Source organism: Pantoea sp. BR_17 (genome assembly GCF_041955125.1).
Classification (GTDB): Bacteria; Pseudomonadota; Gammaproteobacteria; order Enterobacterales; family Enterobacteriaceae; genus Pantoea; species Pantoea stewartii.
In genome coordinates this window covers 57,672-114,261 of the sequence record NZ_JAVAXT010000007.1, presented here as the reverse complement: position 1 = coordinate 114,261, position 56,590 = coordinate 57,672, and the positions used below count along the sequence as shown (strand labels likewise).

57 protein-coding genes and 1 other RNA gene (2 of these 58 only partly in view) are annotated in these 56,590 nt (G+C 53.6%); 32 read left to right on the top strand and 26 right to left on the bottom strand.

Annotation, left to right across the window (positions count from 1 at the left end; genetic code table 11):
• The 5 genes in view from queA to secF are tightly spaced (at most 44 nt apart) and all read left to right on the top strand, a layout consistent with a single transcriptional unit that may run on beyond the window.
• Positions 1–596: the 3' portion of a tRNA preQ1(34) S-adenosylmethionine ribosyltransferase-isomerase QueA gene (gene queA, locus RAC60_RS12670; RefSeq protein WP_006117567.1), read on the top strand. Its footprint begins 475 nt before the window's first position; the window shows 596 of its 1,071 coding nt (coding positions 476–1,071); its start codon lies beyond the left edge, outside the window; its stop codon occupies positions 594–596.
• A gap of 44 nt (positions 597–640) precedes the next feature.
• Positions 641–1,789, top strand: a complete 1,149-nt coding sequence (gene tgt / locus RAC60_RS12665) for a tRNA guanosine(34) transglycosylase Tgt (protein ID WP_006117994.1) — start codon at positions 641–643, stop codon at positions 1,787–1,789.
• Positions 1,789–2,121: a preprotein translocase subunit YajC gene (gene yajC / locus RAC60_RS12660; protein ID WP_006117993.1), complete on the top strand. Its 333-nt coding sequence runs from the start codon at positions 1,789–1,791 to the stop codon at positions 2,119–2,121. The genes tgt and yajC overlap by 1 nt, the downstream gene beginning before the upstream one ends.
• Positions 2,122–2,146: 25 nt before the next feature.
• A complete protein-coding gene (gene secD / locus RAC60_RS12655) occupies positions 2,147–3,994 on the top strand; it encodes a protein translocase subunit SecD (RefSeq protein WP_375093880.1) in 1,848 nt (615 codons plus the stop codon).
• Between the two features lie 10 nt (positions 3,995–4,004).
• Positions 4,005–4,973, top strand: coding sequence for a protein translocase subunit SecF (gene secF, locus RAC60_RS12650; RefSeq protein ID WP_006117989.1), 969 nt, complete (start codon positions 4,005–4,007; stop codon positions 4,971–4,973).
• Positions 4,974–5,024: 51 nt separating this feature from the next.
• On the opposite strand, the gene RAC60_RS12645 is transcribed toward secF, so the two are convergent.
• Complete coding sequence (locus RAC60_RS12645) at positions 5,025–5,573, bottom strand: DUF3251 domain-containing protein (RefSeq protein ID WP_162286755.1); 549 nt, start codon at positions 5,571–5,573, stop codon at positions 5,025–5,027.
• A 458-nt stretch (positions 5,574–6,031) separates the two neighbouring features.
• On the opposite strand from RAC60_RS12645, the gene nrdR reads away from it, so the two are divergent.
• The 6 genes from nrdR to pgpA all read left to right on the top strand — a co-directional run bounded on the left by nrdR (position 6,032) and on the right by pgpA (position 10,104).
• Positions 6,032–6,481, top strand: coding sequence for a transcriptional regulator NrdR (gene nrdR / locus RAC60_RS12640; RefSeq protein ID WP_006117986.1), 450 nt, complete (start codon positions 6,032–6,034; stop codon positions 6,479–6,481).
• A 3-nt stretch (positions 6,482–6,484) separates the two neighbouring features.
• Positions 6,485–7,588, top strand: coding sequence for a bifunctional diaminohydroxyphosphoribosylaminopyrimidine deaminase/5-amino-6-(5-phosphoribosylamino)uracil reductase RibD (gene ribD, locus RAC60_RS12635; RefSeq protein WP_162286726.1), 1,104 nt, complete (start codon positions 6,485–6,487; stop codon positions 7,586–7,588).
• Positions 7,589–7,678: 90 nt separating this feature from the next.
• A complete protein-coding gene (gene ribE / locus RAC60_RS12630; RefSeq protein ID WP_006117984.1) occupies positions 7,679–8,149 on the top strand; it encodes a 6,7-dimethyl-8-ribityllumazine synthase in 471 nt (156 codons plus the stop codon).
• Positions 8,150–8,168: 19 nt separating this feature from the next.
• Positions 8,169–8,588, top strand: coding sequence for a transcription antitermination factor NusB (gene nusB / locus RAC60_RS12625; protein WP_006117983.1), 420 nt, complete (start codon positions 8,169–8,171; stop codon positions 8,586–8,588).
• A 54-nt stretch (positions 8,589–8,642) separates the two neighbouring features.
• Positions 8,643–9,620 carry a thiamine-phosphate kinase gene (gene thiL / locus RAC60_RS12620; RefSeq protein WP_033738641.1) on the top strand — a complete coding sequence of 326 codons (978 nt, stop codon included), beginning with the start codon at positions 8,643–8,645 and terminating at the stop codon, positions 9,618–9,620.
• A 25-nt stretch (positions 9,621–9,645) separates the two neighbouring features.
• Positions 9,646–10,104 carry a phosphatidylglycerophosphatase A gene (pgpA, locus tag RAC60_RS12615; protein ID WP_375093900.1) on the top strand — a complete coding sequence of 153 codons (459 nt, stop codon included), beginning with the start codon at positions 9,646–9,648 and terminating at the stop codon, positions 10,102–10,104.
• Positions 10,105–10,238: 134 nt separating this feature from the next.
• On the opposite strand, the gene RAC60_RS12610 is transcribed toward pgpA, so the two are convergent.
• From RAC60_RS12610 to xseB, 4 genes are all read right to left on the bottom strand, one after another.
• Positions 10,239–11,213, bottom strand: a complete 975-nt coding sequence (locus RAC60_RS12610) for an aldo/keto reductase (RefSeq protein WP_289367910.1) — start codon at positions 11,211–11,213, stop codon at positions 10,239–10,241.
• 78 nt (positions 11,214–11,291) lie between these two features.
• Complete coding sequence (gene dxs, locus RAC60_RS12605) at positions 11,292–13,157, bottom strand: 1-deoxy-D-xylulose-5-phosphate synthase (RefSeq protein WP_039338477.1); 1,866 nt, start codon at positions 13,155–13,157, stop codon at positions 11,292–11,294.
• A gap of 19 nt (positions 13,158–13,176) precedes the next feature.
• Positions 13,177–14,076: a (2E,6E)-farnesyl diphosphate synthase gene (ispA, locus tag RAC60_RS12600; protein WP_033738647.1), complete on the bottom strand. Its 900-nt coding sequence runs from the start codon at positions 14,074–14,076 to the stop codon at positions 13,177–13,179.
• Positions 14,076–14,318: an exodeoxyribonuclease VII small subunit gene (xseB, locus tag RAC60_RS12595; protein ID WP_054634405.1), complete on the bottom strand. Its 243-nt coding sequence runs from the start codon at positions 14,316–14,318 to the stop codon at positions 14,076–14,078. Before xseB ends, ispA begins: the two co-directional genes overlap by 1 nt.
• A 232-nt stretch (positions 14,319–14,550) precedes the next feature.
• Here xseB and thiI point away from each other — a divergent pair, with 232 nt between their 5' ends.
• On the top strand, positions 14,551–15,999 hold the full coding sequence (gene thiI / locus RAC60_RS12590) for a tRNA uracil 4-sulfurtransferase ThiI (protein ID WP_375093879.1): 1,449 nt from the start codon (positions 14,551–14,553) through the stop codon (positions 15,997–15,999).
• Positions 16,000–16,095: 96 nt separating this feature from the next.
• Here thiI and yajL read toward each other — a convergent pair whose 3' ends face one another.
• Both yajL and panE read right to left on the bottom strand, forming a co-directional pair.
• Positions 16,096–16,695 carry a protein deglycase YajL gene (gene yajL, locus RAC60_RS12585; RefSeq protein WP_006117973.1) on the bottom strand — a complete coding sequence of 200 codons (600 nt, stop codon included), beginning with the start codon at positions 16,693–16,695 and terminating at the stop codon, positions 16,096–16,098.
• Positions 16,649–17,569: a 2-dehydropantoate 2-reductase gene (gene panE / locus RAC60_RS12580; RefSeq protein WP_033738652.1), complete on the bottom strand. Its 921-nt coding sequence runs from the start codon at positions 17,567–17,569 to the stop codon at positions 16,649–16,651. The genes yajL and panE overlap by 47 nt, the downstream gene beginning before the upstream one ends.
• 133 nt (positions 17,570–17,702) lie before the next feature.
• Here panE and RAC60_RS12575 point away from each other — a divergent pair, with 133 nt between their 5' ends.
• Positions 17,703–18,194, top strand: coding sequence for a YajQ family cyclic di-GMP-binding protein (locus tag RAC60_RS12575; protein ID WP_006117971.1), 492 nt, complete (start codon positions 17,703–17,705; stop codon positions 18,192–18,194).
• Between the two features lie 236 nt (positions 18,195–18,430).
• Here the strand turns inward: RAC60_RS12575 and RAC60_RS12570 are convergent, their stop codons facing one another.
• From RAC60_RS12570 to RAC60_RS12535, 8 genes are all read right to left on the bottom strand, one after another.
• Positions 18,431–19,795: an MFS transporter gene (locus RAC60_RS12570; RefSeq protein WP_375093878.1), complete on the bottom strand. Its 1,365-nt coding sequence runs from the start codon at positions 19,793–19,795 to the stop codon at positions 18,431–18,433.
• 132 nt (positions 19,796–19,927) lie between these two features.
• On the bottom strand, positions 19,928–20,815 hold the full coding sequence (gene cyoE / locus RAC60_RS12565) for a heme o synthase (protein WP_375093877.1): 888 nt from the start codon (positions 20,813–20,815) through the stop codon (positions 19,928–19,930).
• Positions 20,816–20,827: 12 nt separating this feature from the next.
• Positions 20,828–21,157: a cytochrome o ubiquinol oxidase subunit IV gene (locus RAC60_RS12560; RefSeq protein WP_006117967.1), complete on the bottom strand. Its 330-nt coding sequence runs from the start codon at positions 21,155–21,157 to the stop codon at positions 20,828–20,830.
• Positions 21,157–21,768 (bottom strand): cytochrome o ubiquinol oxidase subunit III, encoded by a 612-nt coding sequence (locus RAC60_RS12555; protein WP_006117966.1) that lies wholly within the window; start codon positions 21,766–21,768, stop codon positions 21,157–21,159. The genes RAC60_RS12560 and RAC60_RS12555 overlap by 1 nt, the downstream gene beginning before the upstream one ends.
• A complete protein-coding gene (cyoB, locus tag RAC60_RS12550; RefSeq protein ID WP_033738655.1) occupies positions 21,768–23,750 on the bottom strand; it encodes a cytochrome o ubiquinol oxidase subunit I in 1,983 nt (660 codons plus the stop codon). Before cyoB ends, RAC60_RS12555 begins: the two co-directional genes overlap by 1 nt.
• 4 nt (positions 23,751–23,754) lie before the next feature.
• Positions 23,755–24,681: a cytochrome o ubiquinol oxidase subunit II gene (cyoA, locus tag RAC60_RS12545; RefSeq protein ID WP_033738657.1), complete on the bottom strand. Its 927-nt coding sequence runs from the start codon at positions 24,679–24,681 to the stop codon at positions 23,755–23,757.
• Positions 24,682–25,127: 446 nt separating this feature from the next.
• Positions 25,128–26,600, bottom strand: coding sequence for a muropeptide MFS transporter AmpG (gene ampG / locus RAC60_RS12540; RefSeq protein WP_033738659.1), 1,473 nt, complete (start codon positions 26,598–26,600; stop codon positions 25,128–25,130).
• 46 nt (positions 26,601–26,646) lie between these two features.
• A complete protein-coding gene (locus RAC60_RS12535) occupies positions 26,647–27,225 on the bottom strand; it encodes a lipoprotein (RefSeq protein ID WP_006117962.1) in 579 nt (192 codons plus the stop codon).
• Positions 27,226–27,491: 266 nt separating this feature from the next.
• Between RAC60_RS12535 and bolA the strand changes: the two genes are divergently transcribed.
• From bolA to RAC60_RS12490, 9 genes are all read left to right on the top strand, one after another.
• Positions 27,492–27,806 carry a transcriptional regulator BolA gene (gene bolA, locus RAC60_RS12530; protein WP_006117961.1) on the top strand — a complete coding sequence of 105 codons (315 nt, stop codon included), beginning with the start codon at positions 27,492–27,494 and terminating at the stop codon, positions 27,804–27,806.
• Positions 27,807–28,100: 294 nt separating this feature from the next.
• On the top strand, positions 28,101–29,405 hold the full coding sequence (gene tig, locus RAC60_RS12525; RefSeq protein WP_033738663.1) for a trigger factor: 1,305 nt from the start codon (positions 28,101–28,103) through the stop codon (positions 29,403–29,405).
• 335 nt (positions 29,406–29,740) lie between these two features.
• Positions 29,741–30,364 carry an ATP-dependent Clp endopeptidase proteolytic subunit ClpP gene (gene clpP, locus RAC60_RS12520; protein ID WP_006117959.1) on the top strand — a complete coding sequence of 208 codons (624 nt, stop codon included), beginning with the start codon at positions 29,741–29,743 and terminating at the stop codon, positions 30,362–30,364.
• 132 nt (positions 30,365–30,496) lie between these two features.
• Positions 30,497–31,768, top strand: a complete 1,272-nt coding sequence (gene clpX / locus RAC60_RS12515; RefSeq protein ID WP_033738665.1) for an ATP-dependent protease ATP-binding subunit ClpX — start codon at positions 30,497–30,499, stop codon at positions 31,766–31,768.
• A 186-nt stretch (positions 31,769–31,954) separates the two neighbouring features.
• Positions 31,955–34,309, top strand: a complete 2,355-nt coding sequence (lon, locus tag RAC60_RS12510; protein WP_033738666.1) for an endopeptidase La — start codon at positions 31,955–31,957, stop codon at positions 34,307–34,309.
• 215 nt (positions 34,310–34,524) lie between these two features.
• The gene (hupB, locus tag RAC60_RS12505; protein ID WP_006117956.1) at positions 34,525–34,797 is read left to right on the top strand and encodes a nucleoid-associated protein HU-beta; all 273 of its coding nucleotides are present in this window, start codon (positions 34,525–34,527) and stop codon (positions 34,795–34,797) included.
• Positions 34,798–35,047: 250 nt separating this feature from the next.
• On the top strand, positions 35,048–36,916 hold the full coding sequence (gene ppiD, locus RAC60_RS12500; RefSeq protein ID WP_039338626.1) for a peptidylprolyl isomerase: 1,869 nt from the start codon (positions 35,048–35,050) through the stop codon (positions 36,914–36,916).
• Positions 36,917–37,055: 139 nt separating this feature from the next.
• On the top strand, positions 37,056–37,379 hold the full coding sequence (locus RAC60_RS12495; RefSeq protein ID WP_033738667.1) for a helix-hairpin-helix domain-containing protein: 324 nt from the start codon (positions 37,056–37,058) through the stop codon (positions 37,377–37,379).
• Positions 37,380–37,474: 95 nt separating this feature from the next.
• Complete coding sequence (locus RAC60_RS12490) at positions 37,475–37,879, top strand: YbgC/FadM family acyl-CoA thioesterase (RefSeq protein WP_058701150.1); 405 nt, start codon at positions 37,475–37,477, stop codon at positions 37,877–37,879.
• A 36-nt stretch (positions 37,880–37,915) separates the two neighbouring features.
• Here the strand turns inward: RAC60_RS12490 and queC are convergent, their stop codons facing one another.
• Together queC and RAC60_RS12480 are read right to left on the bottom strand one after the other, a co-directional pair.
• Positions 37,916–38,611 carry a 7-cyano-7-deazaguanine synthase QueC gene (gene queC, locus RAC60_RS12485; protein ID WP_006117951.1) on the bottom strand — a complete coding sequence of 232 codons (696 nt, stop codon included), beginning with the start codon at positions 38,609–38,611 and terminating at the stop codon, positions 37,916–37,918.
• 108 nt (positions 38,612–38,719) lie between these two features.
• Positions 38,720–39,754 (bottom strand): PLP-dependent cysteine synthase family protein, encoded by a 1,035-nt coding sequence (locus tag RAC60_RS12480; protein WP_058701149.1) that lies wholly within the window; start codon positions 39,752–39,754, stop codon positions 38,720–38,722.
• Between the two features lie 116 nt (positions 39,755–39,870).
• Here RAC60_RS12480 and RAC60_RS12475 point away from each other — a divergent pair, with 116 nt between their 5' ends.
• The 5 genes from RAC60_RS12475 to amtB all read left to right on the top strand — a co-directional run bounded on the left by RAC60_RS12475 (position 39,871) and on the right by amtB (position 45,810).
• Entirely contained in the window at positions 39,871–40,332 is a 462-nt protein-coding gene (locus tag RAC60_RS12475) for an Lrp/AsnC family transcriptional regulator (protein WP_033738670.1), read from the top strand.
• A gap of 24 nt (positions 40,333–40,356) precedes the next feature.
• Positions 40,357–42,126 (top strand): SmdA family multidrug ABC transporter permease/ATP-binding protein, encoded by a 1,770-nt coding sequence (locus RAC60_RS12470; RefSeq protein ID WP_033738672.1) that lies wholly within the window; start codon positions 40,357–40,359, stop codon positions 42,124–42,126.
• On the top strand, positions 42,119–43,894 hold the full coding sequence (locus RAC60_RS12465; protein ID WP_006117947.1) for a SmdB family multidrug efflux ABC transporter permease/ATP-binding protein: 1,776 nt from the start codon (positions 42,119–42,121) through the stop codon (positions 43,892–43,894). The genes RAC60_RS12470 and RAC60_RS12465 overlap by 8 nt, the downstream gene beginning before the upstream one ends.
• A gap of 257 nt (positions 43,895–44,151) precedes the next feature.
• Positions 44,152–44,490 (top strand): P-II family nitrogen regulator, encoded by a 339-nt coding sequence (gene glnK, locus RAC60_RS12460; protein WP_003850469.1) that lies wholly within the window; start codon positions 44,152–44,154, stop codon positions 44,488–44,490.
• 33 nt (positions 44,491–44,523) lie between these two features.
• Positions 44,524–45,810, top strand: coding sequence for an ammonium transporter AmtB (gene amtB, locus RAC60_RS12455; protein WP_033738675.1), 1,287 nt, complete (start codon positions 44,524–44,526; stop codon positions 45,808–45,810).
• A gap of 48 nt (positions 45,811–45,858) precedes the next feature.
• Here the strand turns inward: amtB and tesB are convergent, their stop codons facing one another.
• Positions 45,859–46,722: an acyl-CoA thioesterase II gene (tesB, locus tag RAC60_RS12450; RefSeq protein WP_006117944.1), complete on the bottom strand. Its 864-nt coding sequence runs from the start codon at positions 46,720–46,722 to the stop codon at positions 45,859–45,861.
• A 192-nt stretch (positions 46,723–46,914) separates the two neighbouring features.
• Between tesB and RAC60_RS12445 the strand changes: the two genes are divergently transcribed.
• Entirely contained in the window at positions 46,915–47,472 is a 558-nt protein-coding gene (locus tag RAC60_RS12445; protein ID WP_006117943.1) for a YbaY family lipoprotein, read from the top strand.
• 40 nt (positions 47,473–47,512) lie between these two features.
• Here RAC60_RS12445 and RAC60_RS12440 read toward each other — a convergent pair whose 3' ends face one another.
• Entirely contained in the window at positions 47,513–47,854 is a 342-nt protein-coding gene (locus RAC60_RS12440; protein ID WP_152998336.1) for an MGMT family protein, read from the bottom strand.
• Between the two features lie 134 nt (positions 47,855–47,988).
• Here RAC60_RS12440 and ffs point away from each other — a divergent pair.
• Positions 47,989–48,085, top strand: an RNA gene (gene ffs / locus RAC60_RS12435) — signal recognition particle sRNA small type.
• A gap of 167 nt (positions 48,086–48,252) precedes the next feature.
• Here the strand turns inward: ffs and RAC60_RS12430 are convergent.
• The 3 genes from RAC60_RS12430 to RAC60_RS12420 form a co-directional block, all read right to left on the bottom strand.
• Positions 48,253–48,468 carry an HHA domain-containing protein gene (locus tag RAC60_RS12430; protein WP_006117940.1) on the bottom strand — a complete coding sequence of 72 codons (216 nt, stop codon included), beginning with the start codon at positions 48,466–48,468 and terminating at the stop codon, positions 48,253–48,255.
• A 24-nt stretch (positions 48,469–48,492) separates the two neighbouring features.
• Positions 48,493–48,870 (bottom strand): Hha toxicity modulator TomB, encoded by a 378-nt coding sequence (tomB, locus tag RAC60_RS12425; RefSeq protein ID WP_039338473.1) that lies wholly within the window; start codon positions 48,868–48,870, stop codon positions 48,493–48,495.
• Positions 48,871–49,016: 146 nt separating this feature from the next.
• Positions 49,017–49,370, bottom strand: coding sequence for a hypothetical protein (locus RAC60_RS12420; protein WP_058701148.1), 354 nt, complete (start codon positions 49,368–49,370; stop codon positions 49,017–49,019).
• Positions 49,371–49,719: 349 nt separating this feature from the next.
• Here RAC60_RS12420 and RAC60_RS12415 point away from each other — a divergent pair, with 349 nt between their 5' ends.
• Genes RAC60_RS12415 through RAC60_RS12405 form a run of 3 tightly spaced genes read left to right on the top strand, consistent with a single transcriptional unit; the run spans position 49,720 to position 52,115 of the window.
• Positions 49,720–50,388 (top strand): metal ABC transporter ATP-binding protein, encoded by a 669-nt coding sequence (locus RAC60_RS12415; protein ID WP_033738793.1) that lies wholly within the window; start codon positions 49,720–49,722, stop codon positions 50,386–50,388.
• Positions 50,385–51,224: a metal ABC transporter permease gene (locus RAC60_RS12410; protein ID WP_058701147.1), complete on the top strand. Its 840-nt coding sequence runs from the start codon at positions 50,385–50,387 to the stop codon at positions 51,222–51,224. The genes RAC60_RS12415 and RAC60_RS12410 overlap by 4 nt, the downstream gene beginning before the upstream one ends.
• A 12-nt stretch (positions 51,225–51,236) precedes the next feature.
• Positions 51,237–52,115, top strand: a complete 879-nt coding sequence (locus tag RAC60_RS12405; protein WP_033738684.1) for a metal ABC transporter substrate-binding protein — start codon at positions 51,237–51,239, stop codon at positions 52,113–52,115.
• A gap of 57 nt (positions 52,116–52,172) precedes the next feature.
• On the opposite strand, the gene ykgO is transcribed toward RAC60_RS12405, so the two are convergent.
• The 4 genes from ykgO to RAC60_RS12385 all read right to left on the bottom strand — a co-directional run.
• On the bottom strand, positions 52,173–52,313 hold the full coding sequence (gene ykgO, locus RAC60_RS12400) for a type B 50S ribosomal protein L36 (RefSeq protein ID WP_006117931.1): 141 nt from the start codon (positions 52,311–52,313) through the stop codon (positions 52,173–52,175).
• A gap of 11 nt (positions 52,314–52,324) precedes the next feature.
• Positions 52,325–52,579, bottom strand: coding sequence for a type B 50S ribosomal protein L31 (locus tag RAC60_RS12395; RefSeq protein WP_375093876.1), 255 nt, complete (start codon positions 52,577–52,579; stop codon positions 52,325–52,327).
• A gap of 559 nt (positions 52,580–53,138) precedes the next feature.
• Positions 53,139–56,297 (bottom strand): efflux RND transporter permease subunit, encoded by a 3,159-nt coding sequence (locus RAC60_RS12390; protein ID WP_375093875.1) that lies wholly within the window; start codon positions 56,295–56,297, stop codon positions 53,139–53,141.
• Positions 56,298–56,313: 16 nt separating this feature from the next.
• Positions 56,314–56,590, bottom strand: the end of a protein-coding gene (locus RAC60_RS12385; RefSeq protein ID WP_375093874.1) for an efflux RND transporter periplasmic adaptor subunit. It continues 926 nt past the right edge of the window; 277 of the gene's 1,203 nt are visible here — the last part of the coding sequence; its start codon lies off the right edge, out of view; it ends in the stop codon at positions 56,314–56,316.

Sequence of the window (56,590 nt, the reverse complement as noted above, 5' to 3'; positions counted from 1 at the left end):
AGGCGGATCGTGAGCTTTATCAAACGGTTTACAGCGCCCGACCCGGTGCCGTCGCCGCGCCCACGGCGGGGCTGCATTTTGATGAGCCGCTGTTGCAGGCGCTCAAAGATAAAGGCGTGGAAATGGCCTTTGTCACGTTGCACGTTGGGGCGGGCACGTTCCAACCGGTGCGCGTCGAGACGATTGAAGATCACCACATGCACGCGGAGTACGCGGAAGTCCCGCAGGATGTGGTAGACGCGGTGCTGGCCTGTAAGGCGCGGGGGAATAAAGTGGTCGCCGTTGGCACCACCTCGGTACGTTCACTGGAAAGCGCCGCCAAAGCCAGTCAGGATGCCCTGATTGCGCCGTTCTTCGACGATACCCAAATTTTTATCTATCCGGGCTACGAGTACCAGGTGATCGATGCGTTAATCACCAACTTCCATTTGCCGGAATCAACCCTGATTATGCTGGTCTCGGCCTTCGCCGGTTACCAGCACACCATGGCTGCTTATCGCGCTGCGGTGGCAGAAGAATACCGTTTCTTCAGCTACGGCGACGCGATGTTTATCAGCAAAAACCCCCAGGCGCCGCTGGAAAAAGTGGGCGCCTGATCTGTTTACTTTGAACATCGGACTGTTTCTCCGATGGAGGTCTTGTGAAATTTGAGCTTGATACCACAGACGGTCGCGCGCGTCGCGGGCGTCTGATTTTTGATCGTGGCGTGGTCGAAACCCCGGCGTTTATGCCCGTGGGCACCTATGGCACAGTAAAAGGCATGACGCCGGAAGAAGTGCAGGATACCGGCGCGCAAATTATTCTGGGCAATACCTTCCACCTCTGGCTGCGCCCCGGTCAGGAAATCATGAAGCTGCATGGCGATCTGCATGATTTTATGCAGTGGAAAGGCCCTATCCTGACGGACTCCGGCGGTTTCCAGGTCTTCAGCCTGGGCGACATTCGTAAAATCACCGAAGCGGGCGTTCACTTCCGTAACCCGATCAATGGCGATCAGATCTTCCTCGATCCAGAAAAATCCATGGAGATTCAGTACGATCTGGGCTCTGATATCGTCATGATCTTCGATGAGTGCACGCCGTACCCGGCCGACTGGGATTATGCGAAACGCTCAATGGAGATGTCGTTACGCTGGGCGCAGCGCAGCCGTGACCGCTTTGACAGCCTGGGCAACAAGAACGCGCTGTTCGGTATTATTCAGGGCTCGGTTTACGAAGATTTACGTGATGTGTCTGTGAAAGGTCTGGTAGAGATTGGCTTTGATGGGTACGCTGTGGGCGGCCTGGCGGTCGGTGAGCCGAAAGAGGACATGCACCGCATCCTGGAGCATGTTTGCCCGCAGATCCCTGAGGACAAACCGCGTTATTTAATGGGCGTGGGCAAACCTGAAGATCTGGTCGAAGGTGTGCGTCGTGGCGTGGACATGTTTGACTGTGTGATGCCAACGCGTAATGCACGTAATGGTCACTTATTTGTGACGGACGGCGTGGTAAAAATCCGCAATGCGAAGCATAAAGACGATGTGTCGCCGCTGGATGCCGAGTGTGATTGTTACACCTGTCGCAATTACAGCCGTGCTTACTTGCATCATCTTGATCGCTGTAACGAAATACTGGGCGCGCGTCTGAACACAATTCATAACCTGCGCTACTACCAGCGCCTGATGGCAGGTTTACGCCAGGCTATTGAAGAGGGTAAATTAGAGCGCTTTGTTACCGAGTTCTACCAACGGACGGGCAAAGCGGTTCCGCCTTTAACGTCTGATAATTCATCAATGAGGGAAATTTAATGAGCTTTTTCATTTCTGACGCTGTGGCTGCAGCAGGCGCACCGTCTCAGGGAAGTCCGTATTCTCTGGTGATCATGCTGGTCGTCTTTGGCCTGATTTTTTACTTCATGATCCTGCGCCCTCAGCAGAAACGCGCAAAAGAGCACAAGAAGCTGATGGATTCTATCTCCAAAGGTGATGAAGTGCTGACGAATGGTGGCCTGGTGGGTCGCGTAACCAAAGTGGCAGAAACCGGCTACATTGCGATTGCGCTGAACGACACTACCGAAGTGGTTATTAAACGTGATTTCGTGGCTGCCGTCCTGCCGAAAGGTTCTATGAAGGCGCTGTAATTTTTACTTCCCTAAGGGAACTGCCGTGTTAAATCGTTATCCTTTGTGGAAGTACATAATGCTGGTCGTGGTGCTTGTCATTGGCCTGGTATATGCACTTCCCAACCTTTATGGTGAGGATCCGGCTGTTCAAATCACTGGCGCGCGCGGAAGCGCCGCCAGTGAGCAAACGTTGGATCAAATTCAGAACGTATTAAAACAAGATAATATTCAGGCGAAGTCTGTTGCCCTGGAAAACGGGGCGATTACGGCGCGTTTTTCTAACACGGATGTGCAGTTGCGCGCCCGTGAAGCGATCATGAAAGCGCTGGGCGAAAACTATGTTGTGGCGCTGAATCTGGCTCCCGCAACGCCGCGCTGGCTTACCCTGCTGGCGGCGCAGCCAATGAAACTTGGCCTCGATCTGCGCGGTGGCGTGCACTTCCTGATGGAAGTGGATATGGACACTGCCCTGAGCAAACTGCAAGAGCAGAATGCGGACAGCCTGCGCAGCGACCTGCGCGAAAAGAATATCCCTTATACCAACGTCAGCAAGATTGCTAACTACGGCGTGGAAATCCGTTTCCGTGACGCAGCCAGCCGTGACGCTGCCGTGAAGTGGCTGTCATCCCGTCATCAGGATCTGGTGATCAGCAACAGCGGTAGCGATGCTCTGCGAGCCACCATGACCGATGCTCGCCTCAGCGAAGCGCGCGAATATGCCGTTCAGCAGAACATCACTATCCTGCGTAATCGTGTGAACCAACTGGGTGTCGCGGAGCCGCTGGTGCAACGTCAGGGTTCTGACCGCATCGTGGTAGAACTGCCAGGTATTCAGGACACGGCGCGCGCCAAAGAAATTCTGGGCGCAACCGCGACGCTGGAGTTCCGTCTGGTCAATACCAGCGTTGTTCCGACCGCCGCCGCCAATGGTCGCGTGCCGGGGGATTCCGAGGTCAAAGACATGCGTGACGGCCAGCCTGTCGTGCTGTACAAACGCGTGATTCTGACCGGTGACCACATTACCGATTCGACCTCCAGCATGGACGAATACAACCAGCCTCAGGTGAATATTTCACTCGATGGCGCGGGCGGTAATATCATGTCGAACTTCACCAAGGACAACATCGGTAAACCGATGGCGACTCTGTTTGTGGAGTACAAAGACAGCGGTAAGAAAGATGCGAATGGTCGCGCCATTCTGGTGAAACAGGAAGAGGTGATTAACGTCGCCAACATCCAGTCACGCCTGGGCAACAGCTTCCGCATCACCGGTATCAGCAACCCGAACGAAGCACGTCAGCTGTCGCTGCTGCTGCGCGCCGGGGCCTTGATTGCGCCTATCCAGATTGTGGAAGAGCGGACAATTGGTCCGACAATGGGTCAGCAGAACATTACTCAGGGGCTGGAAGCCTGCCTGTGGGGCCTGGTCGCCTCCATCCTGTTTATGGTGCTGTACTACAAGAAAGTGGGCCTGATTGCGACCAGCGCACTGCTGGCAAACCTGGTGCTGATTGTCGGTATTATGTCGCTGTTACCGGGGGCCACGCTGACCATGCCAGGCATCGCCGGTATTGTGCTGACGCTGGCGGTGGCAGTCGATGCAAACGTCCTGATCAATGAACGTATCAAAGAAGAACTGCGCAACGGGCGTTCCGTACAGCAGGCAATTCATGAGGGCTACAAAGGTGCCTTCTCCAGTATTGTCGATGCGAACGTGACGACCCTGATTAAGGTGGTGATTCTGTATGCAATTGGTACGGGCTCCATTAAGGGCTTTGCGATTACAACGGCTATCGGTATTGCGACCTCCATGTTCACATCGATCGTCGGAACCCGCGCCATTATCAACCTGATGTACGGTGGCAAGCGCGTTAAGAAGCTGTCTATCTGAGGAGTGCGTTGTGGCACAGGAATATAACATTGAGCAGTTAAACCACGGCCGTAAAGTCGTTGACTTTATGCGCTGGGATACGCTGGCATTCATCATTTCGGGACTGTTAATCATCATCTCGATTGCCATTGTTGGCGTACGCGGTTTTAACTGGGGGCTCGATTTCACCGGCGGTACGGTCATTGAGATCAATCTGGAGAAACCGGCCGATCTCGACGCTATCCGCGGTGCGCTGGTGAAGTCCGGGTTCCAGGAACCGTTGATCCAGAATTTCGGTAGCAGCCGCGATGTGATGGTGCGCATGCCGCCGGTCACCGGGCCTGCGGGAACCGAGCTGGGTAATAAAGTGGTAACGGTTATCAACCAGACGACGCAGCAAAACGCGACGGTCAAACGTATCGAGTTTGTCGGACCGAGCGTGGGCAGCGATCTGGCGCAGGCCGGGGCGTTAGCCCTGCTGTCGGCACTGATTGCGATTCTGATTTATATCGGTATTCGCTTTGAGTGGCGTCTGGCACTGGGTACGGTTTTGGCGCTGGCGCATGACGTCATTATCACCTGTGGACTGCTGTCGCTGTTCCGGGTCGAGATTGACCTTACGATTGTGGCCTCGCTGATGTCGGTCATCGGTTACTCGCTGAACGATAAAATCGTGGTCTCGGACCGTATTCGTGAGAACTTCCGCAAGATCCGTCGCGGCTCCTCTTATGACATTACGAACGTGTCCCTGACGCAGACGTTAAGCCGTACCCTGATCACCTCGCTGACTACGCTGGCGATGATCCTGATCCTGTTCATCTTTGGTGGTGCGCTGCTGAAAGGCTTCTCACTGACCATGCTGATTGGTGTCACCATCGGTACCGTTTCGTCGATCTACGTTTCTTCAGCGCTGGCGCTGAAGCTGGGCATGAAACGCGAACATATGCTGGTACAGAAAGTGGAGAAAGAGGGCGCCGATCAGCCTTCGATCCTGCCGTAGTATTGGTACGATAAAAAAAGCCGCCAGCGTAATCTGGCGGCTTTTTTGTTTTCAGGGCCTGGACGTATCTGCGATCACCTGGTGAATTCGAACATAACCCAGTTGCTCCGGCGTCACATCCTTTAACCGTAATGGTACGGTGACCGAACTGCGTGGCGTCAGTGAAGCGGGAACGCTGAGGGTTTGCGTCAGGCTGTCGGCCTCAAGTGGCTTACCGGTTGCGGGATCGAGCTGGCCCCAGACTACTGTCGCATGCAGCCCGGGCAGCGGTGAATTGTTTTGTGTGCGAAGCGTCAGGTCAGCATGCGTACCGCCGGCATCGGCCTCAATGCGTGCGAGCGACAGGCGCAGCGTGCCAACCTGCGTTTGAAGTGCCACGGGCGTGTTTGCCTGCGGCAACAGCCATGCGCCCTGCTGTGAATGGGCGTTCAGCTGTCCCTGAATTTCAACCGCACTTGCCTGGCTGGTGAGTTGCTGCATCTGCTGATTAAGCTGACTGACTTCCCGGTGCAGTTGTTTCACCTGCGGCTGGGCTGGGGTGCTGCAACCACTTAGCAGAACCAGTGACAGGGCCGCGGGTGCCCAAACCATCCTGTTCATCATGTTTTTTTATCCTTTATTCAAATGACGTAATAACTGCCCCTTGTCGCGGGACGCATCAGCATCCGCTTATGGCGTTGAAGCCTGAACTGAAATCATGCCGATTACCTTAAGTGTGCTCTGAAATTGCCTTTCCCTGAGCGATAAAATGCCGTAGCCGCTGGCGTGTCGATTTCACCTCGCGTTACGCGTAATGATGCAAGGTGAAACAGGTTGATATCGGGCATCCGGCCAGCGCGGTGGCGCAGGTATCCGGTGATGCAGTACCCCGGATCGGCACGAACGTGGCTACGTTCTCCGCTTTTTGCCCTGAACACTTTAAGCGTAGCGGGTTTTACGCGGGCGGGCATTTCCCATCCGGTCTGTGAAGCGGGCGGGGTAAAACACGGGAATCGATTTTGTTGACTTGCAGTTCGCGCTACACTGTACTGCCCATTTATCTCGTGTCAGGAAACGTCATGCATTGCCCATTCTGCTCCGCTGTAGACACAAAAGTGATTGATTCTCGTCTGGTCAGTGAGGGTTCGTCAGTGCGGCGCCGTCGTCAGTGTCTGGTGTGCCATGAGCGATTTACTACGTTTGAAGTCGCTGAGCTGGTCATGCCACGCGTGGTGAAAAGCAACGATGTGCGTGAACCTTTCAATGAAGACAAACTTGCCAGCGGCATGATGAAAGCGCTGGAGAAACGCCCGGTCAGTGCGGATGCCGTAGAGAGTGCGGTAAGCCATATCAAAACGCAGTTGCGTGCGACGGGTGAACGTGAAATTCCCAGCAAGCTGATCGGTAACCTGGTCATGGACGAGCTAAAAAAACTCGATAAAGTGGCCTATATTCGCTTTGCATCTGTTTATCGCAGCTTTGAGGACGTGCGTGATTTTGGCGAAGAGATTGCCAGATTACAGGATTAAATCATGACCGATGAACGTTATATGGCGCGCGCGCTGGAACTGGCGCGGCGCGGACGTTTTACTACCATGCCAAACCCTAATGTCGGTTGCGTCATTGTACGCGATGGCGACATTGTTGGCGAAGGCTGGCACCAGCGCGCCGGAGAACCGCATGCGGAAGTGCATGCCCTGCGCATGGCCGGTGCGCGTGCGCGTGGGGCGACAGCCTATGTAACGCTGGAACCATGCAGTCATCACGGGCGCACGCCGCCGTGTTGCGACGCGCTTATTGAGGCCGGTGTAAAACGCGTCGTGGCCGCGATGCAGGATCCCAATCCGCAGGTCGCCGGACGGGGATTACATCGACTGCAGCAGGCGGGCATTGAAGTCAGCCACGGACTGATGATGCAGGAAGCGGAAGCCCTGAACCGGGGATTCCTGAAACGCATGCGGACCGGCTTCCCATGGATACAGCTTAAACTGGGGGCATCACTGGATGGCCGCACCGCCATGGCGAGTGGCGAAAGCCAGTGGATCACCTCGCCGGCTGCCCGACGCGATGTCCAGCGTTTGCGAGCGCAGAGCGCCGCCATTCTCAGCAGCAGCGCAACGGTGCTGGCCGACGATCCTTCCCTGACCGTACGCTGGGCCGAACTGGACAGCGACAGTCAGCGCCTGGTTGATGCGCAGACCTTACGCCAGCCGGTACGCGTCATCGTCGACAGCCAGAATCGCGTAACACCGCAGCACAAACTTATAGAACAATTGGGCGAAACCTGGCTGATGCGACAGCAGGCCGACACTCAGCGCTGGCCTGACTCGGTGACGCAAATTCCGGTTCCTTTACGCGACAGCCAACTGGATTTAGTGGCGCTGATGATGGTGCTGGGCCAGCGCCAGATTAACAGCGTCTGGGTTGAAGCCGGTGCCACGCTGGCAGGGGCATTGCTTCAGGCCGGTCTGGTTGACGAACTCATTGTGTATGTGGCACCGAAATTACTGGGTAATGACGCGCGCGGTTTGTGTCAGCTTACGGGGCTGACGCAGTTGGCTGACGCGCCGGTTTTTGCCTTCAGCGACGTGCGCCAGGTCGGCAGCGATCTCCGTCTGACTCTGATACCGCAATAACAGAGGCGGAAAAGCGAGAGCACGCCGCCAAAGAGTATGTTAGAATCCGCCCCCCTGCGCGGGGCTAAACAAACCCCTGAAAGGATATGTATGAAAGTTATCGAAGCTGCTGTTGCAACGCCAGAGGCAAAAATTGCCATCGTTATCGCGCGTTTTAACAACTTTATCAACGAGAGCCTGTTAGACGGCGCTGTGGATGCCCTGAAGCGTATCGGCCAGGTCAACGATGACAATATCACTGTCGTCTGGGTACCGGGTGCTTACGAACTGCCGCTGGCCGCGCGTGCGCTGGCTAAAACCGGCAAACACGATGCCGTGATTGCGCTGGGTACCGTGATTCGCGGTGGCACGGCGCACTTCGAATACGTCGCGGGTGAAGCCAGCTCGGGCATTGCCAGTGTTGCCATGGACAGCGATATTCCTGTGGCATTCGGCGTACTGACAACCGAAAATATCGAGCAGGCCATTGAGCGTGCTGGAACCAAAGCGGGTAACAAAGGTGCCGAAGCGGCCCTGACCGCACTTGAAATGATCAACGTATTGAAAGCCATTAAAGCCTGATTTTTGTAAGGGGAATTTTGTGAAACCTGCTGCTCGTCGTCGCGCCCGTGAGTGCGCTGTCCAGGCGCTTTACTCCTGGCAGTTGTCTAACAACGACATTGCCGATGTGGAATACCAGTTTCTGGCGGAACAGGACGTTAAAGACGTCGATATTACTTATTTCCGCGAACTGCTGGCCGGTGTGGCGACCAACAGCGCGTACCTGGATGGATTGATGCAACCCTATCTGTCGCGCCAGTTAGAAGAACTGGGGCAGGTGGAAAAAGCCATTCTGCGTGTGTCGCTGTATGAACTGAGCAAGCGTTCTGATGTGCCTTATAAAGTGGCCATCAACGAAGGTATCGAACTGGCGAAAGTATTTGGCGCTGAAGACAGCCATAAATTTGTCAACGGTGTGCTGGATAAAGCCGGTCCGCAAATTCGACCCCAACGCAAATAATCAATAAGGCCGGCTTGCCGGCCTTTTTCATTAATGGTTAAGCGGAACGCAATTATGTCATGTGGTGAATTTGAACTCATCGCACGCTACTTCAATCGCAGAACGCGTAGCCGCCGTGATGTCGAACTCGGCATCGGCGACGATTGCGCGCTGCTGAGCGTGCCCGAAAAGCAAACGCTGGCGGTCAGCACCGATACGCTGGTTTCCGGTATCCACTTCCTGCCCACGATCCATCCTGCAGATTTAGCCTATAAATCACTGGCGGTGAATCTGAGCGATTTGGCCGCGATGGGTGCCGATCCTGCCTGGCTAACCCTGGCGCTGACCTTGCCGGATGTGAATGAAAGCTGGCTGAGCAGCTTCAGCGAAAGCCTGTTTGACCTGCTGGAATATTACGATATGCAGCTGGTGGGGGGAGACACGACGCGGGGGCCTCTCAGCCTGACGCTGGGTATTCATGGGCTGATTCCTCACGGCAAAGCGTTAAAGCGTTCGGGCGCAAAACCCGGCGACTGGATCTATGTCACCGGTACATTGGGCGACAGCGCGGCCGGGCTGGCGTTGCTGCAGCATCACTGCCGCATTGACGATCCGGCCATTCATGAAGCCCTGATTAAACGTCACCTGCGGCCTATGCCGCGCGTGTTACAGGGGCAGTCACTGCGTTCGCTGGCCTCTTCCGCTATCGATATCTCAGACGGGCTGATTTCTGATATAGGTCATGTGCTGAAAGCCAGCGGCTGCGGGGCACGTATCAACCTTGACGCGCTTCCGCTGTCCCCGGCACTGCGTGACAATTTTGACGCGTCACAGGTGCTGCGCTGGGCGCTCAGCGGCGGCGAAGACTATGAGCTGTGCTTCAGTGTGCCGGAAGTGAATCGGGGTGCACTGGACGTGGCGCTGGGACATCTTGGCGTGCCTTATACCTGTATTGGGCAGATGGCACCCGAGTCAGAAGGGCTGTCACTGCTCGAAAACGGCAAACCGGCAGATGTGCGTTTTAAAGGATTCGACCATTTTGACATCAGATAAACATATCGCCAAAGGTCGTCTGCGGATGCGTAATCCCTGGCATTTACTGGCGACCGGTTTTGGCAGTGGGCTCAGCCCGGTTATGCCCGGTACAGTGGGATCGCTGGCCGCCATTCCTTTTTGGTGTCTGCTGACCTTGCTTCCGCATGATCTGTATTCGCTGGTCGTGCTGCTAGGCATCAGCGTGGGCGTGTACCTTTGCCATCGCACCGCCAAAGACATGGGCGTTCACGATCACGGCAGCATTGTCTGGGATGAGTTTATCGGGATGTGGATTACGCTGATGGCCATTCCGGTGAACAGCTGGCAGTGGGTGGTGGCCGGTTTTGTGCTGTTCCGCGTGCTGGATATCTGGAAGCCCTGGCCGATTCGCTGGTTCGACCGTAACGTGCATGGCGGCATGGGCATTATGGTCGATGACATTATTGCGGGCATTATTGCTGCAGCCATCCTTTATGGTGCCGGGGTTTATCTCGCCGGTTAAGCGTTCGTCCTGCGCCCCTTATCATCACCGTTTTGCAACCGTAGCCGAAATACCGGCGTACGGTTGTCTCACCATTATCCTCTCCCGGCCGGGCCGAATGAGCGCGTCACGCCTGTGAACACGCTGCGTTGGTATCACTGATAGCCGGTGGCCGGGTGAGGCTGATATTCACTTTCCAGGGCGGCAATATCCTGCGTTGTCAGGTCAACGTTCACGGCTTCCACTAGCTCAGCAAACTGCTCTGCGCGAGAGGCGCCAATGATGGGCGCTGTCACCACCGGTTTGCTCAGTAACCACGCCAGTGCGACCTGCGCTCGCGTTACGCCTTTGTCGGCTGCTACCTGCGCCAGGCGCGCCGCAATCGCCGCATCGTTTTCCTCCGTTGAAGCATAGAGCGTGCTCATCACCTCATCAGAAACGGAGCGGGCGGTGGTTTCGCCCCATGGCCGGGTGAGCTTACCGCGTGCCAGTGGACTCCATGGCAGGACCGCAACGTTTTCACGCTGGCACAGCGGGTGCATCTCACGTTCTTCTTCGCGCTGAATCAGGTTGTACTGATCCTGCATGCTGACGAAGCGTGCCCAGCCCTGTTCTGTCTGCATGGTTAAGGCCTGTGCAAACTGACTGGCGTGCATGGATGAGGCGCCGATATAACGTGCTTTGCCGGATTTCACCACCTCATCAAGTGCCGACAGGGTTTCTTCGAGCGGCGTGTCATAGTCCCAGCGGTGAATCTGCAGCAGATCGACATACTCCATGCCCAGCCGTTGCAGGCTGTCATCAATGGATTGCAGAATGTTTTTACGGGACAGGCCTTGTGACAGATTACTCAGCGGGAAATAGACTTTGGTGGCGACCACGACCTCCTCGCGGCGGGCGAAATCCCTGAGCGCTCGCCCCAGAATCTCCTCACTACTGCCGTCTGAATAGCTGTTAGCGGTGTCGAAGAAGTTAATCCCGGCCTCCAGCGCCTGCCTGATAAGCGGTCGGCTGCTTTCTTCAGGCAGTGTCCAGGCATGTTTACCGCGGGTGGGCTCACCAAATGTCATACAGCCCAGGCAGAGCTGGGAAACTTTTAAATCAGTATTCGCGAGTGGAACGGTTTTCATCATGACTCCTGCTATGTCCTTCCAGGGGAATTAAGCATAGCAGGAATACCGCTCTCCGCAGAGAGCGGGGGAGGGGAACTACTGCGCCAGCCAGTGACTGATTTGCTGCTGAATACCGTCTGCGTCCAGGTGGTAGTCGTGACGCATCTCTTCCTGCGTTCCCGGGGGAATGAATTCATCAGGCAGGCCAATATTGAGAACGGGAATGCCCAGACGTTTCGCCATCACGAACTCGTTGACGCCGCTGCCTGCGCCGCCCTTAATCGCGCCTTCTTCCAGCGTAATCAACGACTCATGCTGTGCGGCCAGTTCGGTAATTAACGCTTCATCCAGCGGTTTAACAAAACGCATATCCACCAGGGTGGCGTTCAGCGCTTCGGCAACGTGGCTGGCTTCAGGCAGCAGTGTACCGAAGTTAAGGATCGCCAGCTTTTCGCCCCGACGTTTAACCACACCTTTGCCCAGCGGCAGGCTTTGCAGTGGCGTCAGAGCAACGCCAGTGCCGGTTCCGCGTGGATAACGCACGGCAGCCGGACCCGCCTGATAGTGATAGCCGGTATAAAGCATCTGGCGGCATTCGTCCTCATCGCTCGGCGTCATGATGACCATATCCGGAATGCAGCGCAGATAGGCGAGATCAAAGGCACCCTGATGCGTCTGGCCGTCGGCCCCAACGATGCCGCCACGGTCAATCGCGAACAGGACCGGAAGCTTCTGAATCGCGACATCGTGAATAACCTGATCGTAGGCGCGCTGCAGGAAGGTCGAGTAAATCGCAACAACCGGTTTATAGCCCCCAATGGCCAGGCCCGCCGCAAAGGTCACGGCGTGCTGTTCGGCAATGGCAACGTCAAAATACTGGTTGGGATACTTGCGGGAGAATCCTACCATACCCGACCCTTCGCGCATGGCGGGCGTAATCGCCATCAGCTTCGCGTCGTCAGCCGCCGTTTCGCACAGCCAGTTACCGAATATCTTCGAATAACTCGGCAATCCTTCGGCGCTCTTAGGCAGTTCGCCGCTGGCGACATCAAATTTGGGCACCGCATGCCAGGCGATCGGATCCTGCTCTGCCGGGGCATAACCTTTACCCTTTTTCGTCATAATATGCAGGAACTGCGGGCCTTTCAGGCTACGCATATTCGTCAGCGTATTCACCAGCGTCAGGACATCATGACCATCGACCGGCCCGATATAATTGAACCCCAGTTCTTCAAACAGGGTGCCCGGCACCACCATGCCTTTCAGGTGTTCTTCGGTGCGTTTTACCAACTCTTTAATCGGCGGCAGGCCGGTCAGTACGCGCTTGCCTCCTTCGCGCAGACGCGCGTAGGTCTTACCCGATAAAATCTGTGCCAGGCGGTTATTCAGCGCCCCGACGTTTTCAGAAATCGACATTTCGTTGTCGTTCAGGATAACCAGCATATCAGGTTTAATATCGCCCGCGTGGTTCATGGCCTCAAAGGCCATGCCTGCGGTGATGGCACCGTCGCCGATAATACAGGCGGTACGGCGCCCTTTACCTTCCCGTTCGGCCGCAGCAGCCATGCCCAGCCCGGCACTGATGGAGGTTGAGGAGTGACCGACGCTCAGGACGTCGTATTCACTTTCTCCCCGCCACGGAAAGGGGTGCACGCCATTCTTTTGCCGAATCGATCCAATGCGATCGCGGCGGCCGGTTAAAATTTTATGCGGATAAGCCTGATGACCGACGTCCCACACGAGGTGGTCGAACGGTGTGTTATAGACGTAATGCAGCGCCACCGTCAGCTCGACCACGCCCAGGCCCGACGCAAAATGGCCGCTTGAGCGGCTCACGCTGTCTAATAAATACTGGCGCAGCTCATTGCAGAGCGCAGGCAATTTTTCTTTAGGCAGGGCACGCAGTGCCTGTACCGTTTCTGCCTGCGCCAGTGTCGGGTATTTTGTAGTATCAAAACTCATCAGTGACTCATCATGGAAGTTATTTATCGCGTTCAATTACGAAGCTCGCCAGCGCCTTCAGGGCAGAGGTATCATAGGATTTTGCAGAGAGCATGTGCAAAGCATCCACGGCTTCCTGGTATAAATCCAGTGCCTTAATCCGGGCATTATCCAGACCCATCAATGAAGGATAGGTGCTTTTTCCAAGATCTTGATCGGCACCTTGACGTTTTCCGATAACGGCTGTGTCGCCCGTCACATCCAGGATGTCATCCTGCACCTGAAAGGCCAGGCCGATGGCATCCGCATAGCGGTCAAGATACGGCAGCGCTTCACGGCCCGCGTCGCCGGCAGCAAAGGCACCGAGTCGCACGGCTGAGCGAATCAACGCCCCCGTTTTGTGACGATGGATCTGTTCCAGTTGATGAAGATCGACAGACTGACCTTCTGCCGCCAGATCCAGCGCCTGCCCGCCGCACATACCCGCTACGCCGCTGGCCCTGGCCAGCTCTGACAGCATAGCGAGGCGGTATTCCGCACTCACGCCCGGCATGGGCTGGTCGGCCAGAATAGAAAAGGCCAGCGTTTGTAGCGCATCACCGGCAAGAATGGCGGTATCTTCACCATATTTGATGTGGCAGGTCGGTTGCCCACGACGTAACGCATCATCGTCCATTGCCGGCAAATCGTCATGAATCAGTGAATAGGCGTGAATACATTCGACAGCCGCTGCAGGCACATCGAGACTGGCTTTATTCGCATTGAGCATGGTGCCGGTTGCGTAAACCAGAAACGGGCGCATGCGTTTGCCACCTAATAGTGCCCCATACTGCATGGCATTCACCAGAGGAGAACTCTGAAAAGGGAGGGCATCCAGGTAGCCCATCAACGCGTGGTTCACCTGCTGGTGATACGCATTGAGCAGTTCAGGAAAATCCATTAGCTGTTTTCCGGCGTGAAAGAGGAGAGATCGGCATCGTTATCGTCGCTGAGGAGAATGCGCACGCGCTGCTCGGCTTGCTGCAACGTTTGCTGGCCATTGCGCGCTAACTGCACGCCGCGCTCAAATTCATTCAGGGCGTCTTCCAACGGCAGTTCACCACTTTCCAGACGATTAACAATCTGCTCCAGCTGCTGCAATGACGTTTCAAAGCTGGCTGGCTGTTCGGCTTTTTTCGGCATATTTCGTGTCGACTCACGGTTGGAACGTTATCTTGCAATCGGTCATGGTAGCTGAGAGAGAATGATTAGCAAAATAATCAATGTGCATGCTGTTGCAGAAGCAGTCACCGGGTAAAGGTGATATACTCTCGCGCCTCGGATGCGGATGCGCCTGTCACCCCGCAATTTTATGATCTTACCAGCTAAGTGCAGCCTGTTTTAGCACTTATTTGCCCAACGAAGCTGTATTGCCATGAAGTTTATCGTCAAGTTATTTCCTGAAATCACCATCAAGAGTCAGTCGGTGCGTCTGCGCTTTATTAAGATTCTTGCCAGTAATATCCGCAACGTGCTCAAAACGGTCAGCGATGAGATCGCGGTGGTGCGTTTTTGGGATCATATTGAAGTGCGCTGCAAAGATGAAGCCATGCGGCAGATTATTCCCGATGAGCTGATGCGCATCCCGGGTATTCATCATGTCCTTGCGGTTGAAGAGCGCGAATATACCGACATCCACGATATTTTCGAACAGACGCTGGCACAGTATCGCGACAGCCTGGAAAACAAAACCTTTTGCGTGCGGGTTAAGCGCCGTGGCAAACACAGCTTCAGTTCGCAGGACTTCGAGCGCTATGTTGGCGGCGGGCTAAATCAGCACATCGCCAGCGCCACCGTTCAGCTTAAGAAACCTGAGGTGACGGTTAACCTCGAAGTGGAAGAAAACCGCTTAACGCTGGTCACCGCACGCTATGAAGGGCTGGGCGGCTTCCCGATTGGTACCCAGGAAGATGTGCTGTCGCTGATCTCAGGTGGATTTGACTCCGGCGTTTCCAGCTACATGCTGATGCGTCGTGGCAGCCGCGTTCACTACTGCTTCTTTAACCTGGGCGGCGCGGCACATGAAATCGGCGTACGTCAGGTCGCCCATTATCTGTGGAACCGCTTTGGCCGTTCGCACCGTGTACGTTTTGTGGCAATCAACTTTGAGCCAGTTGTCGGCGAAATTTTAGAAAAAATCGACGACGGTCAAATGGGCGTGGTGCTGAAACGTATGATGGTCCGTGCAGCCTCAATGGTGGCGGAACGTTATGGCGTACAGGCCCTGGTCACAGGCGAAGCGGTGGGGCAGGTCTCCAGCCAGACGCTGACCAATCTGCGACTGATCGACAATGCCTCCGATACGTTGATTTTGCGTCCGCTGATTTCTCACGACAAAGAGCACATTATTAAAGTGGCGCGTGAAATCGGCACCGAAGACTTTGCCAGCACCATGCCGGAATATTGTGGCGTGATTTCGAAAAGCCCGACGGTCAAAGCGGTAAAAGGCAAAATCGAAGCCGAAGAAAGCCAGTTTGATTTCGCGATTCTGGAACGTATGGTGGCCGAGGCGACCAATGTGGATATTCGCGAAATCGCGGAGCAGACGCAGGAAGAGGTGGTTGAGGTTGAGACGGTCGGCTTGCTGAACGAAAACGACAGTGTGCTGGATATCCGCTCGGTGGATGAGCAGGAAGACAAACCGCTACAGCTGGCGGGAACGGAGGTGAAGTCGATGCCTTTCTACAAACTCAGTACGCAGTTTGGCGACCTTGATCAGAACAAAACCTGGCTGTTGTACTGCGATCGCGGTGTGATGAGTAAATTACAGGCGCTCTATCTGCATGAGCAGGGATTTAAAAACGTGAAGGTATATCGTCCGTAATCCGCATAGCGGTCACTGACCGCTTCTCCCTGTGCTCGCCTTGCATACCAGGGCAAGACGAGCACAGAGCGTCCGGCAGGCGTCTGAACCGGCGACTTAACTGGCCTGATAGTCGTAAATACCCGGCGCCAGCACCAGTTGTGCCGCGACCTCACGTGCTTTATCACTGCCTGCTAGCAAATCAATTAATTTCAGCGCAAAATCCATCGCCGTGCCCGGTCCCTGACTGGTGAGCAAATTGACTCGCGGATCCCAGACGACACGACGTTCCATCCATTTCTCTTCCGGTATGGTGGACTTTAAACCGGGGAACCCTGTCATATTGCCGACCGGAAACAGGTTATGCGGCACCAGTACCGTGCCAGCGGCTGCGCAGATGGCCGCAACAATACGTCCTGACAAATGAAACTGGCGTACGGTTTCAACCAACAGCGGACTGTCACGAAATGTCTCGGCTCCTTTTAGTCCGCCGGGCAGGACAATGGCATCGTAGGCGTTGTCCGCCACCTCGACCAGCGGGACGTCGGCCAGCAGGCGAACGCCGCGCGAACAGACGATTTCACGGCAGCCATCGCTTTCAACGCTGGCGGTCACCGTCTTTATCCCGCCACGGACCAGCAGATCGAGTGTGGTAACGGCTTCCGTCTCTTCACTGCCATGAGCCAGACAGACCAGTACCGAGGCGTTCGCGCCCATAATAAGACTCCTTGCGTTTAATCATGTCGTACAGCCGGGTGTTTTCAGGTAACACTAAGCCGTGAGTGCGTGCGCGACGCAGCAGAAAGCCGGTGATGTATTCAATTTCCGTCAGTCGCTGAGCGCGTATATCCTGCAGCATTGATGAAGTGTTGGCGGCGGTCGTCTCAATCACATTCAGCACCTGATCCTGCAGGCTCTGGCTGGCCACGGACTGGCCTTCACGCTCCATAACCCAACTGATTTCGTCACATAAGGTGATGATGTCGGCCTGATGCTGACGCAGTGCGCCATTCTGACAGTCGTAAACCACGCTGAGTGGGTTGATCACACAGTTTACCGCCAGCTTACGCCAGCAGGCCGCCCGGATATTGTCATGCCAGGCGACATCGGGCAGCGCTTCGTGCAGCACATCGGCGACCTCACTCCAGTGCTCGCTTTTACGGTTGCCGGGACCAATATGGGTGACGCCCGTGGCGACGTGCTTAATGACCGTGCCATCCCGCATTGCGGCGTGCGTGGTGATACCGCGTAACAGCGGCTGCGTCAGACCTTTTAATTCGCCAAGCGTGCCCATGCCATTGTGCAACAACAAAACCGGGCAGTTTTCTGACATCACGCTTTCCAGATTTTTTACGGCCGTTGATACCTGCGGGGCTTTCAGCGTCACCAACAGCAGCTGGCTCTGCGCCAAAAACAGCGGATCGTTGGCAATGAAGGTCCGGTTCGTCACGCGCCCCAGCGGATCGATTACATTTGCTGAGCAGTAGGGCTGAGGTACGCGTAACCAGCCCTGGACATCGTGCCCGCAATGGGCAAGAGCGGTGAGCCACACCTGGCCCAATGCGCCACATCCTAATACGGTTATTTTCATGCTGCCTCCCGCTCGCGGGCTTATTATTTATGCGCTGTGGCAATGAGTTAAGTATAGCGCTACACAGTGCGATTTTATTTAGTGCCGTAAGACGCGTATTATGCATGCCAGTTTAGCCTCAGGAGAAGAAGAGATGCCATCTTTCGATATCGTTTCAGAAGTCGACATGCAGGAAGTTCGCAACGCAGTAGAGAATGCTAACCGTGAACTGTCGACACGTTTTGATTTTCGCAACGTCACTGCCAGTTACGAACTCAATGAAAAAAATGAAACCATTAAGGTCATCAGTGAATCGGATTTTCAGGTAAAGCAGCTGGTGGATATCCTGCGCGAGAAAATGCTCAAGCGCGGTATTGAAGGCGCGGCGCTGGAAGTACCAGAAGAGATTGAACACAGCGGCAAAAGCTGGAGCGTGGATGCCAAAATGAAAAAAGGCATTGAAAGCGACGTCGCGAAAAAGCTGGTGAAGCTGATTAAAGACAGCAAGCTGAAAGTGCAGACGCAGATTCAGGGCGAATCTCTGCGCGTAACGGGTAAGTCTCGTGATGATTTACAGGGCGCAATGGCGCTGGTGCGTAATGGCAACCTGGGCCAGCCTTTCCAGTTCAAAAACTTCCGCGATTAATCCCTCCACTCAGCACGTGAGCACAGGATGCCCTCTGAGGCATCCTGTCGGGTTGGCAGCCTGACTGTGACACAGTCTGGCTGTCACTGATCCCCTTCCGCGACAGCAACGCTTTTGCCCTGCAAGGTGCTGATGTCCGTGACGTAAATTGCGTGACCAGAGGGACGCATTTTGCGCGGGGATAAACGGGAGGAACCGGGTTTGTCAAAGACAACAAACCCGGTGAGGGCAGGGGATTAGCCACCGCCGATAAGGGCTTCAAGCTCCGGTCGGCTGGTGATCTTACTGTCGATCTTAATGTAAGCGCTTTTTTCTTCCGGTATGATCAGCACCGCGTTCACTCCAGGCTGGGCCTTCAGGCGCTTCTCCAGATTCGGTACTGCCAGCGCCGCATCACTCAGCACAATGCGCAGACTGCTGACGTAGGGCGGTTCCTGCATGGTCATACTGACGAACAGCCAGATTGCCGCCACAATCGCTCCCACCATAAACACAGTTTGCGCATCAAAATGACCTAACACCCAACCGCCCAGGCTTCCGCCGATCGCAACGCCCAGAAACTGGCTGGTGGAGTAAAGCCCCATTGCTGTCCCTTTGTAACCGGCAGGCGATTCCTTACTGACCAGGGAAGGCAGGATGGCTTCCATCAGGTTAAAGGCGAGGAAGAAGAGCTGTACGCCGAGCACCAGCGTCCAGAAATGGCCCTGCGCTCCCCATAAAACAATTTCTGCGATGACCATCATGCCGACACAGCCGACAAAGACGCGCTTCATTTTGCGCTTCACTTCCGCATAAATGATAAAAGGCACGACGCCCGCAAAGGCGATCAGCATGGTCGTTAAATAGACCTTCCAGTGTTCTGATGGCGGTAAGCCCGCCTGTTCAAACTGGTCGGGCAGCGCAACAAAGCTCGACATCAACAGGATATGCAAAAAGAAGATGCCAAGATTCAGTTTTACCAGGCGCGGGTTGGCCAGCACTTTTTTAAAGCTGCCGCGCACCATGCCCGACTCACGGTTCAGGACATGCTGAGTGGAGGAGGGGACCACCCAAAGCGTAATGAGAATACCCAGCGTCGCCAGCGTTGCGATCATCCAGAACAGCGCATGCAGGCCCAGCGCGTGGGTCACAATCGGTCCCACCACCATCGCAATCGCAAAGGTAACGCCAAAACTGATGCCAATAAACGCCATCGCTTTGGTGCGGTTCTGTTCACGCGTTAAATCCGACAGCAGCGCCATCACGGCGGCCGCAATCGCGCCCGAACCCTGCAACGCCCGGCCAAGGATGATGCCCCAAATGGATTCCGTGCTGGCGGCAATCACGCTGCCAAGGACAAACAGCAGCAGGCCGCCCACAATCAGAGGCTTGCGTCCAATACGATCGGACAGCAGGCCAAAGGGGATCTGGAAAATGGCCTGAGCCAGGCCATAAATGCCAATGGCCAGACCGATTAAGGTTTCACTCGCTCCCTGGAGCGCCATGCCATAGGTGGTCAATACCGGCAGGACCATAAACATTCCCAGCATACGCAGGGAAAAGACCGTGCCAAGGCCCCATGTGGCGCGCAGCTCCACCGGAGTCATTTTGTTATCGTTCATTCCTACCTCTGTTGATGTGCTGCATTTATTTTAGGGAGGGAGAGTGGAAGGGTAAAACAATAGTTCTTAAGCAGTCGTAACAAAAAGAAAGGGCGCGAAAATCGCGCCCGTTTCATGCTGTTTTGGTACACATCAGCGCACGTAAGTCAGCAAATCTTTTGACGCAGGCGTCATGAAATCCACTGACATCATCACGCTCAGCGCGGTGATGGCGACGATGGAGAAGACAAACAGCTTACGTGCCCAAACCCGATCGTTTGAGGTTTTATAACCTGACAGCGCCATGCCCAGCCACCAGACGCTGACGGCAGCGGCAACGACCAGATACTTATAGCCTGCATAGCCACCCAGCGTCAGCATCAGCGTGGCAATCATAAACGCCAGGATATAAAGCGTAATATGATTTTTTGCTACGGAGATGCCTTTCACAACCGGTAAGACCGGGATGTTGGCAGCCCGGTAATCCTTAAAGCGGAAGATAGCAATCGCATAGGAGTGCGGCATCTGCCACAGGCTAAAAATCGCCAGCAGGATCAGGGCGCCCGCATCAAACTCATTGGTCACGGCACAGTAGCCAATCACCGGCGGCGCAGCGCCAGACAAGCTACCAATCAGCGTACCGTAAACCGAATGACGCTTCATATACAGGCTGTAAACGCCAACGTATACCACGAAGCCCATCACCGCCAGCCACATGGCCAGCGGGTTAGCACCGAAATACAGCAGTGCAAAGCCAGCAATACCCAACACAGTGGCATACACCAGGCTTACTTTCGCGGAGATAAGGCCTTTAACCAGCACCCGATTCCTGGTTCTCTCCATCTTGATGTCGATATCGCGGTCAATCACGTTGTTGAAGACACAACCTGACGCAACCACCAGCGACACGCCAACCAGTGAGGTGAGAAACAGGGCGTAATCAATGCTGCCCTTAGAGGCCAGCAAAAATCCGCCAATCACAGAAATTAAATTCCCGAAAATAATTCCTGGCTTTGTAACTTGCAGGTATTGCTTAAACATTACACAGACTCTTTAGTGGGGCATCATGTTGTAGTTGAGGTTCCACATGATCCACAGTGAGCCAACCACAACAATCAGGATAATGATTGCTGAGAAGACAATGGCCACCATGTTCCAGCCGCCCTCAGATTTGCTGTCCAGATGCAGGAAGTAAACCAGGTGAACCAGCACCTGAACGACTGCACAGACCAGCACAACGCCGAGGATGGTTCCATGAGAAGCACTACCATCCATTACCATCCAGAACGGGATTGCCGTCAGGATGATAGAGAGGATGAAGCCGATCATGTAAGACTTCACGCTACCGTGTGATGCACCATGTTCGTTAACAGAATGACTCATTACATGGCTCCCATCAGATAAACAACGGTAAACACGCAGATCCAAACCACGTCCAGGAAGTGCCAGAACAGGCTCAGACACATGATACGGGTACGGTTAGTGGCGTTCAGACCGCGTTTCGCGATCTGGAACATCAGCACGGCCATCCAGATCAGACCCGAGGTCACGTGCAGACCGTGCGTACCGACCAGTGTAAAGAAGCCGGACAGGAAGCCACTACGGTTTGGACCGAAGCCTTCAGCAATCAGGTGATGGAATTCATAGATTTCCATCCCGATAAAGCCCGCACCAAACAGGAAGGTCAACGCCAGCCAGCCGATAACGGCGCCTTTGTTTTCCTTGTTCATGGCGATAACAGCCATGCCGTAGGTGATGGAGCTTAATAACAGCAGGGCGGTTTCAACCAGCACGAACGGCAGTTCAAAGATATCTTTGCCTGCCGGGCCGCCGGCGGTGTTGTTAACCATAACTGCATAGGTCGCAAACAGGGTTGCAAAGATAATGCAGTCACTCATCAGGTAGATCCAGAAGCCAAAGACTTTATTGGCTCCTGCATCGTGATGCCCATGCTCCGCATGGGCGTCGTGGTGGTGTTTTACGGTAGTTGACATTATTTCAGACCTGCTTTGCTGATTTCGTCAAAGTGCTGCTTTTCAATCTTCTCTACTTCGGCAACAGGGACGTAGTAGTCCACGTCTTCGTCGAAGCTCTTCACGATCCAGCTTACGATCATGCCGAGGAAAGTAAGACCTGCCAGCCACCAGATATGCCAGATCATCGCAAAACCGAAGATGGTCGCAAACGCGGCAATAACAATCGCAGCACCGCTGTTTTTCGGCATATGAATTTCTTCATATTTAGCCGGCTGCTTGTACGCTTCGCCTTTCTCTTTCATTTCCCAGAAAGCGTCACGCTCATGCACATGCGGGATAACAGCAAAGTTATAGAACGGCGGTGGTGAAGAGGTTGCCCACTCCAGCGTACGGCCACCCCACGGATCGCCAGTCAGGTCACGGTTCTGGTCGCGGTCACGTACAGACACGTAGAACATGATCAGCTGACAAATAATACCGCAGGCAATCAGACCCGCACCTACCGCTGCAACAACCAGCAGAGAGTGGAACTGAGGATCGATATCCTGGCTCAGACGACGGGTCATTCCCATGAAGCCCAGTGCGTACAGCGGCATAAAGGCAACGAAGAAGCCGATGATCCAGAACCAGAAAGCACGTTTGCCCCAGGTTTCGTTCAGGGTAAAGCCGAAGGCTTTCGGGAACCAGTAGGTCACACCCGCCATACAACCGAATACCACACCACCGATAATCACGTTATGGAAGTGCGCAATCAGGAACAGACTGTTGTGCAGGACAAAGTCAGCGCCCGGAACGGCCAGCAGAACACCGGTCATACCACCCACAGAGAAGGTGACCAGGAAGCCTACGGTCCACAGCATCGCAGAGTGCATCTGAATGCGACCCTGATACATGGTGAACAGCCAGTTAAAGATTTTAACCCCGGTCGGAATCGCGATGATCATCGTCATGATACCGAAGAAGGCGTTAACGTTGGCACCGGCACCCATGGTGAAGAAGTGGTGCAGCCAGACGATGAACGACAACACGGTAATGGCGATGGTCGCCCAGACCAGTGAGGTATAACCAAACAGACGTTTTTTCGAGAAGGTGGCCGTAACTTCAGAGAAGACACCAAACACCGGCAGAACAAGAATGTACACCTCTGGGTGACCCCAGACCCAGATCAGGTTGACGTACATCATCATGTTACCGCCCATATCATTAGTAAAGAAATGGAAGTCGAGGTAACGATCAAGTGTCAACAGCGCCAGAGTCACGGTCAGAACCGGGAACGCAGCGATGATCAGGACGTTGGTGCACAGCGCAGCCCAGGTAAAGACGGGCATTTTGAACAGGTCCATGCCCGGCGCACGCATCTTCAGAATGGTCACGAAGAAGTTAATACCGGTCAGGGTTGTACCAATACCGGAAAGCTGGAGACTCCAGATCCAGTAATCCACCCCCACGCCGGGACTGTATTCTGCCCCCGACAGCGGTGGATAGGCCAGCCAGCCAGTTTGCGCGAATTCGCCGACACCCAGAGACAGGTTAACCAGAATCACACCGATTGCGGTAAACCAGAAGCTCAGGTTGTTCAGGAACGGGAAGGCAACGTCACGCGCACCGATTTGCAACGGTACGGCAATGTTCATCAGGCCCACCACGAATGGCATCGCCACGAAGAAGATCATGATTACGCCGTGAGCGGTAAAGATCTGGTCGTAGTGATGAGGGGGCAATATGCCTGCTTCCCCGGAGGAAGCCAGAACCTGTTGGGTACGCATCATCACGGCGTCAGCAAAGCCGCGCAGCAGCATGACGAACGCCATGATGATATACATGATACCCAGTTTTTTATGGTCGATTGACGTCAGCCATTCAGACCACAGATATTTCCACTTACCAAAGTAGGTGATGGCAGAGACGATCGCCAGACCTGCAATGATGATGCCGGCAACCGTAACCATGATAATCGGTTCATGATAGGGCACTGCATCCAGAGTTAATTTTCCGAACATCGTATTATTCCTCGGCTCCCGCGGTAGCGGTGTGACTCATGTCCATGCCTTTGTGTTCAGACATGTCCATTTTCCCGTGGCTATTCATGAACTTGTTAATGACCTGCAAGAACAGTTCAGGATTAGCTGAAGAGAAATATTCCACCGGGTGATTTTCGCTTGGCACAGCCACTTTCTCGAAATCATCCATCGTCATCAGCGTGTTAGGTGCCGCTTTTACTTTGGCAACCCACTGCTGGAACTCCGCATCGTCTTTGGTTGCAATGGCTTTGAACTTCATGCCAGAGAAACCGCGACCACTGAAGTTGGCGGAAATACCGTCGAAAGTTCCTGGCTCGTTGGCAATCAGGTGCAGTTTGGTCTGCATGCCCGCCATCGCGTAGATCTGGCTACCGAGCGTAGGAATAAAGAAGGAGTTCATGACGGAGTTGGAGGTGATTTTGAAGTTAACCGGAGTGTTTGCCGGGAAGGCAATCTGGTTAACTGTCGCAATACCTTGTTCTGGATAAATGAATAACCATTTCCAGTCCAGAGCAACGACGTCAATTTCAACCGGTTTCACGTCAGAGGCCAGGGGTTTGCTTGGCTCCAGCGCATGGGTTGATTTCCAGGTCAGTACACCAAGGAAAACGATGATCAGGATCGGAATGGTCCAGACCACAGCTTCCACTTTATTGGAGTGTGACCAGTTAGGACTGTACTTAGCATTCGTGTTCGACGCCCGATATTTCCAGGCAAACACGACGGCCATTAAGACTGCAGGAATCACGACGATCATCATCAGACCAAAAGCGGTCAGTATCAGCGAACGTTGCTCCAGCGCAATCTGTCCTTTGGGATTTAACAATGCATTATCGCAGCCACTCATTAATAAAGTGCCTGCGATTAATGACAAAATCCCCAAACTTTTATTGTATTTACTGAGTCTCATTTAACGACCTCAATGACAAAGGGCTCTATTGTCGTTTAAGTGTGCGCGCATTTTACGGGAAGGTTTATGCAGTGTAAACCAGCTTAAGGATGTGTCAGAACCATGTTGACACCTTTTGCTAAGGGTGTCACAGATGTTGTTCTCGGTGACAAATTATTAACGTGGACAAGCAGTTGGCAGTAATATAACAAAAAGAGATGGATGCGGGGTTAAACAAAAGTAGGAAAGGAATAACCCTGACTTTTAATACTCAATTATTTAACAATATTGCATCATTTTTTCTCTAATTTTTAACTTAATTAATTGCGTACCGGATTTAAATATCTTGCCCGAAGCGCGCACATGATAAAAATATTTTTTGTAAATTGACACGCAAAGACAAATTAGGTGCGCTTAACCAATTGGCTGAAATGGCACCTGCGACTGGGCGATTATGAGGCAAAAGGTCAATTCCCGGCCTTTCTCAATGCGCGATAATCCAGCACCACACCGGACAGCACACCGCAAAGCGCCAGCGCCATACCGGCTTCAAACAGCGGAGCCAGCCACGCCGAAAGCGTGAGCATACCCGTTGCATTCAGCGCCAGCGACAGAAGCCATAGCGCCAGTAACCCGCATCCGCCTGCAAACAGCCGTTTCGTCCAGCGGTAGCCTGCGGAAAAATGGCGGCGCGGCAAAAACTGGCCAGTTTTTTGGGTAAAGTCCAGTGTACCGCGACAAAAAGCCAGCAGGGCCAGGCCCGGCAGACCGGCGAAAACGGTAAAGGCGTAGAACGTTGGCCAGCCCCAGATCTCGACCAGATAACCGGCTGCAGGTCCCACGTAAACCCGGCCTACCGCTGAAAGCGCAGACAGCAGGGCGAACTGCGTCGCCGAGAAGGACTTATTACACAGCGTCATCAGCAGCGCGACAAACGCAGCGGTTCCCATTCCGCCACACAGGTTCTCAATAAAGACCGCGCTCGCCATGCTCCAGAGGTGTTTGTCGGTGACCGCCAGCAGCCAGTAGCCGAAATTCGACACCGCCTGGAGCAGGCCAAAAATCATTAACGCGCGAAACAGGCTCAGACGCTGCATCAGCATGCCGCCATAAAGCGCGCCAATGATGGTTGCCAGCAAGCCCAGCGTTTTGTTTACCAGCCCGACGTCGCCCGGATTAAATCCCACGCCGCGAATCAAAAAGGTGGTGGTGAGAGAGGCGGCAAATGCATCGCCGAGCTTGTAAAGAATGATGAGCGTGATCAGCAGCCAGGCGTTGTTGCGATTAAAAAAATCGTGCAGAGGATCGACAACCGCCTGACGTAGCGTACGCGGCGCGGCCTGCGCGTTGTCCGGCTCTTTGGCAAGACAGGTTGCGATAAGGCAGGGCAGCAGGAGCAGGGCCATGAGCCAGTAAGTCGCCTCCCAGCCGAGATAGCGATCGGCCAGCCACAGCGCCAGACCGCCCGATATCAACATTGCCAGGCGATAGCCTAACACCGTGATGGCAGCGCCACTTCCGCGTTCTTCCGGCGGCAACACATCCGTTTTCCAGGCATCGAAGACGATATCCTGTGACGCAGAACAGAATGCAATCAGTACCGCCAGTGCCGCCATCAGGGTTAAATCCCGGCTGGGCTGCAAAAAGCCCATTGCCACAATGCTGGCCACCAGTGCCAGTTGCGTAATGAGCAACCAGCCTCTGCGCCGACCGAGAAGCGGCGGCGTGAAGCGATCCATCATGGGGGACCAGAGAAACTTAAACACATAGGCCTGGCCCACCAGTGAAAAGAATCCGATGGTTTTCAAATCGATATTATCAACCGTCATCCACGCCTGCAGCGTCCCGCTGGTTAAGGCCAGAGGCAAACCTGATGCGAATCCCAGAAGGAGTAAAATGGCTGCATTTTTTTGGCGGAAGACACGGAAGTAGTGATTCATACTGACCTTGAAAAGTGCCCGGCCGGGTGCCGGGCAAAAGACCTGATTAACGGGCGTTTTGTTTGATGAAGTCGTTGACGCTGGTGTCCTGCGCCATATCGGCGATCACGTCGCTCAGCGTAGAATTCACCGCATTGGTGATTTTCTGATTGGTGGCGCTGAAAGCCCCTTCTACGCTGTAGGTCTGGCGGTAATTTTTAATCTGTTTATTGCCATTTTTCGCGGTCGCCACGATAGAGATATCCGCCTTGGTGGTAATGCTGTAACGCACATCACCCTGGGTGACGTCGGCATACAGATTATTGACGATGATTTGCAGATCAACCGCGCCATTAGGACCGACCATATAGCCGCGCGCTGTCATTTGTTTCTCCAGCACTTCCTGAAGTAAGAAACGCAGATCGCGCGACGGGGTCAGGCTGACCAGTTGTCCATCGCGATTAACTTTTGCCAGCGCCTGATCGCGACGCTGATCGGCGCCGTTGATACTCACCGTAATGCCCATCAGGCTCGGATCGCGCTGTGGCAGCTGAATCTTAGGTTGAATGGTCAATGTGTTGTTGCTGGAAGCGCAACCGGCCAGGATAAAAGCAGCCAGCAGCGGGAATAACAGTTTTTTCAACATACGCTTTCTCGTTAGTGTCATGGGTTGGTGTGCAAAAACTGCGGCCATCATAGCAAAGCGGTGCAGTGAATAAAGCCCTTTGCCACAAGGTAAACCACGCAAGGCGCTTTTTCTTGCTCTCTACCTTTTCATATTCCCCGCCTGACAAGGCACAAGCGAAGAGGGCGACGGAGTGATAATATTGCGTCCGCTGTCGCGTTGCGCAGCCAAAAACGGACTAATATTTAAACAGATGGGGCACAGCGCTCGCCATTGAGGGTAAAACCATGATTCGAGAACAGATAGAAGAGAAGCTGCGCCTGGCTTTTGAGCCGGCTCATCTGGAAGTGCATGATGAAAGCTACCGACACAATGTGCCTGCCGGTTCTGAAAGCCATTTCAAAGTGGTGATTGTCAGCGACGTTTTTACCGGTCAGCGTTTTCTCGCCCGTCATCGCGCAATTTATGGTGAACTCAGTGCTGAGCTGGCGGGAAGTGTTCACGCACTGGCCTTGCATACTTATACCCTGAAAGAGTGGGAAGGATTGCAGGATACGGTACTCGCTTCGCCGAACTGTCGCGGTGCAGGCACACTCGCATAACACCCTCTCTTTTTAAACGGCCTGCGGGCCGTTTTTGTGTTTTATCCTTGCTAAACGCGTTACCTGGCTCAAAAAAGCAGCAAACTCCCTGAAAAGTGGTGACTTAGCGTCCTCGACTCATCTCAGTGATGCCGCTATAATGCTGCGTCTATTTTTCCGGAATGTCTTCGGGACGCTTCTGGTAACAGGGATCAGGTTCTCTTCACGGAAGCCGTCCCGGTTGTTAGATACGGCGCATTAATTAATGTGTGGTGTCTGAAGTTGACCGAGCACGTGATTTTTTGAGGTAACAAGATGCAAGTTTCTGTAGAAACCACTCAGGGCCTGGGCCGTCGCATTACGATTACTGTCGCAGCTGACAGCATCGAAAGCGCCGTTAAAAAAGAACTGGTGGATGTGGCGAAGAAAGTCCGTATCGATGGTTTCCGTAAAGGCAAAGTGCCCATGAACATCGTCGCGCAGCGCTACGGTGCTTCTGTGCGCCAGGACGTGCTGGGCGATCTGATGACGCGTAACTTTGTTGACGCCATCATCAAAGAGAAGATCAATCCGGCTGGCGCGCCTAACTATGTGCCAGGCGAATACAAAGAAGGTCAGGACTTCACCTATGCGGTTGAGTTCGAAGTGTATCCAGAAGTTGAGCTGAAAGGCCTGGAAAACATCGAAGTTGAAAAGCCTCAGGTCGAAGTGACCGATGCCGATGTCGATACCATGCTGGAAACGCTGCGCAAGCAGCAGGCTAACTGGATTGAAACCGACGCTGCAGCGGGTGCTGAAGACCGCGCTACCCTCGATTTCACCGGTTCTGTTGACGGCGAAGAATTCGAAGGCGGTAAAGCATCTGACTTCGTTCTGGCCATGGGCCAGGGCCGTATGATCCCAGGCTTTGAAGAAGGCGTTGTGGGTCACAAAGCAGGCGAAACCTTCACTATCGACGTGAAATTCCCTGACGACTACCACGCGGAAAACCTGAAAGGGAAAGACGCGAAGTTCGAGATCGTGCTGAAGAAAGTGGAAACGCGCGAACTGCCAGAACTGACCGAAGAATTCATCAAGCGTTTCGGCGTGGAAGATGGTTCGGTTGCGGGCCTGCGTGCGGAAGTGCGTAAGAACATGGAACGTGAGCTGAAAGGCGCGATTCGTAACCGCGTGAAGACACAGGCTATCGACGGTCTGGTTGAAGCGAACCCTATTGATGTGCCTGCTGCGCTGATCGACAGCGAAATCGACGTTCTGCGTCGTCAGGCTGCACAACGCTTTGGTGGTAACGAGAAGCAAGCGCTGGAACTGCCACGCGAACTGTTCGAAGAGCAGGCGAAGCGTCGCGTTGTGGTCGGTCTGCTGCTGGGCGAAGTGATTCGCACGCACGAGCTGAAAGCCGATGAAGATCGCGTTAAAGTGCTGATCGAAGAAATGGCGTCTGCTTACGAAGATCCGCAGGAAGTGATCGAGTTCTACAGCAAAAATAACGAGCTGATGAACAACATGCGCAATGTGGCGCTGGAAGAGCAGGCGGTTGAAGCTGTGCTGGCGAAAGCCAAAGTTTCTGAAAAAGAAACTAACTTCCAGGAACTGATGAATCAGACCGCTCAGGCCTGATCGTCCGTTTAACCCCTTGTGCTAAAGCCCGCGCCTGAAAAGTCGCGGGCTTTTTTCTGTAATACGCTTTCTGACAACGGGCCTGTCGCTATTTGATTAATTTTTAGGCGAATTGTTCACGCATCGCTTTTTCCGGGTTAGCGATTGATGAAAAGGTTGTTATGCTTGAAACAACTGAGCACTATCCCAAGATAGAGGGAGTATGCAAAAAACAGTTCGGCTGACTGATTAACCGTCCTGATGTTGTCGGTAAGAGGCAGAGCATAGTTTTTGTTGCTCGTCTTACGTAAAATCGGTACAGAATGTTGCCAATGAAATTTATCCAGGAGACGGTAATGTCATACAGTGGCGATCGTGAGTTTACTGCACCGCACAATGCGTTGGTGCCAATGGTGGTCGAGCAAACCTCGCGCGGCGAGCGTTCATACGATATCTATTCCCGTCTGCTTAAAGAGCGCGTTATCTTCTTAACCGGCCAGGTAGAAGATCACATGGCTAACCTGATTGTGGCCCAGATGCTGTTTCTGGAAGCGGAGAACCCGGAAAAAGATATTTACCTTTATATCAACTCACCGGGTGGCGTCATTACGGCTGGCATGTCAATTTATGACACCATGAAGTTTATCAAGCCTGACGTCAGCACCATTTGTATGGGCCAGGCCTGCTCAATGGGGGCTTTCCTGCTGACAGCCGGGACGAAAGGCAAGCGTTTCTGCCTGCCAAACTCACGCGTGATGATTCACCAACCGCTGGGTGGCTATCAGGGACAGGCGACCGACATTGAGATTCATGCGCGTGAAATTTTGAAAGTGAAGCAGCGCATGAACGAGCTGATGGCGGAACATACCGGTAAGTCACTGGAAGAAATTGAGCGTGACACTGAGCGTGACCGTTTCCTCTCCGCCAGCGAAGCGGTAGAGTATGGATTGGTCGATTCAATCCTGACGCATCGCCAATAAGCCCTAACTTCACCTTGTCTCTGGTCTATAGTTAACAGGACAAGATAATGACGGGTTGAATGAACATCGGCCGTGTACCCACGGCCAGTGCTGTACGGCTGGTACGGCCTGAGAACAAGAAGAGGTTAACTGATGACAGATAAGCGCAAAGACGGTTCAGGAAAGTTGCTGTACTGCTCTTTTTGCGGCAAAAGCCAGCATGAAGTGCGTAAGCTGATTGCCGGGCCGTCAGTGTATATCTGCGATGAGTGCGTTGATCTGTGTAACGACATTATTCGCGAAGAGATTAAAGAGGTTGCCCCGCATCGCGAACGTAGTGCGCTGCCTACGCCGCATGAGATCCGCCATCACCTCGACGATTACGTTATTGGTCAGGAACGGGCCAAAAAAGTCCTGGCCGTGGCGGTGTACAACCACTACAAACGTTTACGCAACGGGGATACCAGCAACGGTATCGAACTGGGCAAAAGTAACATTCTGCTGATCGGTCCGACCGGTAGCGGTAAAACGTTGCTGGCTGAAACCCTGGCCCGTTTACTGGATGTGCCTTTTACCATGGCGGATGCAACCACGCTGACCGAAGCCGGTTATGTGGGGGAAGACGTCGAAAATATCATCCAGAAGCTACTGCAAAAATGTGACTACGATGTGCAGAAAGCCCAACGTGGTATCGTCTATATCGATGAAATCGATAAAATTTCACGTAAATCAGACAACCCATCGATCACCCGCGACGTATCGGGTGAGGGTGTGCAGCAGGCGTTACTGAAGTTGATTGAAGGCACCGTCGCCGCCGTGCCGCCGCAGGGTGGCCGTAAGCATCCGCAGCAGGAGTTTTTGCAAGTCGATACCTCTAAGATTCTGTTTATCTGTGGTGGCGCCTTCGCCGGTCTGGATAAGGTTATCTCGCAGCGCGTTGAAACCGGTTCAGGCATTGGCTTTGGCGCAACGGTGAAAGGTAAATCACAGAAGGCAACAGAAGGCGAGTTACTGGCGCAATGTGAGCCGGAAGATCTGATCAAATTTGGCCTGATCCCAGAATTCATTGGCCGTCTGCCTGTGGTAGCCACGCTCAATGAACTGAGTGAGGAAGCGCTGATTCAGATTCTGCGTGAGCCGAAAAACGCACTCACCAAGCAGTATCAGGCGTTGTTTAACCTGGAAGGCGTTGAGCTGGAGTTCCGTGACGAAGCCCTGACGGCGATTGCTAAAAAGGCGATGTCACGTAAAACCGGTGCGCGCGGTCTGCGTTCTATCGTGGAAGGCGCGCTGCTCGAAACCATGTACGATCTGCCGTCCATGGAAGATGTCGAGAAAGTGGTGATTGATGAGTCGGTGATTGAAGGTCAGTCTGAACCCATGCTGATTTATGGCAAGCACGAAGCTCAGGCTTCTGGCGAATAAATAAACAAATCGTCCACATTGTGCCATCTATAAAGGGGAAAATCTTTCCCCTTTTGCATTTCTCACCGTTGTGACATTGAATGTCTGACAATCATCCCCATATACTCAGACACCTGTGGGTTTGACCGCACACCTGCCTGATGCGGTACCCATCACCTTGCGGACACTAAACTAAGAGAGAGCTCTATGAATCCTGAGCGTTCTGAACGCATTGAAATCCCCGTCCTGCCGTTGCGCGACGTGGTAGTTTATCCGCACATGGTAATTCCGTTGTTTGTTGGCCGGGAAAAATCAATTCGGTGCCTCGAAGCCGCAATGGATCATGATAAAAAGATCATGCTGGTCGCACAGAAAGAGGCTTCAACGGATGAACCTGGCATAAACGATCTTTTTTCAGTGGGTACCATTGCCTCCGTACTGCAGATGTTAAAACTGCCAGACGGAACGGTAAAAGTGCTGGTTGAAGGTTTACAGCGTGCCAATATCACTACGCTGGCTGACAACGGTGACCATTTTGTCGCCCAGGCGGAATATCTGGTCTCTCCGGAGATTGAAGAGCGCGAGCAGGAAGTGCTGGTGCGCACGGCGATCAATCAGTTTGAAGGCTATATCAAACTGAATAAAAAGATCCCGCCTGAGGTCTTAACGTCACTGAACAATATTGATGATGCGGCGCGCCTGGCGGATACGGTGGCGGCGCACATGCCATTAAAACTCGCGGATAAACAGTCAGTGCTGGAGATGTCAGACGTCAATGAACGTCTGGAATATCTGATGGCCATGATGGAATCTGAAATCGATCTGCTGCAGGTTGAGAAACGCATTCGCAATCGCGTCAAAAAGCAGATGGAAAAGAGCCAGCGTGAGTACTACCTGAATGAGCAGATGAAGGCCATTCAGAAAGAGCTGGGCGAGATGGATGATACGCCTGACGAGTACGAAGCGTTAAAACGTAAAATCGATGCGGCCAAAATGCCGCAGGAAGCGCGTGAGAAAGCTGAAGCAGAACTGCAGAAGCTGAAAATGATGTCGCCGATGTCTGCCGAGGCGACCGTGGTGCGCGGCTATATCGACTGGATGGTTCAGGTTCCGTGGAATGCGCGCAGCAAAGTGAAGAAAGATCTGCGCAAAGCCCAGGAAACGCTGGATACCGACCATTATGGCCTGGAACGCGTCAAAGACCGCATCCTTGAGTACCTTGCGGTGCAAAGTCGCGTCAGCAAAATTAAAGGGCCGATTCTGTGTCTGGTGGGACCGCCGGGCGTGGGTAAAACCTCGCTGGGTCAGTCTATTGCGAAAGCAACCGGGCGTAAGTATGTACGCATGGCCCTCGGCGGCGTGCGGGATGAAGCGGAAATTCGCGGTCATCGCCGTACCTATATTGGCTCTATGCCGGGCAAGTTGATTCAGAAGATGGCGAAAGTCGGCGTGAAAAACCCGCTGTTCCTGTTGGATGAAATCGACAAAATGTCGTCGGATATGCGCGGCGATCCGGCCTCAGCGCTGCTGGAAGTGCTGGATCCTGAACAGAACATCGCCTTTAACGATCACTATCTGGAAGTCGATTACGATCTGTCTGATGTGATGTTTGTGGCGACGTCGAACTCCATGAACATTCCGGCTCCACTGCTGGATCGTATGGAAGTGATTCGTCTTTCTGGCTATACCGAGGACGAAAAACTCAATATCGCCAAGCAGCATCTCCTGCCGAAGCAGATTGAGCGTAACGCCCTGAAGTCGTCTGAGATCACCGTCGAAGACAGCGCTATCATCGGCATCATCCGTTACTACACGCGTGAAGCTGGTGTGCGTAGCCTGGAACGTGAACTGTCCAAGCTGTGCCGTAAAGCAGTGAAAACGCTGCTGATGGACAAAACCAAAAAGCACATCACCATTAATGGTGAAAACCTGAAGGATTTCCTTGGGGTGCAGCGTTTTGACTATGGCCGCGCCGACAGCGAAAACCGCGTGGGTCAGGTAACAGGTCTGGCATGGACGGAAGTGGGTGGCGATTTGCTGACCATTGAAACCGCCTGTGTACCGGGCAAAGGCAAGCTGACTTATACCGGTTCGCTGGGCGAAGTCATGCAGGAATCCATTCAGGCCGCGCTGACTGTCGTCCGCGCCCGGGCGGAAAAACTGGGTATCAATGGCGATTTCTATGAAAAACGCGATATCCATGTGCACGTACCGGAAGGCGCGACGCCGAAAGATGGTCCCAGTGCCGGTATTGCCATGTGTACTGCCCTGGTGTCCTGCCTGACCGGTAACCCGGTGCGTTCAAACGTCGCGATGACCGGCGAGATCACCCTGCGTGGTCAGGTCCTGCCTATCGGCGGGCTGAAAGAGAAGCTGCTGGCGGCACACCGCGGTGGTATTAAAGTGGTGCTGATCCCGGACGAAAACAAACGCGATCTGGAAGAAATTCCTCAGAACGTGATTGCCGATCTGGAAATTCATCCGGTCAAGCGTATTGAGGAAGTGCTGAACCTGGCACTGGAAAACGCGCCTTACGGTATGCAGGTAGCAACCGCAAAATAGTGATTAATGGCATAAAGCGTTAAAAAGCCGCGCTGGCAACACCAATTGGTGCTTGCCAGCTTTTTTTTGTCCCGCTAATTTAGGTGGCTGCTGAAGCGATGTTATAAGAGGATTACCGTTGTTTCGGCATATAAGGCTTGATATAACTTGCTGCGCGTTCGTGCCCGACAGGAAGCGTGGGTACGATGTGAAATAATAAAGAGGGGATGAATAGAGTGAATAAGTCACAACTGATCGATAAAATTGCTGCCGATGCCGACATTTCTAAAGCAGCAGCAGGACGTGTTTTAGATGCATTTATGGGCTCTGTTTCTGACGCGCTGAAAAGCGGAGATGAAGTGGCGCTGGTAGGTTTCGGCACTTTCTCAGTACGTGAGCGTGCAGCGCGCACCGGCCGTAACCCACAAACCGGTAAAGAGATTACTATCCCGGCAGGTAAAGTACCGGGTTTCCGTGCAGGTAAGGCACTGAAAGACGCTGTCAACTAATGACAACGCCACCACTCAATAACACATTTTCTTGAGTGGATTAGAGGACGGTTAACGCGTTCTCATGTAACATACGGGCACATCAATAAGATGTGCCTTTTTTACATCCGGAGAGGCGGTTTAAGGTTGCGAGACTTGTCTCAACAGGATGCATGCTGCCAGCCAGACTTGCAGCGGAGTAATGCGTCGGGAAGATGGCGTTATTGCGGCAGGGCTTTACATTCACACTACAGCGGAGTGTTGTCATACCATGATGGACAATTTACGCGCGGCGTCGAACCATGTCGTGCTCAAGATTATTTTGGGGTTGATCATTCTCTCCTTTGTGCTGACCGGCGTTGGCAACTATCTGATTGGCGGTAACAACGATTATGCGGCCAAAGTTAATGGCCAGGAGATCAGCCGTGCGCAGTTAGAGCAGGCGTTCAACAACGAGCGCAATCGTCAGCAGCAGATGCTGGGTGATCAGTTCTCGCAGCTTGCGGGCAACGAAGGTTACATGCAGCAGATGCGCCAGCAGGCGCTGTCTCAGCTGATTGACCAGGCATTACTGGATACCTACATAAAAGATCTGCATATTGCCATCAGTGACGATCAGGTCAAACAGGCTATCTTCAGCCAGTCTGCGTTTCAGACCAACGGCAAGTTCGATAATGCTAAATACAATGCGATGATCCGCAATATGGGATTCACGCCGGATCAGTATGCCGAAGCGTTGCGTAAACAACTGGCCACCCAACAGCTGATCAATGCGGTCGCGAATACCGATTTTATGCTGAAAAATGAAACCACTAAGCTGGTGGATTTGGTGGCGCAAAAGCGTGATATTCAGACGGCTACCCTCGATGTGAATGCTCTGGCTGCAAAGCAAACCGTCAATGACGACGAAATCAACCAGTATTATCAGCAGCATAAAAGCAGCTTTATGGCCCCTGAGCAGTTCCGCGTAAGCTATATCAAACTGGATGCCGCCAGCATGCAGGAAAATGCCAGCGATGCGGATATTCAGGCCTGGTACGATCAACATAAAGCGGACTACACGCAGCCCCAGCGCGATCGTTACAGCGTGATTCAGACCAAAACCGAAGCCGATGCCGACGCTATTCTGGCGCAGCTGAAAGGCGGCGCGGATTTCGCGGAACTGGCAAAAACCAAATCCATTGACCCAATCTCTTCCCGTAAAGGCGGCGATATGGGCTGGCTTGAGCCGTCAACGACGCCAGACGAGCTGAAAAATGCGGGACTGAAAGAAAAGGGTCAGCTTTCCGGTGTAATCAAGTCTTCTGTGGGTTTCCTGATTGCCCGTCTTGACGACATCAAGCCTGAGCAGGTTAAACCGCTGGCGGAAGTACGTGATGAGATCGCGGACGCGGTCAAACAGGATAAAGCACAGGCGGAATTCTACAAACTGCAGCAGAAAGTCAGTGAAGCCGCGAGCAATGATAATGAGTCGCTGGCTGGTGCAGAGCAGGCGTCAGGTATGAAGGCCACAGAAACAGGCTGGTTCAGCCGTGACGATGTGCCTAAAGATCTCGACTTTGATGCCGTTAAGCAGGCCATCTTCAATGGTGGGTTAGTGGGACAAAACGGTGCGCCCGGAAATAACTCTGACATCATCAATGTCGATGGCGATCGTGCCTTTGTGCTGCGTATCAGTGCGCATAAACCCGAAGCGGTGGAACCCCTCGACAAGGTAAAAGCGCAAATCACCGAGACGATCAAGCATGATAAAGCGACGCAACAGGCAAAAGCCCAGGCTGATAAACTGTTAGCCGAGCTGAAAGCCGGTAAACCGGATGTGCTGAAAGCCGCAGGTCTGACGTTAAGCGCCAGCAAAACGGTTGACCGTAACACGCAGGATCCCGTTGCTCAGGCTGCCTTCAACCTGCCAGAGCCAGCGGATAACAAACCGTCATGGGGCGTGGGTGAGGACATGCAAGGCAATGTGGTGCTGATCGCGGTGAATAAGGTTACGACCGGTAGCCTGCCTCAGGCGCAGATTGACGAGATGGTCAAAGGCGTCACGCAAAACAACGCGCAACTGACCTTTGAAGCCTTACTGCAAAACCTGCGTAAAGCGGCCAAAATCAAATACGGTGCCGCTGCTCAAATGCAGTAATCCTCGCAAATTTCAGGTAACAGCTGAAATGACTAAAGGCCGCTTATGCGGCCTTTTCCATTTTAGAACGTTGCCCTTTGAGTCTGTTTAGCGGACATGACACGCTGAGCCTGCTGTTTAACACAAGGAGAAACACAGCATGGCTAAAACCCACTTACATGCTTTTTATCTTTCCCTCGCCCTGTGTGGCGCCCTCGTTCAAACGCCACTGGCAGCGGCGGAAACCCCCAGTGAGACACAGGCTGCACAGGTTTCAATGCCGCATCAGGAGCAGGTCAGTATCAATGAAGCCACGGCGGAGCAACTCTCGGCGGTGATGAATGGCGTTGGTCTGAAAAAGGCGCAGTCTATCGTCAGCTATCGTGAAGAATACGGGCCGTTCACGGCGGTGGATCAACTGAAAGACGTGCCTGGCTTTGGTCACGCGCTGGTGGAGCGAAATGCCTCACGGTTAAAATTGTGAAGTGAAGCGCAACTCTGATGCTTAACCTGCTGTCAGGGCGGGACTCTGCTAGAGTGAACAGGTCCAACCAGTCAATAAGCAGCAGGAGAAGGATCATGCAGACCAAGATAAAAGTGCGCGGCTATCATCTGGATGTTTACCAGCATGTTAACAATGCGCGTTATCTGGAGTTTTTAGAGGAAGCGCGCTGGCAATGGCTGGAAGAAGCAGAGGCCTTTACCTGGCTGCTTGAGCAAAAACTGGCTTTTGTGGTGGTAAACATCAATATCAATTATCGTCGCCCGGCCGTATTGGGCGACGTACTGGAGGTCAGCAGTGATATTAAGCAACTCAATGGGAAAAGTGGCATCATCACTCAACACATTTTGTTAGCGGGCAGTGAAACGGTGGTCGCGGATGCTGCACTGACGTTTGTGTGCATTGATCTTCGCACGCAAAAAGCCGTTTCGCTCGAAGGAGAACTGCGGCAGCGACTGGAAAGATTAATGAAGCCGGCCTGATTGAGGCGGCGACACGCCATCGTCGCCGCAAAAGTATTATTCCAGACCGGTTTTGGCCTTCATGGCGGCCATAATACCAGCGCGATCCTGCTGATAGGCCTTCAGGCCATTGGCCCGCAGATGGCAGGCGGCACAGTCGCCGCAACCATCGCCTTTAATGCCGTTGTAGCAGGTGAGGGTGTCTTCGCGGATTAAGGTGAGCTGCTGCCAGTAATCGGCCAGCGCCCAGGTTTCGGCTTTATTAAGCCACATCAGCGGTGTTTCAAAACGAATGTTACGCGCCATGCCCAGGCTGACGGCATGGTTGAGCGCCTTAACAAACTCATCGCGGCAGTCGGGGTAGCCCGAGAAGTCGGTCTCGCAAACGCCTGTGATGACCGCTTCCGCTTCAACCTGATAGGCATAAACTGATGCCAGGGTCAGAAACAGGATATTGCGGCCGGGGACAAAGGTGCTGGGCAGGCCGGTTGCAGTCGGGTCATACGATGGCACCGGGATGCTGTCACGCGTCAGGCTGCTCACCGCCAGCGCATTCAGCATCGTCACATCCAGCACTTTATGAGCACGGGCACCCAGCTTCAGGGCCAGGTCGCGGGCAACGTCAATCTCTTCACGATGACGCTGACCGTAATCAAAGGTCACACAGTGCACTTCATCATAACGTTGCAAAGCCTGAACCAGACAGGTGGTGGAGTCTTGCCCACCGCTAAACACCACAACAGCGCGTTTCATGAGATATCCCAGTTTAAACATTTGCGCTTATGGTAATACCTGAGTGCGCCGCTGAACAGCTGCAGGCGGCGATCACATCAGGTTATATCTGCCTGGCGGGGTGAAATATTATTCCAGTTCGCGCTGCCAGGGCGTGATATCACCAATATGTTGTGCGACCCAGTCAGGCTGGTAGTAAGTGTCAGGATAGCGCTCGCCGCTGTCGCACAGCAGGGTAACCAGTGAACCCTGTTGATCATTGTCGCGCAGGCGTTTGGCCACCTGCATCATGCCCCAGAAGTTTGTGCCGGTAGACGGGCCCGGTTTACGCCCCAGCAGGGTTTCCAGCTTAAGCATGGCGGCAATCGAGGCTGCATCCGGGACTTTGATCATTTCATCAATAACGTCGGGCATAAACGACGGCTCCACGCGCGGACGTCCAATGCCTTCAATCATGCTGCCGCGCTGACCGGTGAGCGAGGCATCACGGTTTCGCCAGTAGTCGTAAAACACGGAATGCTCCGGATCAACAACCAGCAAACGGGTATCGCATCCCTGATAGCGAATGTAGCGGCCAAGCGTGGCGGAGGTCCCACCGGTTCCCGCACTCATAATCAGCGTATGAGGAACAGGAAAAGGCTCATTCGCCATCTGGCGGAAAATACTCTCGGCAATGTTGTTATTGCCGCGCCAGTCAGTTGCCCGCTCTGCATAGGTGAACTGATCCATGAAGTGGCCATTCAGTTCCCGCGCCAGCCGTTCTGATTCGGCATAAAGCTGACAGGGATCGCTCACAAAATGACACTGTCCACCATAGAACGTGATTTGTTCGATTTTACGTCGGGCGGTACTGGCTGGCATCACGGCGATAAAGGGCAGGCCCAGCAGGCGGGCAAAATACGCCTCTGAGACGGCGGTGCTGCCCGATGACGCTTCAATCACGGGTGTACCCTGTTTGATCCAGCCATTAGCGAGAGCATAAAGAAACAATGACCGCGCCAGACGATGTTTCAGGCTGCCGCTGGGATGCGTACTTTCGTCTTTCAGATAGAACCCGATTCCCGGGAAATCGGGCAATGCAAAGCGGATCAGATGCGTATCCGCAGAGCGTTGAAAGTCAGCATTGATTTCGTTTATCGCGTGGCGTATCCAGCATGAAGACATAAGGGTTATTTCCGACCGGGTGAAAGCCCCTATTTTAAGGCACGTGCAGGAAAAAGAGCTTGCAGCTTTTGCAGTAAGATCGGCGTAATGGAGAAAAAATTTCTACCGGAGTGCGCATGTTAGATAAAATCGACCTTAAACTGCTGGCGATGCTGCAGCAGGATTGCACAGTTTCGCTCCAGGTACTGGCGGATGCGGTTAACCTCACCACCACGCCCTGCTGGAAGCGCCTGAAAAAGCTGGAAGAAGATGGCTTCATCCGCGCACGCGTTGCCCTACTTGATAATGAAAAACTCGGCCTGTCACTTACCGCCTTTATGTTTGTGAAAACCACCCAGCACAGCAAAGACTGGTATCAGGAATTTGTGTCGGTAGTGCAAAGCATGCCTGAAGTGATGGGCTTCTATCGCATGGCCGGGGAGTATGATTATCTGCTGCGTATTCAGGTTGCCGACATGAAAAGTTATGATGCCTTCTATAAGCGTTTAGTTAATGGTGTAACAGGCCTTATCGATGTGACCTCCAGCTTTGCGATGGAAGAGATCAAATACACTACAGCCCTGCCGGTTGCCCCCTGATTACCTGAGATTGAGAGCTGCCTTGTGCGATTATTCAGCCAGTTAAGTTGGTATTTTATCCGTGAGTGGCGGCGTTATCTGGGCGCCGTCACTTTATTAATCATCATTGCCGTGCTGCAACTTCTGCCGCCGTGGGTGGTTGGCGTGGTGGTTGACGGCGTAACGCATCACAGCATGAGCGCCAGCCGCATTATGATGTGGATTGGGGTGATGCTGCTGACTGCCGTCGTGGTTTATCTGCTGCGTTATGTCTGGCGCGTGCTGTTGTTTGGCGCGTCCTATCAACTTGCCGTCGAATTACGCGAGGACTTTTACCGTCAGCTCAGCCGACAGCAGCCCGCCTTTTACCTGCGCCATCGCACCGGCGATCTCATTGCCCGTGCCACGAACGATGTGGATCGCGTGGTTTTTGCTGCCGGGGAAGGCGTGCTCACGCTGGTGGATTCGCTGGTGATGGGATGTGTTGTGCTGATTGCCATGAGTACCCAAATCAGCTGGCAGTTAACGCTGATTTCGCTTATTCCGATGCCGTTTATGGCACTGGTGATTCACCGCTATGGCGAGCAACTCCATAACCGTTTCAAACTGGCTCAGGCTGCCTTTTCCAGCCTGAACGATCAAACGCAGGAGAGCCTGACCAGTATCCGTATGATCAAAGCATTTGGACTTGAGCAGCATCAGTCCCAGCAGTTTGCCGATATTGCACGCGATACCGGCGAAAAAAATCTGCGCGTCGCCCGGGTGGATGCGCGTTTCGATCCCACCATCTATATTGCCATTGGTTTTGCCAACCTGCTGGCGATAGGCGGCGGAAGCTGGCTGGTGTGGCACGGAGACATGACGCTGGGCCAGCTCACCAGCTTTGTAATGTATCTTGGCCTGATGATTTGGCCGATGCTGGCGCTGGCATGGATGTTTAACATCGTTGAACGAGGCAGCGCAGCCTGGAGCCGCATCCGCGCATTATTATCCGAAGCGCCAGTGGTGGAAGACGGTGATCACACCTTGCCTGAGCCAGCGGGAACGCTGCAGGTGGCTATCCGCGAGTTTCATTATCCCGCCAGTGCCGGTGCGGTATTAAGCAATGTCACGTTCCAGTTAAAACCGGGCGATATGCTGGGGCTGTGTGGCCCGACCGGCAGTGGTAAAACCACGTTACTGAGTCTGATTCAGCGTCATTTCGACATTCAGCAAGGTGATATTCGCTACCATGCCATCCCGCTGCCGTCGCTGCGTCTGGACAGCTGGCGCAGTCGCCTGGCCGTGGTGAGCCAAACTCCGTTCCTGTTCTCGGACAGCGTGGCCCGTAATATTGCGTTGGGTAAGCCCAACGCCACGCAGGACGAGATTGAGCAGGCGGCGAAAATGGCCTGCGTGCACGAGGATATTCTGCGTCTGCCGCAGGGCTATGAAACCGAGGTGGGCGAGCGCGGCGTCATGCTGTCGGGTGGTCAAAAACAACGTATTTCCATCGCCCGTGCCTTGCTGATGAATGCGGAAATTCTGGTGCTTGATGATGCACTCTCGGCGGTTGATGGTCGCACTGAACACGACATCCTGCATAATCTGCGGCAGTGGGGCAGAGGGCGAACGATCATTATCAGTGCGCATCGTTTGTCGGCGCTGACAGAGGCCAGCGAAATTCTGGTGCTGCAAAAAGGCACGGTGGCACAGCGTGGCGATCATGCCGGGCTGGCGAATATGCCTGGCTGGTATCGCGATATGTACCGTTACCAACAGCTGGAAGCGGCACTGGACGACGATGAGAGGGAAGAAGAGGTGGCACATGGCTAAATCACAACGTATGTGGCCAACGCTCAAACGCCTGCTCAGTTATGGCAGCCCGTGGCGCAAGTCATTGTCTCTGGCCGTGTTGATGCTGTGGATTGCGGCCGCGGCAGAAGTGACCGGTCCGGTTCTGGTGAGCTATTTTATTGATAATCTGGTCGCGAAGCATCAGATGCCGTGGGGCACGGTAGCGGGACTGGTCGTAAGTTTTATCCTGTTGCAGCTTCTGGCTGCCGCTTTGCATTACTGGCAGGCCTTACTGTTTAACCGGGCCGCCATTGGTGTGGTACAGCGCCTGCGTACCGACGCCATGAATGCGGCACTGCGCCAGCCGCTCGGCGCCTTTGATACGCAGCCGGTCGGGCAAATTATTTCCCGGGTCACGAATGATACCGAAGTTGTTCGGGATCTGTACGTCACGGTGGTGGCAACGGTGCTGCGTAGCGCCGCGCTGGTCGGTGCCATGATGGTGGCGATGTTTAGTCTGGACTGGCGCATGGCGCTGGTGGCGATGTTAATTTTCCCGATGGTGCTCATTGTGATGCTGATTTATCAGCGCTACAGCACGCCGATAGCCCGTCGTGTACGCAGCTACCTGGCAGACATTAATAATGGCTTCAATGAAGTCATCAGCGGAATGAGCGTGATACAACAGTTTCGCCAGCAGGCGCGCTTTGGTGAACGCATGCTGGAGGCCAGCCGTTCACATTATCTGGCGCGCATGGAAACGCTCAGGCTGGATGGTTTCCTGCTACGACCGCTGCTGAGCCTGTTCTCCGCGCTGATACTCTGCGGATTACTGTTGCTGTTCAGCTTTTCGGTGCCGGGTGTGTTTGAAGTTGGGGTACTTTACGCCTTTATTACCTATCTGGGGCGCCTCAATGAACCGCTGATCGAACTGACCACCCAGCAGTCGATGCTGCAACAGGCGGTCGTGGCGGGCGAACGTATTTTTGAACTCATGGATGCGCCACAGCAGCATTACGGTCATGACGATCGGCCTCTGCAATCGGGACGCATTACGCTGGAGAACCTGAGCTTTGCCTACCGGGACGATCGTGAGGTGCTGAGTAATATTGATCTCGACGTGCCTTCGCGGGGCTTTGTCGCCCTGGTGGGACATACCGGCAGCGGCAAGAGCACCCTGGCAAATTTGCTGATGGGCTATTACCCCGCCACGCGCGGCGAGGTGCGCCTGGACGATCGTCCGCTTAACCAGTATTCCCATGAGGCACTGCGTCGCGGTATCGCGATGGTACAGCAGGATCCGGTGGTGCTGGCCGACACGCTGTTAGCGAATGTACGGCTGGGTCGGGATATCAGTGAAGAGGCGGTCTGGTCGGTACTTGAACAGGTACAGCTGGCCCCGCTGGCGCGCGCCTTGCCTGACGGTATCCATACCCGACTGGGAGAGCAGGGTAATAATCTCTCGGTAGGGCAGAAACAGTTACTGGCCCTGGCTCGGGTGCTGGTGCAACTGCCGCAGATTTTAATACTGGATGAAGCTACCGCGAATATTGACTCCGGCACGGAGCAGGCGATCCAACACACGCTGCGCACCTTACGTCAATATACGACCCTGGTAGTGATTGCTCACCGCCTTTCCACTATCACCGAGGCCGATACGATTCTGGTTTTGCACCGTGGCCGCGTTGTCGAGCAGGGGAATCATCAGCAGCTGCTGGCCTTGCAGGGCCGTTACTGGCAAATGTACCAGCTGCAGCAGGCAGGTGATCGGCTCGAATCGGATGAGGTGCTGACCAGTGCCGGATGATTTGCACCTTTTTTGCGCATTTTTTCCTTGTTGACCCGTTTGGATGCACGTCTTTGTGCTTAACAGCACCAAAAGCGTGCATCCGCTTCGCTTAGTCATCCCATCACTGCGCCCTGCTTATTTATTCTGCGTTTCCTAACCCTGATTCCATCGCAGCCTGAAAAGTGATTTTGCCCATTAATTATATCTGGCACAGGCTTTGCTTAACTCTCTCCGTGTCCATGAGACCGACCTATTTTAATCCTTAAGGAGAGGCTATGAAGCTGGTTACCGTCGTGATTAAGCCGTTCAAGCTGGAAGATGTGCGAGAAGCATTGTCTTCAATTGGTATTCAGGGACTGACCGTCTCCGAAGTTAAAGGTTTTGGGCGTCAGAAAGGACATGCTGAACTCTATCGCGGGGCGGAATACAGCGTAAATTTTCTGCCGAAAGTAAAAATTGATATCGCCATTGCCGATGACCAACTGGACGAAGTAGTGGACGTAATCAGTAAAGCGGCTTACACCGGAAAAATTGGCGACGGCAAGATTTTCGTTGCTGAACTGCAGCGCGTGATTCGCATACGTACCGGCGAAACCGACGAAGCCGCACTGTAAACAAGACTCAGTAATGTGATGGGATGGAAAAAAATGAATAAAATGCTGACCAAGTTGGGCCTGACCAGCCTGGCACTGTTACCGTCGCTGGCGATGGCGGCACCTGCCGTAGCGGACAAAGCCGACAACGCCTTTATGATGATTTGCACCGCACTGGTGCTGTTTATGTCAATTCCTGGGATTGCACTGTTTTACGGCGGCCTGATCCGCAGTAAAAACGTGCTGTCGATGCTCACACAGGTTGCGGTGACCTTCTCGCTGGTGTGCGTACTGTGGGTGGTTTATGGCTATTCACTGGCCTTCAGCGAAGGCAATGCCTTCTTTGGCAGCTTCAACTGGGCCATGCTGAAAAACATTGCACTGACCGCCGTCATGGGCACCTTTTATCAGTATATTCACGTCGCGTTCCAGGCATCCTTTGCCTGTATCACGGTCGGTCTGGTCGTCGGTGCGCTGGCGGAACGTATCCGTTTCTCCGCGGTGCTGATTTTTGTCGGTGTCTGGCTGACCCTGGCTTATCTTCCCATTGCGCATATGGTCTGGGCGGGCGGCTTACTGGCTCAGGATGGCGCCCTGGACTTCGCAGGCGGCACGGTGGTGCACATTAACGCTGCGGTAGCCGGTCTGGTTGGTGCTTACCTGGTGGGCAAACGTGCCGGTTTTGGCAAAGAAGCATTCAAACCACACAACCTGCCGATGGTATTCACCGGTACTGCGATTCTGTATGTTGGCTGGTTTGGTTTTAACGCCGGTTCAGCTTCCGCTGCGAATGAAATTGCTGCTCTGGCCTTCCTGAATACCGTGGTTGCGACGGCGGGTGCGGTGCTGGCCTGGACTTTTGGCGAGTGGGCGCTGCGTGGTAAACCGTCTTTGTTAGGTGCCTGTTCTGGATTTATTGCTGGTCTGGTTGCCATCACGCCGGCTTGTGGTTATGTCGGTGTTGGCGGCGCGCTGATCATCGGTATCGTGGGTGGTCTGGCAGGTATCTGGGGCGTGACAACGCTGAAAAAATGGCTGCGCGTTGACGATCCCTGCGATGTGTTTGGTGTCCACGGTGTCTGTGGCATCATCGGTTGTATCCTGACCGGCGTGTTTGCTTCATCTTCACTGGGCGGCGTGGGTTATGCGCCTGGCGTGACCATGGGCCATCAGGTTGCGATTCAGTTGCTGAGCGTGGGCGTTACCATTGTCTGGTCTGCCGTCGTTGCCTTTATTGGCTTTAAACTGGCCGATATGATCGTCGGTCTGCGCGTACCGGAAGAGCAGGAGCGCGAAGGTCTGGACGTCAACAGCCATGGCGAGAACGCTTACAACCAGTAACTTGTCAGTCTGAATAAATAAAAAGGGGCGATGATTCGCCCCTTTTTGCTATTCGCTGCGCTGACGCATAACGCCTTCCTGCACAGTAGACGCGACCAGCTCACCCTGTTGATTGTAAAACTCCCCGCGAACAAAGCCGCGTGCACCCGATGCTGAGGTGCTTTCAACGCTGTAAAGCAGCCAGTCATTGAAGTTCAGTGGCCGATGGAACCACATAGAGTGATCAATGGTCGCCACCTGCATATCGGCTTCAAGAAAACCTTTACCATGCGGTTGTAAGGCCACAGGCAGAAAGTTGAGATCGGACGCATAGCCAAGGAGGTACTGATGGATACGCACATCGTCGGGCAGGGTGCCATTGGCCCGAATCCACACCTGACGCTGCGGTTTATCGACATGGCCTCTTAACGGGTTGTGGATCTGTACCGGGCGGATTTCCAGCGGGCGTTCAGCGACAAATTTTTCGCGTAATTTTTCCGGCAGCATATGCGCCATTTTTTGCGCCATTTGCTGCTCATTGGCCAGGTTTTCCGGTCCTTTAACCTGCGGCATCGGTTTTTGATGTTCAAACCCGCTTTCCGGAGACTGGAAGGATGCCGTCATATAAAAGATCGGCTGACCATTTTGGATGGCACTGACGCGGCGCGCGCTGAAACTTTTGCCGTCGCGCAGACTTTCAACATCGTAAATAATCGCCTTTTGGCTGTCGCCGGGGCGAAGAAAATAGCTGTGAAAGGAGTGAACGCCCCGATCCTCGGGAACGGTCTGTTTGGCCGCAAAGAGAGCCTGTCCAACGACCTGACCACCAAATACCTGACGCAGGCCCAAATCTTCGCTCTGGCCGCGAAATAACCCCTCGTCGAGTTTTTCCAGATGAATAAGATTAAGCAGATTTTCGAGTGCCTGACTCATGGCGCTATCCTGAGAAAATGTATTTTGTTAAGTGTGAAAGATCCGACCAGTTTCCGTCAACCACACTTTTGGACTTTCATCCAACCAGGCAAACTTTTGATTTTGTGCCAACATTAAAGCTATACGGCGAGTGAAACGCTGTAATAAAGATTCACTGCTAAAAATCATTCTGATCAAAAGGAGACGACATCGATGAAATTCTGGCATGTGTTAAGTGGCGTCGCGATGGCAATGGCTCTCGCAGGTTGTGCCCATAAAGGAAAACCGGTACCGACACCGACATTGGGTTCTGCGGTCGCAGGACAAACGGCGACCATCGCTCAGCCTAATGTAAGCGGGGCGGTTTATATTCGTCAGCGTATCGCGTTACCGCCTGATGCAGCCCTGACAGTGACCCTGTCTGATGCATCGGTGGCAGATGCACCGTCCAAAGTGTTGGCACAGCGCGTGGTTCGCACCGACGGGAAACAGGCGCCGTTCCATTTCATACTGCCGTTTAACCCAGCGGATGTTCAGCCAAATGCACGCATTCTGTTGAGCGCAGCTATTACGGTTAATGGCAAGCTGGCCTTTGTCACGGAAGAAGTGAAACCGGTCGTGAATCAGGGCGGCACCAAAGCCGATCTGGTGCTAGTGCCCGTGCCTTCTGTACCGATGAAGACTCAGCCTGGCGCCGTCACCACTGTGCCACCGACATCGCCCACGCAGGTTACGCCGTCCGCCGCCGTGCCGGCACCGACAACGATGTAAGGCTCTGAGGCAGGGCGGCGCGCTGTGCCGCCCTGCAGTATTAAAACTGCCAGCGAAACTTAGCCAGATCGATCTGACCTGCCTCCGTAACTTCCACGCCTTCCGCTTCCAGCGCTTCACGCTGACGAAAAAAACGTTCGCCCTGGAGCGAAAGCGTACCGTGACGGTTAATCACCCGATGCCAGGGAAGCGTACTGCCTTCCGGTAAGCGGCTCAGAACGCCGCCCACCTGGCGCGCCGCGCGGGGCGAGCCTGCCAGTAATGCCACATCGCCATAGGTGGTAACCTTGCCGGGCGGAATGGCGGCCACAATTTGCCAGATACGTTGTTTAAAGCCGTCAGTGGTTGAGTTCATAGGCTTACCTGCCAGTAAAAGAACCATAATGCTAACATAAAGGGGGTAATTTACAGGGATCGTACAAGAAACCAACGGTCATCCGTGCCAGGCTTGCAATTGCCATAGGCTTCCCCGATAATGCCTGCGCTCTCGATATGAGGGCTTGTCAATGGGGGCCCTGTTGGTTCTCCCGCAATGCTAGCTTGTGAACTCGGTCAGGTCCGGAAGGAAGCAGCCGCAGCAGGTGACGCGTGTGCCGGGATGTAGCTGGCAGGGCCTCCACCATTTTGTCTCCACCCGATTCCTCTCTTGTCACTCGCTTTTTTTGACACGCCTCTTTCTTCGCAGGCAGGCAAAGCTCGCCTGGGCCGATCCATTGCCGGCAGGCGAGTCGAACAGAAACGGGCGGGTTAAATCAGATTAAACGTAACGCAAAAATTAACTTAGCGTACAAATTTCCATACTGACACGGGGACTTTGTCATACAGTTTGTTCATCGTCAGTTCAGCCAGGCGGTGATCGGCTGCGGAGTAAAATACGGCTAATTCATCATCGGACAATTCATACTTATTTTTCTCAATCACTCTTTCGAGCGTGTCAATTGAGCGACAACGTCTCAGTCGCATCAAATAATCAGTTTTAGTCAGGGTTTTGTTCATAAATAAACCGTTCTCACGTCAGTACTATAATGAATGGCTTGGCTGTTGAAGATAAGCGCACTCTTCTTGAAACAGATTAAATAAACGTTTTGCTGAACGTTGCCAGCGCTGCAGATCCTGAGTGTTAACGCTATAGTTGCTAAATAGCATAAAAGTATCATCAAGATATTCATCGATTTGGGTAATCAGCGCTTCGTCTTCTGCATGCTTAATTTTGTAATTCATGGTGAAAGAGGCGATATGCTCTATCAGATCGTTCAGCTGTAAATTACCATCGGCAGTAGGGTCATTTACCCAGCCATGATGGCTGTCGGTTAATGTTGCCATACTGGCGTCAAACAAACTCTCACACACGTATTTAAGCTGGGCAATATCATGCCGTTTCGGTGAGTATTCGTCCATCTTTTTCCCCTCCGTAGCTAGCAAAGTTACCGCAATGCGGCCAGGTTCGGTGAAGCGGCCAGGAAGTGGTGGTTGGGCTTATAATTAACGGACTGCATTAAGGATAGTGTAAAATCATTAGTTCTGCTCACCTCCATTACTAAATATTACAATTCATCTCCGGGTGAGGGGCGGTGATTCTCAATGGGCTCAAACACAAGCGCGGCAGGGCCGATATGAAAACTGACTTGTTCATTTTGCGTAATGGTTTCATTTAAATCCAGACAAGGATTAAATAAATTCCACTGGAAATCGTAAAGTAACTTAAATCTATTCGGTCCGGTCATCTGAACATCAATAACTTTTAAACTGTCTGGTACTAACTGAGCGTTTGCGGAATACCATTGCAAATCGCCAAACAGAGATTCTGTTATTTTGAGAATATTCCGTTCAATGATTGTAGCTAATTTTACGCAATCCGTTTCATTCTGCGCAACATCACATTCAATGCTTACTGACATAGCGTACTCATAATAAATGTCTTCAGACCCATCATTGATGTTCTTTTGTCGCTTTGCAAGTCCCCCTCTTCAGCAATATTGCGCTGTGATGCTCTCATTTAAGCAAGTGATTGATTCACTGCTGCTTCTTATTGGGCCTTATACGGGCAATTTGTGCCCTGGTTTATTTTTTGAAACACATTGCCGTGCCAGCGGGCGGACAACATCGGGTATGATGGTTGTTATGTTATAACATTTTTGGTGTAGTGATGAATCAAAGTGGACTGTTGATGTCACTCGGTGGACGGCTGTTGGTGGCATTGATGTTAATCGCCGTACTGGCGCTGGCGATGTGGTGGGGAATGCAGCCGTGATAACGTTCAGGCATTTGCAGGCAGGTTATCAGGGACGCGCGGTCACGCCCGTTGTGACAACAGAACTGGCGCAGGGCAGTATGACCGCCTTAATCGGTGCCAACGGCAGCGGTAAATCTACCCTGATAAAGACGATCGCCGGATTATTACCCCCGGTAAGCGGGCAGTGTGATGTGCGGATCTCGCGCCGTGAAGTGGGCTGGTTGCCGCAACGTAGCGAACTGGAAACGCGTTTCCCTCTCACCGTGTTTGAGCTGGTTTCTATTGGCTGCTGGCCGCGCTGTGGCTGGTTTGGCGGCATTAACCGGGCACTGCGCAATGAGATAAACGCCGCGCTGGATGCGGTGCAGATGCGTGATTATGCGGATGCTCAGCCCGCGACATTGTCTGGCGGCCAGCTACAGCGTGTCCTGTTTGCCCGGCTCATGCTGCAACGTAGTCGCTTGTGGCTGCTGGATGAGCCTTTTAACGGCATTGACAGCAAAACGGTGGCGTTACTGATGTCAATTTTGCAGCAGCAGCAGCAGGCGGGCACGACGCTGCTGGTCGTGTTGCATGACCGTCCGTTAGTTGAACGTTATTTTACGGATGTGCTGTCAATGGATGAGGGATCGCATCAGCGCAGTGCGGTTGCTATGACGCCGTTACGGAGCATTGCCCCGTGACGCTTATTCAACCTTTTATTGAATTCAGCTTTATGCGCAGGGCGCTGGTGGCCTGTATTGCTCTGGCATTCAGTGCCACCCCGCTGGGCGTCTTTCTCTCCTTACGGCGTATGAGCCTGATCGGTGATGCGTTATCCCATGCCGTACTGCCCGGTGCCGCCATTGGCTATTTAATCTCAGGCTTATCCCTTGTTGCGATGGGCGTGGGTGGGCTGATAGCGGGGCTGGCGGTGGCGTTATTGTCCGGTGCGGTCAGCCGTTATACGCCACTGAAAGAAGATGCGAGTTTTGCCGGCTTCTATCTGGGTTCGCTGGCGCTGGGCGTGACGTTAGTGTCACTGCGTGGCTCCAGCGTGGATCTGCTTCACGTCCTGTTCGGTTCATTGCTGGCGGTGGACAACCCGGCCCTGATCGTGGTGGGCAGCATCGCCGCGTTTACCCTCTTGATGCTGGCGGTAATCTATCGCCCTCTGGTCATTGACGCTTTTGATGCGGATTTCCTGCGTGCGCAAGGTAAATGGAGCGCACCGCTGGTGCACGGTATTTTCCTGACGCTGGTGGTGCTTAACCTGGTGGCGGGTTTTCAGGTGCTGGGCACGCTGATGTCGGTCGGGCTGATGATGTTGCCTGCCGCCAGCGCGCGATTCTGGAGCCGTCATCTGGTACTGATGCTGGGCGCGGCCATGTTGATGGCTGTCCTGTCGGCATTTACGGGGTTAATCCTTTCCTGGCACTTTTCACTGCCGGCCGGACCGGCGGTGGTGTTGAGTGCCGCAATGTTGTTTTTTCTCTCCATCTTAACAGGGCCGTGCGGTGGCATTCTGCGCCGCCATTAATCAGAGGTAGCGATGAAGATATTACCCATTAGTCTGGCAATCGGTGCATTAGTCGTCAGCCCCTTCACCATGGCGAAAACGATCGATGCGGTGGCGAGTTTTACCGTGCTGGCCGATATCGTCAAACAAATTGGCGGCGATCATGTTCATGTTAAAAGCCTGGTCGGGCCCAATGGCGATCCCCATACTTTTGAACCGACGCCGCAGGACAGCGAAGCGCTGGCAAAAGCCGATGTGGTGTTTGTCAGCGGACTTGGTCTGGAGGGCTGGATGAACCGTCTGGTGACGGCCTCAGGTTATAAAGGGGAGCCGGTAGTGGCCTCGACAGGGATTGAAACCCGCACGATGGAAGAGGATGGCAAAACCATTACCGATCCCCATGCGTGGAACAGCATGTATAACGGCACCATTTATGCCAAAAACGTAATGAATGCGTTAATCAAGGCCGATCCCCAGGACGCTGAAGATATCCGTCAGCGCGGCGAAAAGTATATTCAGCAACTGCAAAAGCTGGACGCCTGGGCCAAAACCTCTTTTGCCGCCATTCCGCAGCAAAAACGTAAGGTGCTGACCAGCCATGATGCTTTCGGTTACTTTGGGCAACGCTATGGCGTCACGTTCCTTGCGCCGGTTGGTTTCTCCACCGAAGCGGAAGCCAGCGCCAGCGATGTAGCCAGTTTGATCACCCAACTTAAGCAGGAGCATATCAAAACCTACTTTATGGAAAATCAGACCGATCCCCGTCTGGTGAAACAGATTGCCAGCGCGACAGGCGCGAAGCCGGGTGGTGAGCTTTATCCGGAAGCGCTGTCCACCGCGTCCGGCCCGGCGCCGACCTATGAAGCCGCGTTTAAACACAACGTTGACGTGATGCTCAAGAGCATGCGCTAAGCATAAAAAAAGCCGGAATGGCTCGAAAGAGACAGTCCGGCTAAGGTTCACGACACATCAACGTTTTTTCTTTCTTCCCTGCACGGCTTTAAAGCGCGGATTCGTTTTGCAGATGACATAGATACGGCCTTTACGCCGAACGACTTTGCAATCCCGATGGCGACGCTTTGCGCAACGGAGTGAGCTGAGTACCTGCATGTTGCCCTCGCTTATTTCCGACCCAGAAAACGCCCAAAACGCTGATTAAAGCGCGCGGTACTGCCTTCTTTGGCAAAGTCTTTCTGCTTACCGGTGTAAAACACATGAGAGGCCGAGGAGACATCAAGCGTCACATACGGCAGGGTTTCGCCTTCAAACTCAACGGTACGGTCGGTTTTGATTGTTGAACCGATTCTGAAAAAGACATCAGCCGAGGTGTCATGGAACACCACGGCACGATAGGAGGGATGAATATTCGCTTTCATACTTCTCACCAATGTAATGTTATAATATAACAATATTATGCGCCGTGGCCGATATGAATGCAACCCTGTAAAACCCAGGGGAAACAGCGGGGCGGCGATGGCGGGCAAACCGTGCAACGGATAGCACGCTGTCGCTGACTGAGAACAGGCGCACGGCAGACCGTGCTTCAGGCAGACAGGAAAGAACAGATTTGCGCTGCCACAAAGACAAAGTGGCTTCAGACACGCTTGTCAGCCGCGTGACACGTCAGCGCAGTCTGACGAGAGGGTAAGAAGCCGGGCAGAGACAAGAGAAAGAAGCGGGTGTGAAATCAGCGTGAACCGGTTAAGACCGAAAAGAAACAAAGTGACTCGTCAGGTCATCCGGGAGCGCGCCGGGCGTGACCAACCTGAATGTAAAAGAGGGTGAGGAAGGCAGCGTTCACCCCGAGTGAACAGGAAGTTATCGCGATAATACAAGCCAGCGTCATCATGGCAGCGGTTAATCCCTGTGGCTGTCAAAAAAGAGACGGCGTGAGGCATTAAAAAAGGCCGCTGATGCGGCCTTTTAGTTTACAGATTAATGCGAGTGGTCAGGATGATCGACGGGATGACCCTTTTCGATCTCGGCTTTGTTTTTACCAAAGCGACGACGCACCACCACAAAGAATACCGGTACGAAGAAGATGGCCAGCGCGGTCGCGGTCACCATCCCGCCCATGACGCCCGTACCGACCGCATTCTGTGCACCAGAGCCGGCACCGGTACTGATGGCCAGCGGCAGTACGCCCAGAATAAACGCCAGTGAGGTCATCAGGATAGGACGCAGACGCATACGGCAGGCTTCAAGCGTGGCTTCCACCAGCCCTTTGCCTTCTTTCTCCATCAGGTCCTTCGCAAATTCCACGATCAGGATGGCGTTCTTCGCCGAGAGGCCAATAGTGGTCAGTAACCCCACGACAAAGTAAACGTCATTGCTCAGTCCGCGCAAGGTCGTAAAGATCAATGCACCGACCACGCCCAGCGGAACCACCAGCATGACCGAGAACGGAATGGACCAGCTCTCATACAGGGCCGCGAGGCACAGGAACACGACGATCAGTGAAATGGCATACAAGGCAGGTGCCTGGTTACCCGACAGACGTTCCTGATAGGACATCCCGGTCCAGTCAAAGCCAATGCCCGACGGCAGTTTCGAAGCCAGTTCTTCCATCAGGTTCATGGCATCACCGGAGCTCTTGCCAGGGGCTGCCTGCCCCAGGATTTCCATAGACGGTAAACCGTTGTAACGTTCCAGACGCGGTGAACCATACTGCCAGCGTGCTGATGAGAAGGCAGAGAAGGGCACCATCTCGCCTTTGCTGTTTCGGACATACCACTTATTGATGTCGTCAGGCAGCATACGCGCATCAGCTTTACCCATCACGTAGACTTTCTTCACACGACCGCGGTCAATGAAGTCGTTAACGTAAGAGCCGCCCCAGGATGCGCCCAGCGTGGTATTGATATCACTGAGTGAGACACCCAGTGCCTGGGCTTTCTCCTGATCGATATCCAGTTTGAACTGCGGCGTATCTTCCAGACCGTTGGGACGCACACCGACCAGCGTATCCGGATGTTGTGCGATCATGCCAAACAGCTGGTTACGCGCCTGCGTCAGCTTTTCATGCCCCAGGTTACCCTGATCGATAAGTTCAAAGTCAAAGCCGGTCGCGTTACCTAACTCGATAATGGCCGGCAGGTTAAACGCAAAGACCATACCGTCTTTAATTTGCGCCAGCGCTTGCATTGCACGTCCCTGGATCGCAGGCACTTTCATGTCGCTGCTGGTACGCTCATCCCACGGCTTGAGGCTGACGAAGGCAATACCGGTATTCTGTCCACGGCCCGCAAAGCCAAAGCCCGCAACGGTAAAGACAGATTTCACCGAGTCTTTTTCTTTCGTCAGGAAGTAATCAGAAACCTGATCCAGCACTTTCTGCGTGCGCTCTTGTGTAGCACCGGCAGGGAGCTGAGCCTGAGCCAGTAACAGGCCCTGATCTTCTTCCGGCAGGAACGATGAAGGCAGACGCAGGAACAGAAACGCCATTCCCAGCACAATCAGCAGATAAAGCAGCAGATAGCGACCCGTACCGCGAACGATGTGACCTACGCTGTCAACATAGTGATGCGTACTCTTGTCAAACAGGCGGTTGAACCAGCCAAAGAAGCCTTTGGTGGCACCGTGATCGCCTTTTTTCACCGGCTTGAGCATAGTGGCGCAGAGTGCGGGCGTCAGAATCAACGCAACCAGTACTGACAGCGCCATGGCCGACACGATGGTGATGGAGAACTGACGATAAATCACGCCGGTCGATCCACCAAAGAAAGCCATGGGAATAAAGACCGCTGACAGCACCAGGGCAATACCGACCAGTGCGCCCTGAATCTGCTCCATCGAGCGCTTGGTCGCTTCTTTCGGTGGCAGTCCTTCCTCCACCATGACGCGCTCGACGTTCTCGACCACCACGATGGCGTCATCCACCAACAGGCCGATGGCCAGCACCATCCCGAACATCGTCAGGGTGTTTATCGAGTAACCAAAGGCGCCGATTATGGCGAAGGTCCCCAGCAACACAACCGGGACGGCAATAGTCGGAATCAGCGTGGCTCGGAAGTTTTGCAGGAACAGATACATCACCAGGAACACCAACAGAATCGCTTCCATCAGTGTTTTCACCACTTCGAAAATAGAAATTTTAACGAACGGTGTGGTGTCGTAAGGATAAACGACCTTCATTCCCGCCGGGAACGTAGGCTGCAGCTTAGCCAGCTCGGCTTTAACGGCTTCGGCGGTATTCAGGGCGTTAGCGCCGGTCGCCAGTTTGATACCGATACCGGACGCAGGCTTACCGTTATAGCGCGCAATGATCTCGTAGTTTTCACCACCCAGTTCGATCTGTGCCACATCGCGCAGACGCACCTGAGAGCCATCGTTATTCACTTTCAGCAGAATGTTGCCGAACTCTTTGGTGGAGGTCAGACGCGTTTGCGCAATAATTGAGGCGTTCAGCTGCTGTCCCGGTACCGGCGGTGTTCCGCCTAACTGACCGGCAGCCACCTGGGCGTTCTGGGTTTTAAGCGCATTGATCACATCAACCGGCGTCAGCTGATAGTTATTTAACTTACTCGGATCCATCCAGATGCGCATCGCGTACTGCGCACCAAAGACCTGGGTATCACCCACGCCAGGCGTACGGCTGATAGGATCTTTGATGTTAGAGGCAACATAGTCAGCAATATCGTTCTGCGTCATGCTGCCATCATCGCTGATGAAACCCGCTACCATCAGGAAGCTACTGGAGGATTTTTTAACCTGAATCCCCTGTTGTTGCACTTCCTGAGGCAGCAGTGGCATTGCCAGCTGCAGTTTGTTCTGCACCTGAACCTGCGCAATATCCGCATCAGTCCCTGACTGGAAGGAGATAGTCAGCGTCAGCGCACCCGAGGAATCACTGCTTGATGACATATACATCAGGCCATCAATGCCGTTCATGTTTTGTTCGATGACCTGCGTCACCGAGTCTTGCAACGTTTTCGCGTCAGCACCAGGGTAGTTGGCCTGAATCTCAATGGCCGGTGGCGCAACATTGGGATATTGCTCAATCGGTAATTTAATAATCGATAACGCGCCCGCCAGCATGACGATAATAGCCAGCACCCACGCAAAGATTGGGCGATCGATAAAGAACTTAGCCATGTATCAACGGCTCCTGTTAGGACGATGTTTTAGCAGACTGGGCCTGAGAGGGATCACCTTTTGCGGCTTTTGCATCGTCTGTGACTTCTTTAGGTGTAACTTGTGCACCCGGTTTTGCACGCTGCAGACCTGTAAAGATCACACGCTCGCCCGCTTTCAGACCTTCTGTTACCAGCCATTTATCGCCAATAGCCTGGGCTGCTTTGATCTTACGTGCTTCAACTTTATTGTCCGCGCCGACCACCATGACAGAGGCGTCACCGGTTGGTGTGCGCGTTACCGCCTGCTGAGGA

What these genes read in the sequence shown, in the direction of transcription:
- yajC (WP_006117993.1), top strand. Translation starts at nt 1,789, where the DNA reads ATGAGCTTTTTCATTTCTGACGCTGTGGCTGCAGCAGGCGCACCGTCT.
- RAC60_RS12645 (WP_162286755.1), bottom strand. Translation starts at nt 5,573, where the DNA reads ATGAACAGGATGGTTTGGGCACCCGCGGCCCTGTCACTGGTTCTGCTA.
- nrdR (WP_006117986.1), top strand. Translation starts at nt 6,032, where the DNA reads ATGCATTGCCCATTCTGCTCCGCTGTAGACACAAAAGTGATTGATTCT.
- ribD (WP_162286726.1), top strand. Translation starts at nt 6,485, where the DNA reads ATGACCGATGAACGTTATATGGCGCGCGCGCTGGAACTGGCGCGGCGC.
- ribE (WP_006117984.1), top strand. Translation starts at nt 7,679, where the DNA reads ATGAAAGTTATCGAAGCTGCTGTTGCAACGCCAGAGGCAAAAATTGCC.
- thiL (WP_033738641.1), top strand. Translation starts at nt 8,643, where the DNA reads ATGTCATGTGGTGAATTTGAACTCATCGCACGCTACTTCAATCGCAGA.
- pgpA (WP_375093900.1), top strand. Translation starts at nt 9,646, where the DNA reads ATGCGTAATCCCTGGCATTTACTGGCGACCGGTTTTGGCAGTGGGCTC.
- RAC60_RS12610 (WP_289367910.1), bottom strand. Translation starts at nt 11,213, where the DNA reads ATGAAAACCGTTCCACTCGCGAATACTGATTTAAAAGTTTCCCAGCTC.
- dxs (WP_039338477.1), bottom strand. Translation starts at nt 13,157, where the DNA reads ATGAGTTTTGATACTACAAAATACCCGACACTGGCGCAGGCAGAAACG.
- ispA (WP_033738647.1), bottom strand. Translation starts at nt 14,076, where the DNA reads ATGGATTTTCCTGAACTGCTCAATGCGTATCACCAGCAGGTGAACCAC.
- xseB (WP_054634405.1), bottom strand. Translation starts at nt 14,318, where the DNA reads ATGCCGAAAAAAGCCGAACAGCCAGCCAGCTTTGAAACGTCATTGCAG.
- thiI (WP_375093879.1), top strand. Translation starts at nt 14,551, where the DNA reads ATGAAGTTTATCGTCAAGTTATTTCCTGAAATCACCATCAAGAGTCAG.
- yajL (WP_006117973.1), bottom strand. Translation starts at nt 16,695, where the DNA reads ATGGGCGCGAACGCCTCGGTACTGGTCTGTCTGGCTCATGGCAGTGAA.
- panE (WP_033738652.1), bottom strand. Translation starts at nt 17,569, where the DNA reads ATGAAAATAACCGTATTAGGATGTGGCGCATTGGGCCAGGTGTGGCTC.
- RAC60_RS12575 (WP_006117971.1), top strand. Translation starts at nt 17,703, where the DNA reads ATGCCATCTTTCGATATCGTTTCAGAAGTCGACATGCAGGAAGTTCGC.
- RAC60_RS12570 (WP_375093878.1), bottom strand. Translation starts at nt 19,795, where the DNA reads ATGAACGATAACAAAATGACTCCGGTGGAGCTGCGCGCCACATGGGGC.
- cyoE (WP_375093877.1), bottom strand. Translation starts at nt 20,815, where the DNA reads ATGTTTAAGCAATACCTGCAAGTTACAAAGCCAGGAATTATTTTCGGG.
- RAC60_RS12560 (WP_006117967.1), bottom strand. Translation starts at nt 21,157, where the DNA reads ATGAGTCATTCTGTTAACGAACATGGTGCATCACACGGTAGCGTGAAG.
- RAC60_RS12555 (WP_006117966.1), bottom strand. Translation starts at nt 21,768, where the DNA reads ATGTCAACTACCGTAAAACACCACCACGACGCCCATGCGGAGCATGGG.
- cyoB (WP_033738655.1), bottom strand. Translation starts at nt 23,750, where the DNA reads ATGTTCGGAAAATTAACTCTGGATGCAGTGCCCTATCATGAACCGATT.
- cyoA (WP_033738657.1), bottom strand. Translation starts at nt 24,681, where the DNA reads ATGAGACTCAGTAAATACAATAAAAGTTTGGGGATTTTGTCATTAATC.
- ampG (WP_033738659.1), bottom strand. Translation starts at nt 26,600, where the DNA reads ATGAATCACTACTTCCGTGTCTTCCGCCAAAAAAATGCAGCCATTTTA.
- RAC60_RS12535 (WP_006117962.1), bottom strand. Translation starts at nt 27,225, where the DNA reads ATGTTGAAAAAACTGTTATTCCCGCTGCTGGCTGCTTTTATCCTGGCC.
- bolA (WP_006117961.1), top strand. Translation starts at nt 27,492, where the DNA reads ATGATTCGAGAACAGATAGAAGAGAAGCTGCGCCTGGCTTTTGAGCCG.
- tig (WP_033738663.1), top strand. Translation starts at nt 28,101, where the DNA reads ATGCAAGTTTCTGTAGAAACCACTCAGGGCCTGGGCCGTCGCATTACG.
- clpP (WP_006117959.1), top strand. Translation starts at nt 29,741, where the DNA reads ATGTCATACAGTGGCGATCGTGAGTTTACTGCACCGCACAATGCGTTG.
- clpX (WP_033738665.1), top strand. Translation starts at nt 30,497, where the DNA reads ATGACAGATAAGCGCAAAGACGGTTCAGGAAAGTTGCTGTACTGCTCT.
- lon (WP_033738666.1), top strand. Translation starts at nt 31,955, where the DNA reads ATGAATCCTGAGCGTTCTGAACGCATTGAAATCCCCGTCCTGCCGTTG.
- ppiD (WP_039338626.1), top strand. Translation starts at nt 35,048, where the DNA reads ATGATGGACAATTTACGCGCGGCGTCGAACCATGTCGTGCTCAAGATT.
- RAC60_RS12495 (WP_033738667.1), top strand. Translation starts at nt 37,056, where the DNA reads ATGGCTAAAACCCACTTACATGCTTTTTATCTTTCCCTCGCCCTGTGT.
- RAC60_RS12490 (WP_058701150.1), top strand. Translation starts at nt 37,475, where the DNA reads ATGCAGACCAAGATAAAAGTGCGCGGCTATCATCTGGATGTTTACCAG.
- queC (WP_006117951.1), bottom strand. Translation starts at nt 38,611, where the DNA reads ATGAAACGCGCTGTTGTGGTGTTTAGCGGTGGGCAAGACTCCACCACC.
- RAC60_RS12480 (WP_058701149.1), bottom strand. Translation starts at nt 39,754, where the DNA reads ATGTCTTCATGCTGGATACGCCACGCGATAAACGAAATCAATGCTGAC.
- RAC60_RS12475 (WP_033738670.1), top strand. Translation starts at nt 39,871, where the DNA reads ATGTTAGATAAAATCGACCTTAAACTGCTGGCGATGCTGCAGCAGGAT.
- RAC60_RS12465 (WP_006117947.1), top strand. Translation starts at nt 42,119, where the DNA reads ATGGCTAAATCACAACGTATGTGGCCAACGCTCAAACGCCTGCTCAGT.
- glnK (WP_003850469.1), top strand. Translation starts at nt 44,152, where the DNA reads ATGAAGCTGGTTACCGTCGTGATTAAGCCGTTCAAGCTGGAAGATGTG.
- amtB (WP_033738675.1), top strand. Translation starts at nt 44,524, where the DNA reads ATGAATAAAATGCTGACCAAGTTGGGCCTGACCAGCCTGGCACTGTTA.
- tesB (WP_006117944.1), bottom strand. Translation starts at nt 46,722, where the DNA reads ATGAGTCAGGCACTCGAAAATCTGCTTAATCTTATTCATCTGGAAAAA.
- RAC60_RS12445 (WP_006117943.1), top strand. Translation starts at nt 46,915, where the DNA reads ATGAAATTCTGGCATGTGTTAAGTGGCGTCGCGATGGCAATGGCTCTC.
- RAC60_RS12440 (WP_152998336.1), bottom strand. Translation starts at nt 47,854, where the DNA reads ATGGTTCTTTTACTGGCAGGTAAGCCTATGAACTCAACCACTGACGGC.
- RAC60_RS12430 (WP_006117940.1), bottom strand. Translation starts at nt 48,468, where the DNA reads ATGAACAAAACCCTGACTAAAACTGATTATTTGATGCGACTGAGACGT.
- tomB (WP_039338473.1), bottom strand. Translation starts at nt 48,870, where the DNA reads ATGGACGAATACTCACCGAAACGGCATGATATTGCCCAGCTTAAATAC.
- RAC60_RS12420 (WP_058701148.1), bottom strand. Translation starts at nt 49,370, where the DNA reads ATGTCAGTAAGCATTGAATGTGATGTTGCGCAGAATGAAACGGATTGC.
- RAC60_RS12405 (WP_033738684.1), top strand. Translation starts at nt 51,237, where the DNA reads ATGAAGATATTACCCATTAGTCTGGCAATCGGTGCATTAGTCGTCAGC.
- ykgO (WP_006117931.1), bottom strand. Translation starts at nt 52,313, where the DNA reads ATGCAGGTACTCAGCTCACTCCGTTGCGCAAAGCGTCGCCATCGGGAT.
- RAC60_RS12395 (WP_375093876.1), bottom strand. Translation starts at nt 52,579, where the DNA reads ATGAAAGCGAATATTCATCCCTCCTATCGTGCCGTGGTGTTCCATGAC.
- RAC60_RS12390 (WP_375093875.1), bottom strand. Translation starts at nt 56,297, where the DNA reads ATGGCTAAGTTCTTTATCGATCGCCCAATCTTTGCGTGGGTGCTGGCT.